This window comes from Paeniglutamicibacter terrestris, from assembly GCF_012271785.1.
GTDB classification, from domain to species: domain Bacteria; phylum Actinomycetota; class Actinomycetes; order Actinomycetales; family Micrococcaceae; genus Paeniglutamicibacter; species Paeniglutamicibacter terrestris.
In genome coordinates this window covers 1-57,671 of the sequence record NZ_JAAWVT010000005.1, presented here as the reverse complement: position 1 = coordinate 57,671, position 57,671 = coordinate 1, and the positions used below count along the sequence as shown (strand labels likewise).

The following is a 57,671-nucleotide window of genomic DNA, read 5'->3' as shown; positions in this document are numbered from 1 at the left end:
TCTTCTCCGTGATCGCGGCGGCCCAGGCATCCGGGTCCTCCGGGTTGATAAACGTGACGGTGACCCCGAAGTCGGCGAAGGTGTCGGTGAGTAGATCAACGGTGCCACCGTAAAGCTTATTAGAGGCCACCAGATGGCCCGGGCCCTGCAGCAACGCCAGCAGCGCGAGGGACACCGCCGATTGTCCGGTGGCCGTGGCGATGGCACCGATCCCACCCTCGAGGGCCGCCGCACGTTCCTCCAAGACGGCCACCGTGGGGTTACCGGTGCGGGAGTAGGTGAAGCCCGGCTGCCTGAGTGAGAAAAGCTGCGCGGCGGTGGCGTAGTCGGGGAATTGATAGGCGGCGGAGGAGTAGATGGGCACGGTCATGGGGCGGTGCGGGGCAGCGGGTGTGTAGCCTGCGTGAATTTCGGTGGTGGAGCTGTTCCATTGCCTGGAGGCCATGATCGTGCCTTTCGGGCCGAAGAGGTAAGTGAATGCGACGTGGGGTGATGCGGAGGGGGCGGCACTTGGGTGGCGCCCCCTCCGCGATGGTGGGCCTAAGGGTGGTGAGGCTAGACGCTCAGGCTCAGGGTGCTGCGTGCGGCAACCGTGGCCGCCACGAGGTTAGCCAGCGACTCGCGCGTCTCGAGGTAACCGCGGGTCTTGAGTCCGCAGTCCGGGTTGATCCAAAGCTGGCGGGCATCTAGGGAGCCCAGCGCAATGTTGATCAGTTCGGCAACCTCGGCCTCGGAAGGTACACGCGGGGCGTGGATGTCATAAACACCCGGACCGATGCCGCGGGAGAAGCCGAAGTTCGTCAAATCCTCGGTGACCTCCATCCGGGAACGTGCTGCCTCGATCGATGTCACATCGGCGTCCAGGGCGTCGATCGCGTTGATGATCTCCCCGAATTCGGAGTAGCACAGGTGGGTGTGGATTTGGGTGCTATCCACGGCTCCGGCGGTGGATAGCCGGAAGGAATCCACGCTCCAGCCCAGGTACTTTGTCTGATCCTTGCTCCGCAGCGGCAACAGTTCGCGCAATGCCGGCTCATCGACCTGAATGATGGAGATGCCGGCGGCCTCGAGATCGGCGATCTCATCACGCAGGGCCAAGGCCACCTGGTTGGCGGAGACCGAAAGCGGCTCGTCGTCGCGGATGAAGCTCCACGCCAAGATGGTGACCGGACCGGTGAGCATGCCCTTGAACGGCTTGTTGGTCAACGATGCCGCGTAGGAGATCCACGGGACGGTGAACGGGGCCGGACGGGAGACATCTCCCCAGAGGATCGAAGGACGTGTGGCCCGCGATCCGTAGGACTGCACCCAACCGTTGGAGGTTTCGGCGAAGCCGTCGAAGTTTTCCGCGAAGTACTGAACCATGTCATTACGCTCGGCCTCGCCGTGCACCAGCACATCCAGACCCAGTTCTTCCTGCAGGGCCACCACGCGGGCGATCTCCTCCTTCAAGAAGCCCTCGTAGGCGGCGTCGTTGATGGTGCCCGCGCGGTGCGCGGCACGGGCGGAGCGGACCTCTACGGTCTGTGGGAAGGAACCGATGGTGGTGGTGGGCAGCAGCGGCAAGTCCAGTGCCTGTTCCTGCGCCACCTTGCGGGTGGTGGCGTCCGAACGGGAGAAGTCGGCGGTAGTCAGGTTGGCCAGGCGGGTGCGGACAGCGGGCACGGTGGTTCCGGCGAACTCGGCGCGGTTCTTGATGGCCGCGTCGGCTTCGGCCAATTCCGTTGCCACTGCTTCTTGCCCGTCGTTCAGACCCTTGGCCAGCGTGATGACCTCGGAGACCTTCTGGTTGGCGAAGGCGAGCCATTCGGGGAGGTGTGCCGGCAGCTTGGTTTCCAGGGCGACATCGTGCGGGACGTGCTGCAACGAGGTGGCGGTACCCACGGCGAGCGTCCCGCCGGCCTGCTGGACCTCGGCGCGCAGCCCCTGCAGGGTCTGCAGTGAGGTGGTGAGGTTGTTGCGCCAGATGTTGCGTGAATCAACGATGCCCGCCACCAGCGTGGAGCCGGCCAGATCGCCCAGGAAGTTTGCGGTGGGCAATGCCCCACGGATGAGGTCGGCGTGCACCGCGTCAACACCGGCGCGGGCCAGCAGGCCCTGAGTTTCACCCGGGCGTTCGACGTTGCCCGCGGTGCCGTAGCCCAAGGTCACTAGCAGGGCCGGGCGCTTGGTGGCTGCGGCCAGCGTGGTGTAGACGGATTCGGCCAGCGCGCCGGGAACGGCTAGTGCGGCGCCGCGGTCGGTGACCAAGGCTGGCTCATCAAGCTGAACCCACGGGGCACCGGCAGCGGCCAGCGCCGCGAGAATCTCGACGTAGGCGTTCACCACTTCATCCAGGCGCACCAACGGATCGAAGTCGGCTGCTGCGCCGTCCTCGGCCTTGGCCAGCAGCAGGTAACTGATGGGTCCCACGAGCGTGGGTCGGATGGTGGTGCCGTTAGCCTGGTGGGCGGTGAAGGATTCCACCAACGCTGCGGCGTTGGCCTTGATCGGGGTGCTTTCACCGATCTCCGGCACGAGGTAGTGGTAGTTGGTATCGAACCACTTGGTCATTTCCAGCGGGGCACGGGATTCATCGCCGCGGGCAAGAACAAACGCGCCGGCGGTATTGATGGTGCCGTCGGTTGCGGCGAGATCCGCGAAGCGGGTCGGCACAGCGGAGAGCGCGATGGTCGCATCCAGTACCTGATCGTAGTAGGCGAAGTCTCCGGGCAGCGATGCGTCGGTGGCACCAAGTCCTAAGGTGGTGAGCTTCGCGAGGTTGTTTCTCTGCAGTTCGAGAGCTGCGGCGTGCAGCGTGGCTTCGTCGGTCTGCTTGGCCCAGTGCGCTTCGAGGGCCTTTTTCAGTTCGCGGTTAGGACCGATGCGTGGGTAGCCAAGGATGGATGCGGCGGGGAAGGTCTGCTTCGACATGGTATTTCTCCTGATGGTTGTGATGCTTAAAAGTTCGGTGGGTGGTGGAGCTGGTGGGGCGGTTCTTTAGGCCACGGCGCGGGTGGCCCACGTGCGGGTGACCTTGGCCCGGGTGCGTGGCAATTCCAGTTGTTCAACGACGTCGAGGGAGCCGCGATGATCATTGAAGGTGTAGAGGTGAACTCCTGGAGCGCCATCGTCGAAGGCGCGCCGAGCCAGGTTCACCGCTGCTGCCACGCCGATGCGATGGCGTTCGGCCTCCGAATCGGCGGTTTCCAGTGCGTGGGCCAGTTCCGGATCAGGGCACACCCCGGTCATGGAGGCCAAACGATTCAGCCGCTTTAGCGAGTTCAGCGGAATGACTCCGGGAATGATCGGGATGGTGACACCGGCACGTTGTGCCGATTCCACCAGGTTGGTGTATTCGATGGCTTGGAAATACACCTGAGTGATGGCGTAGTTGGCGCCGGATCGTTCCTTCGCCAGGAGCACCTCAATGTCGTGGTCAAAGGAGGGCGATTCCGGATGCCGAATCGGGTAAGCGGCCACGCCCACACCGAGTCTGCCGCCGGCCAGGGCCGCCGAATGTTCGGCCTCGACCTCACGGATCAGTTCGATGAGGTACCGGGCGAAGGGAAATTCTCCGCGCCATTCATCGGTCTTGGTGGGCAGGTCCCCGCGCAGGGCGAGCACTCCTCGCACCCCGAGGGAAATGAAGTGGCGCACCAGGTTCTGTAGAGACTCCCGACTCTCTCCCACACAGGTTAGGTGGGCCAGTGGACGCAACCGGGTGTCGCGGATCAGATGGTCAATCAGCTCCAGTGAGGCAGCGCGACGCGTCGGAGATCCGGAGTAGGTCACCGACACATAGTCTGGATCGGTGCTCTCCAGCGCGGCGATGGTACTGAACACACTTTCACTGGCATCACGACTAGCCGGTGGGTACAGCTCGTAAGACAGCGACGGTGGTGCGACGCTTGTTGCAATGCTCATGTGGGACTCCTCGTTGATTCGAGGGAGGCCTCAGCGGGGTCGACACAAAAGCCGCTGGGACCCACATTTGGGGTGCCCTGCGGCGATGGTGAGCGAACGCTGAAGCGGCTCCATCGCTTCTGGCCTTAGCACCCTCATTGATGGACATCCTCTTGAAGGAGGAATGCCATCACGTGATGGTTGCTGCGGCGTCAACGAGCCAGATCTCTCAGCCGCTCTTGATGGTTGATGTATCCATCTTGAAACACCATCAGCACGCTGTGCAAGGGGCGCTCGACGGTCCTCGTCACGAAGGGCAAAAACACTTCACATGAACGCGGGGCGTCATCTTCGGGCGGTGCTCGGGGACACATTGTTACAGCCCGGTCACTCGCTATTTCCTTTGTTCGGTAAGGATTTTGGGATTTTATGTGACGGTGGACAGATCACTGTGAAGCGTCCGTGACGTCTCACGGAACCATCGGCGGGAGGGTGGCCGAGAAACTCCAGGCAGGACAAAACCCCAAAAAACTGATGGTGTGCGGGAGCGATCAAACGGATTGACCGACGCTTCACTGTCGCTCCATTAACCAGGCGAAGCGTGATGCCATTGAGGCTTCGGGCAGGGGCGAGCTGCTCAGGCGGTGTGCTCCGCCAGTAACGTTCGCAGCCGATCGGCGGTCTGCGTACCTGCCACCGGCACGTACATCACCAGATGCAGTTCCGGTGCATCAGAGGGCACCAGCCGGTGCTGCTCAAAAACCAGCTCTCCGGCGAGCGGATGCAGGAACACCCGTTGCCGGGAGGCAAAGCGCTCCACGCCGCGGTCGGCCCAGAGTTTGGCAAACTGTTGACTGGATTCACCCAAGCGCCGCAGCAGCGTTGTATGGGCGGCGGAGCCGAGTCGGGCTCCAGCCTCGGCACGGAACTCCGCCACAAAGTGCCGCGAGGTCTCTTCCCAGTCCGGCAGCATCTTGCGCAGGTACGGGTCGGTAAAAATCAGCCAGAGCAGGTTCCGGTCCCCCGGATCCACCGCCGAGATGCGGTTGTACAGGCCGGTGTAGGCACGATTCCACCCGGCGATACCCCAGTCTGGGGCGACGGCAAACGCCGGGAAATCAAAGGCATTAAGCAGCCGCTGCAGGTGCTCCGGAGCCTGCTCAATCGAGCTGACCTCGGTGACGGGGCTGGGCGTATATCCGCCCATGGCCAGTAGGTACGACGCTTCGGCAGAGGTCAGGGTGAGCACGCGGGCGATGGATTCGAGCACCTGGCGGGAGGCGTTAATGTCTCGCCCTTGTTCAAGCCAGGTGTACCAGGTGACACTGACCGCGGCGAAGGCGGCAATTTCCTCCCGGCGCAGACCCAAGGTGCGGTTGCGCCCGATCGGCGGAAGCCCGAGTTCCGCGCGGACGAGGTGACTGCGTCGATCTCGCAGGAACTGTCCCAGCTCCTGCCGGCGTTCGGTGCTCATGAGTCTAAATCTATCACTGCCACTACTAGTATTACGAGCGACTTCCGCCTTGGGACCGGTACTGGATAACATGTTCTATGCCTCCATTTCGTTCACGCACAGTCACCCACGGCCGCAACATGGTCGGCGCCCGCGCCCTGCTCCGAGCAGCCGGCGTTAAAGGCTCCGACTTCGGCAAACCGATCATTGCCGTAGCCAACAGCTTCACCGAATTCGTTCCCGGCCACACCCACCTCCAGCCCGTAGGGCGCATCGTCTCCGAGGCGATCATCGAGGCAGGCGGCATCCCGCGCGAATTCAACACCATCGCCGTGGATGACGGCATCGCCATGGGACACGGTGGAATGCTGTACTCGCTGCCCTCGCGCGAACTGATTGCCGACTCGGTCGAGTACATGGTGAACGCGCACTGCGCCGACGCACTGATCTGCATCTCCAACTGCGACAAGATCACCCCCGGCATGATGATGGCGGCACTGCGCCTGAATATCCCGGTCGTTTTTGTTAGTGGCGGGCCGATGGAGGGTGGCTCCGCGGTCCTGATTGACGGCACCGTGCGCAAGGGCTTGAACCTGATCTCGGCCATCGCCGACGCCGTGGATGAATCCGTCTCCGACGCCGACCTCTTGACCCTCGAAGAGAACGCCTGCCCCACCTGCGGCTCATGCTCGGGGATGTTCACCGCCAACTCCATGAACTGCCTCACCGAGGCCCTGGGTCTGGCCCTGCCGGGTAACGGCACCACGCTGGCCACGCACACGGCCCGCCGCGCCCTGTATCAGGATGCCGGCAAGGCCATTGTCGAGATCACCAACGCGCACTACCTTGAGGACGACTACTCGGTCCTGCCGCGCTCGATCGCTTCACGTGCCGCGTTTGAGAACGCGATGACCATGGACATCGCGATGGGCGGATCCTCCAATACGATCCTGCACCTGCTCGCCGCTGCCCAGGAAGCCGAACTCGATTTCACCCTCGATGACATCGACGCCATTTCACGCCGCACCCCGTGCCTGTCCAAGGTCGCCCCCAATGGCGTCTATCTGGTCGAGGATGTCCACCGCGCCGGTGGCATCCCCGCCATCTTGGGCGAGCTGGACCGCGCCGGAATGCTGAACCATGATGTCCGCTCCGTGCACGGCCCCGATCTGCGCTCCTGGCTCGATGATTGGGACATTCGTGGTGGCAAGGCCACCGAGACGGCCATCGAACTGTTCCATGCAGCCCCGGGCTGCGTCCGCTCGGCCACCGCCTTCTCGCAATCCGAGCGCTGGGACACCCTGGACACCGACGCCGAAAACGGCTGTGTTCACTCCGTTGAGCACGCCCACAGCGTCGAGGGCGGGCTGGCCGTGCTGCGCGGCAACATCTCCGTTGACGGCTGCGTGGTGAAGACCGCTGGTGTGGATGAATCGATCTTCAAGTTCTCCGGTCCAGCCGTGGTCTTCGAATCCCAGGACGATGCCGTCACCGCCATCCTGAGCAAGACCGTGGTCGCCGGCGACGTCGTCGTGATCCGCTACGAGGGACCGCGCGGCGGGCCGGGCATGCAGGAAATGCTCTACCCCACCTCGTTCCTCAAGGGACTGGGTCTCGGCGCCAAGTGTGCACTGATCACCGACGGGCGCTTCTCCGGAGGTACCTCCGGACTGTCGATCGGCCACGTCTCACCCGAGGCCGCCGCCGGTGGCGCTATCGCGCTGGTTCAAAATGGTGACACGATTTCCATCGACATCCCGGCCCGCTCCATCACGCTGGAGGTCAGCGACGATGAGTTGGCTCGCCGCCGCGAATTGCTCGAATCGAGCATCGGCTACCGGCCCCGCGACCGCGAGCGCGTGGTTTCCCCGGCCCTGCGCGCCTATGCTGCCTTCGCTCAGTCGGCGGACAAGGGTGCCGTGCGGCACGTCCCGGAAATCTCGGTTCCACTGCCGGCGCGAGTCTAAGGACCACCGCGTTCGCGCGCTAATGTAGTTTCAACAGCGGGTGCCCATCCACAAGGATGGGCACCCGCTGTGTTTGCCCCTGACCGATCTATGGCGATGGATCGCCCGTGATTGTGTCGCGTCGCCCCGGGCAGAGCCATCAGGTGAATTAGGCTGGTGCGCACCATGGACTACAGGAACACGACCCACCAAAGCGGCGGCAGGGAACGGTCAATCGACGAGGACTCGCGGCCCGGAGAAGACGAATTCCGCGTCGACATCGAACGCATCCGTTTCTCCCCCTACTTCTCCCGGCTCTCGGCGGTGACCCAGGTGATCCCGCAGGCAGGTGCGGGCACCGTGGTGCACAACCGGCTCACTCACACGCTCAAGGTTTCCGCGGTGGCTCGCTCCATCGCCATCGGCTTGCGCACCGCCGATGAACCCACCCGCGCCTTGGTTGCCGAGCTCGGCGGTTGTGATCCGGTGGTGGTGCAGGCAGCGGCCGCCGCCCACGACCTGGGCCACCCGCCCTTCGGACATCTGGGCGAACAGGAACTTGACCGGGCGGCCCGCAACATCCTGGGGTTGCCCGACGGTTTTGAGGGGAACGCTCAGTCTTTCCGCATCCTCACGGCACTGGACAGCTGCGATGCGAGCCCACGCGGGCTGAACCTGACCCGCGCGGTGCGCGCGGCGGTGTTGAAGTATCCCTGGACCCGCAATGCTTGGCGCACGCTGGCGCCCCGACCACCGGAGCTGCTGCCGCGTGGCGTGGGCATTGGCGGTGGCAGTCCCGCCCTGAAGTTCTCGGCCTATGACATTGAGTCGGCGGAGATGGCCGATGTGCTCTCGGTGTTCCCGCAAATCGCCGAACACCAGCAGACCCTGGAATGCTCGGTCATGGACATCGCCGATGACATTGCCTATGCGGTGCATGACCTCGATGACTTCTATCGGGCCGGTGTGCTGCAGTACTCCCTCGTATCCACCGAGCTGCGCCGTTGGCTTGATGCCGCCTCCGAGCTGGCCGCATTGGACGCGCGCGACCTTGACCGACGTTTGCCCGGCCATGAGCTCGAGCGCGCCTGGCGCCGGGTTGCGGCCAAGGACCCGTGGATCTCCGATGCACAGGCTTTCCGTGCCTCGGTGCAGCGGGTGGACAATGATCTGGTGGAGGGGCTGTTGTCCCTGCCCTATGACGGCGGGCTGGATGCCGATCGCACCGTCACAGCCTTCACCCGGCGCTGGATCGACAGGCTGCAGGGCTCGATCGCCGTGGAGAAGAATCCACAAATCCGCAGCGGACATGTCCGGCTGGCCGACGAGGCCTGGCACGATGTGGTGGTGCTCAAATTTGTGCACGAACGCTTTGTCCTGGAACGCTCGGATTTGGCGCTGTACCAGCGCGGGCAAACTCGCATCATCAAGTCCTTGGCCGAGGGCTTGTCCGCCTGGCTGGATGATCCACAGGACTCCGCCCGCGCACCGCGCCGACTGCTGGACTCCGTCGAGGCGGCAACCGCCGAATATCAGCAGCTGTTCATTCAGTCCCCGAATTCCATTCCCAACGCGTCGGGAAGTGAGATCCGACGCCTGGGGAGATCCCGGGCGATCGTGGATTACATTGCCTCGTTTACCGACGCCCAAGCGGTGTCGGTGAATGCCCTGCTGACCGGCTCCTCCGAAAGTATTTGGGAGGTTGGACGCGGGCTCTGATCAACCGCAAACGGCACGGGCCGCCACCTTCCGAAAAGGAAAGTAGCGGCCCGTGCCGTTTGTGCGCGGAGCGCGTGAAACTACTTCTTGAGCAGTTCCAGCGCGGTGTTCAGCGTTGCACTTGGGCGCATGATTGCAGCAACCTTGGCCTCAACCGGGCGGTAGTAGCCACCCAGGTCAACCGGGGCACCCTGAACTGCTGCGAGTTCGGCCACGATGGCTTCCTCGTTGCTGCCCAGTGCTTCGGAAACGGCCTTGAAGGCCGTTGCCAGCTCGGCATCCTTGGTCTGCGCGGAGAGCTCTTCGGCCCAGTACTTGGCCAGGTAGAAGTGGCTGCCGCGGTTATCCAGCTCGCCAACCTTGCGCTTGGGCGACTTGTTTTCCAGCAGGAAGGTGCCGGTAGCCGCATCCAGGGTGTCGGCAAGGATCTGCGCACGCGGGTTGACCGAGGTGTTGGCCAGGTGCTCGAAGGAGACGGCCAGGGCCAGGAACTCGCCCAGGGAATCCCAGCGCAGGTGGTTTTCGTTCACCAGCTGCGCCACGTGCTTCGGAGCCGAACCACCGGCGCCGGTCTCGAACAGTCCGCCACCGGCGATCAGCGGCACGATGGAAAGCATCTTGGCGCTTGTACCCAATTCGAGGATCGGGAACAGGTCAGTGAGGTAGTCGCGCAGCACGTTGCCGGACACCGAGATGGTGTCCTCGCCGCGGCGAATGCGATCGATGGTGTACTGAGTTGCAGCAACCGGCGAGAGAATCTCGATGGTCAGTCCCTCGGTGTCATGCTCAGCCAGGTACTCGTTAACCTTGGAGATCAGCACGCGGTCGTGCGAGCGGGTCTCGTCAAGCCAGAATACGGCCGGGGTGGCCGAGGCACGGGCACGGTTGACGGCCAACTTAACCCAGTCGCGCACCGGCACGTCCTTGGTCTGGCAGGCACGCCAGATGTCACCGGCGAAGACCTGGTGCTCCAGAAGCACGCCGCCCGTGGCATCAAGGATCTGGACGTGGCCGGCGGCCTTGATCTCAAAGGTCTTGTCGTGAGATCCGTATTCCTCGGCAGCCTGAGCCATCAACCCGACGTTCGGGACGGTACCCATGGTGGTCGGGTCGTAGGCGCCATTGGCGCGGCAGTCATCGATGACCACCTGGTAGATGCCCGAGTACGAGGAATCCGGCAGCACGGCGAGGGTATCGCGCTCCGCACCTTCCTTGTCCCACATGTGGCCCGAAGAACGAATCATGGCCGGCATGGAGGCGTCAACGATGACGTCCGAGGGGACGTGCAGGTTGGTGATGCCCTTGTCGGAATCGACCATCGCGATGGCCGGACCCTCGGCAAAGCCCTTGGCGATCAGTGCTTCAACACCGGCGCGAACATCGTCGGCCAGCTCGTCGAGCCCACCAAGGATGGCGGCAAGGCCGTTGTTTGCGCTCAGGCCTGCGGCTTCAAGCTGCTCGCCGTAGGTCTCGAAGAGTTCGGAGAAGTAGGCCTTCACCACGTGGCCGAAGATGATCGGGTCAGAGACCTTCATCATCGTGGCCTTCAGGTGTGCGGAGAAGAGCACGTCTTCGGCCTTGGCGCGAGCGATGGCGTCCTTCAAGAAGGCGTCCAGTGATGCTGCGTGCATGACGGTGCCATCGATGATTTCGTCCTTCAGGACGGGAAGGGCCTTCTTCAGGACCTTAACTTCGCCGTCTTCGCCAACGAAGCGGATCGAGAGAGTCTGCGCTTCGGTGATAACTACTGACTTCTCGTTGGCGCGGAAGTCATCTTCGGCCATCGTGGCAACGTTAGTCTTGGACTCTGCAGTCCAGGCACCCATCGTGTGCGGGTTCTTACGGGCGTAGTTCTTCACGCTCAACGGGGCGCGGCGGTCCGAGTTGCCTTCGCGAAGAACCGGGTTCACTGCTGAGCCCTTGATCTTGTCATAACGCGCGCGGGCGTCGGTCTCTTCGTCGGAGGACGGGTTGTCCGGGTAATCCGGCAGGGCGTATCCGGCTGCCTGAAGTTCGGCAATCGCTGCCTTGAGCTGCGGGATGGATGCCGAGATGTTCGGCAGCTTGATGATGTTTGCGTCCGGGCTCTTGGCCAGTGCGCCGAGTTCTGCCAGGGCGTCGGGAATCTGCTGTTCCGCGGTGAGGTGGTCACCAAAGACGGAAATGATGCGGCCGGCCAACGAGATATCTCGCGTTTCGATCTCTACACCCGCGGTCGAGGCGTACGCTTCGACAATCGGCAGGAACGAGTGGGTTGCCAACATCGGAGCTTCGTCGGTGTGGGTATAAATAATCTTGGCCATAGGTGCGGCGTCTCCCTGAACGGTCTTCTCGGATATGTGTACTCCGACTTGATCTCAACAGCCCTAACTTACCCGATTTACTGCGCACACACACTTTTTGTGGCGAGAGACGCGTTCTCCCCCACACCTATTTCACCGCGAAAAGACGCGGCAATCAGCGCTATTGCAGCAGTGCGTCGTTAAGTTAACCCGTCATAACTGAACTCAGGGGCGCTGCTGCTCAGGCTCGAGGAAAGAGCATCCCCAACTCACTCACGGTTTCATCAAAGATGGCTACCGGATCGGCGTCGATGCCATCGATTTCCCGCTGGCCGAATGTTTGCCAGGCAACCCGCCAGGCGGCAGTAACTACCTCGGCAACTAGCAGCGCCCGAAGCTGGCCCAGCTGGCCACGTTGCGTCAGCGCCTCGCTGAGCGCCTTAACCAGGCTTCGCTCCTGATGCATAGCAATCCGCAGTATCTGCGGCTCCTTGACCATCAACCGCGAAATCCGGCGAAAATCGCTCTGTTCAACTTCGAGCGCAAAAAGTTCGCGGCACCGTGACAATAAGTCCTCCAGGATCCCCGATGCGCCGCTCGAGGTGCTTTTGTGATCCACCAGAGCTTCGATCAGGTTTTGCTGACCGGGCATCAGCACATGCTCCTTGGAAGCGTAGTAGCGAAAAACCGTGCGCTCAGAAATCCCCACACGGGCCGCAATGTCGCCGACCGTCGTGGCATCCAGGCCCCGCTCCTCCACGAGGTCCAGCATGGCCCCCTGAATCTCGCGCAGCATCTGGGCGCGGTGATCATCACGAATACCCAAGATTCATCTCATTCCCTGTAGCGGCCGCCTCGACAGCCACCGAGACCCTCCCACTATATTTCATGTCACACTCTGACAGGTTTAGCTTACAGAACCTGTCAGACCATGACATGATTTTGTCAGTTCAAAAACTTACAGAAGAGGTAGCCTCCGATGGCTCAGACCGCAGACGACACGATGTCGCCGCCCGAAACTCCTACCCGGCAGGCTCCGCCAACGTTGCCAACCAAGCAACTGACCGGAATCATTGGCGCGCTAGCACTCGCCGCGTTCATGATGATCCTCAACGAAACGGCACTCAGCGTTGCGCTGCCAGCGGTCATGGCGGACCTGTCCGTCTCCGCGGCCGCAGGACAGTGGCTGACCACCGGATTCTTGCTGACCATGTCCGTAGTCATCCCGACAACCGGCTACCTACTACAGCGCTTCAGCTCCCGCAGCCTCTTCATTTTCGCGCTGTCCAGCTTCATTGTCGGCACCGTGCTCGCCATTTTTGCACCGAGCTTCGCCGTGCTGCTGGTGGCCCGCATCATCCAGGCCATCGGTACCGCGATCGTGCTGCCGTTGCTGATGACCACCACGTTGTCCCTGGTTCCCATACATAAGCGCGGGGCCATTATGGGCTTAAACGCCATCGTCATCTCCGTGGGCCCGGCCATCGGTCCGACGGTTTCCGGTGCCATCGTGAACGCCTTCACCTGGCACTACATCTTCATCATGATGGCACCGTTGGCCGTGATCATTTTGGTACTGGGCCTCATCTTCATCAAGGTCCCGTCGCAGGCCCGCAAGATTCCGCTTGATGTTCTTTCGGTCGTGCTCTCCGCGCTGGCCTTCGGCCTGCTGGTCTACGGCATCTCCACCCTTGAACATCTTGGCGAGAACGTTGCCTTGACCGTCGGCTGCTTCGTTGTCGGCCTAACTGCCCTGGGCCTGTTCATCAAGCGCCAGGTCCGTTTGACCCGCGAAGGCAAAGAACTGCTGAACCTCACCCCGTTCATGTCCCGCACCTTCACCTTCTCGCTACTGATGATCATGATTGCCTTCGGCACCCTGCTGGGCACCATTGTGATGCTGCCGATCATCCTTGAATCAGGTTCGGGCTTCAGCACGCTGTCCATCGGCATGATGCTGCTGCCCGGCGGTCTGGCACAGGCCATCGTCTCCCCGATCTTCGGACGCATCTACGACCGCTTCGGTCCGCGTCCGGTGCTGATCCCCGGTGCTGCCATGTTGGCGGCGGGCCAGTGGATGTATGTCACGGTGGATTCGGACACCGCATTGTGGATGTTCATGCTTAACCACGTCGTCTTCTCCATCGGACTCGCCCTGCTGATGACCGGGCTGATGTCCTCGGCATTGTCCACCGTCGAGCCGCGGCTCTACGGCCATGGTTCTGCCATCTTCAACACCGGCCAGCAGCTCGGTGGCGCCATCGGCACCACCATCTTCGTGACGGTCATGTCCCTGTTGTCCACCGCGAAGCTTGAAGCGGGATCCGACCTGGCCCACGCCCTGTTCTCCGGCGCCCATGTCTCCTTCATCATCGGTGCCGTCTTGGCCACCATCGGTCTGGGTATTTCCTTCTTCGTCAAGGTACATAAGACGCACTAGCGAACACCTCAACAGCCGTTGACCATGGTGGCCCCGGGCGAAGAATTCGCCCGGGGCCACCATGGTCAACGAAAAACTGCCACCGCTTTCCCCTGTGCAGGGAAAAACGGCGGCAGCATGATCACTGGTGATCAGTGACGTTTTCTCTAGTGGAAGAAGTGGCGTGCACCGGTGAAGTACATGGTGATGCCGGCCGCGTTTGCTGCGGCAATGACCTCTTCATCGCGGACCGATCCGCCGGGCTGCACCACTGCACGCACACCGGCGTCCAAGAGGATCTGCAGACCGTCGGCAAACGGGAAGAAGGCATCCGATGCAGCCACCGCACCGCGGGCGCGTTCGGCAGAAACACCCTCGGCTCCGGAAGCGCCGCCGGCTGCATCTACCGTGGACTCCACGGTGACGCCCAGGGTGTTGGCGCGCTCTACGGCCAGCTTGCAGGAGTCAACGCGGTTGACCTGCCCCATGCCGATGCCCACTGCTGCACCGTTGTTGGCAAGCAGGATGGCATTAGACTTCGCGGCACGCACTGCGGTCCAAGCGAAGGCCAGGTCCGTAAGGGTGGCAGCGTCGGCTGCTTCGCCTGCTGCCAGGGTCCAGTTTGCCGAGTCGTCGCCATCGGCGTCGACCTTATCCGATACCTGGACGAGCACTCCGCCGGAAACCTGGCGAATTTCGCTCGGGTAGCGGCCGTAGCCCTCGGGCAGGGCCAGCAGACGGATGTTCTTCTTCTTGGAGAGGATTTCCACCGCTTCCGGCGCGAAGTCCGGCGCAATAACAACCTCGGTGAAGATGTCCTTGATGGTGTTGGCCATGCCGGCGGTCACGGTGCGGTTCGCGGCAATAACACCACCGAAGGCGGAGAGCGGGTCCGTTGCATGAGCCTTGGCGTGAGCGTCGGCGATCGGATCCGTTGCATCGGCCGAAGCCACTGCGACGCCACACGGGTTGGCGTGCTTAATCACTGCGACGGCCGGGGCCTCGAAGTCGAAGGCTGCGCGCAATGCCGCATCGGCGTCAACGTAGTTGTTGTAGCTCATGGCCTTGCCGTGGAGCTGGTCGGCCTGGGCGATGCCGGCCGGTGCTGCCTTGTCCACGTAGAGAGCTGCCTGCTGGTGCGGGTTTTCGCCGTAGCGCAAAACCTCTGAGCGTTCCAGGGCCAAACCCGAGTATGCGGGCCAGTCGATGACTCCGTCGCCGTCCTCGTCGAGGAACTGCGCTGCGGTCCACGAAGCGACAGCGGTGTCATAGGCTGCCGTGTGAGCGAAGGCCTTGGCGGCCAGACGCTGACGGGACTTCAGATCGAAGCCACCGACCGATGCTGCGGCGATGACCTCGGAGTAGTAGGCCGGGTCAACGACGATGGAGACGGCCGCGTGGTTCTTGGCTGCCGAACGCACCATGGCGGGTCCGCCGATGTCGATCTGCTCAACGACTGCGTCATTTTCCGCGCCGGAGCGAACGGTGTCGACGAACGGGTAAAGGTTCACCACGACGAGGTCGAAGGCCTCGATCTGCATGTCGTCGAGAGTTTTCATGTGTTCCGGCACGCGACGGTCGGCAAGGATTCCGCCGTGTACACGCGGGTGCAGGGTCTTGACTCGACCGTCAAGCATCTCCGGGGAGCCGGTAACTTCCTCAACCTCGGTGACAGGGATTCCGGCGGCGGCAATGCGCTTGGCCGTGGAACCGGTGGAGACCAGTGCGACTCCTGCGGCGTGCAGGCCTGTTGCCAGTTCCTCCAATCCGTTCTTGTCATAGACGGAAATCAGAGCCCGTCGAATCGGGACGCGATCAAGGACAATACGGCTCACAAGGGTCTCCCATGGTGCAGTTTGAGGGGGGTGCAGGTCCCATCTTAGCGCCCAGCCCCACGGCAGCCCGCTTGTGTGGCGGCGGGGTTACTTGACCATTTCGCCCTCGGGCGTGACCACGTACCAGATCCCTTGCACCGCTTGACCCAAGGTATCCCCGGGCTTTGTATCCTGCGAGAAGTAGTACAGCGGCATGCCGTTAAGCGTCAGTTGCTTCTGACCGTCGGGACTAGTGATGGTTCCCACTTCTCCGGTGACACCGTCCATCGTCGGCGTGGCATTGGCGGTGGTGGCGATGGGCCAAGCATTCAGGCATTCTCCGGTGCATGCGCTGGTTTTGGTGCCTTTGGCATCCTTGGTGAAGACGTACAGGCTGATGCCCTTTGCATCCACCACGATATTGCCCAGGCTTGTCTGGGCGGTCTTCAGATCCGTGCCGGCCATCGCCGTGTCCGAGGCGCTGGGTGCCGGTGCCTCGTATCCGCCGCCGGTGTCGGGCGACGTTGCGGCGGGGCTTTGTCCCGGGGTGGTGGTGTCGGCGCAGCCCGACAGCAGCAGCGCTGCGCCGAGGAAAAGTGCAGCGGCCGCGGTCTTGGTGTGGTTCTTCGGGTTCATGATGCAATTCCTAACACTTGGGGCGGGACGTGGGCCCCCGTTGCCTGGGGGCCAGGAGCTCCCCGGGGGCTGGTTTCAGGTACTCCCGAGGCATCTCTCACTGACTAAGACGCATCAAGGTGTGTTGGGGTTCACACCGTGGCCAACTTTTCTGCGCATACTTGGAACGTGGTTGAACCGATTGAAGTAACGATGCGTCTTAGTGGGGTGAACCCATGTTCCCGAAGAGACCCAATGGACCCCATGTGCCACTAGATGCGCAAGCGGTGTCGGACATCTACCGCGACCACGGAGAGGACCTCCGACGCTTTGTGCTGCGTGTAGCCTCCGACCGCGACGAGGCGGACGACGTGGTGCAGGAAACCGTGCTCAAGGTGTGGAAGGCCGCCCCGGAGTTGACCGGATCGCTGCGCAGCTACTTGTTTGCCACCGCGCGCAACGTGATCATCGACCGGCACCGCCGAGCCGCCGCACGGATTTCCGCTTCGGCGCTGGGCGACCAAGATCCCGAGGCTGCGGGCGCTCTTGCGGGCATGGAAGCGGTCCTGGACAGGATTCTCATGGAAGAGGCCTTAATGCGTTTGACCCTAGAACATCGGCAGGTGGTGATCCACATGCATTATCTAGGTTCCACGGTGGCCCAAACGGCCTCAAGCTTGGGGATCCCCCAGGGCACGGTGAAATCACGGGCGTACTACGCGCTGAGGGCCCTTCGCGGGATCTTGGCAGAAATGGGGGTGGAACAGTGAACGAGCACATGGACCTGGGTGCCTATGCGTTGGGCGGGCTTGACCCCGACGAGGCACGTGACTTCGAGGCGCACCTGGCCATCTGCCAGCAATGCCGCGAGGAGCTTGTCTCCTTTGCCCCGGTGACAACGCGGCTTGGCGCATTGGATACGCAGGCGGCCCAGGCGCTGTTGTTCGCTAAGCCCACCGTCACGGTTTCGGATCCCGGGGTCGAACTCCTGGACCGACTGCGGGCCAGGCGCCGAACCCGTCGCGCCCTGCTGGGTACCGCAGCGGTGGCGGCGGTCGCCGCATCCGTGGCCGGGGGCGTGTTCCTGGCGCCGGTGCTGCGTCCCGCGCCCGCACCCGATGCCAGCTACGAGGTGGTCTCGGCCGCCGGGCCGCGCGTGGATCTGGGATTGAATGCCAAGGCCTGGGGCACCGAGCTGCAATTCAGTGGCACCGAATTGCCCACCAGCGGGACGCTTTCGCTGTGGGTGGTCGATCGCTCCGGCCAGGTCGACAGGGCTGGCTCCTGGAGCGCCACGAAAACGGGCACGGCCCGTCTGAGCGGGGCCGTGCCCACGGAGCTGGGACGCATCTCGACAATCCAGCTGCGCGACCTGGATTCAAGGATCCTCGCCGAACTCAGCCTCCCGGAAGGTCCTGCGCAGCTGCCGGGCTAATGCGCGAGTTCCGGGAAGTGTTTCGCCAGCTGAGTGTCGGTAAGGCACCTTCGCAGCAAGGCATCGCCATGCTCCTCGTCGGAAAGGTAGACGACGATATCCGCGTTTCGCCCTTTGGCAAGGGCTGAGCGCAACGATTCGGTGATGCGGATGAGCATTTCGTAATACAGCTGGTTGGTCTTCTCCCAGCCATGATCTTTGGCCACACTGGTCAGCGCCTGATTCCAAAGAGACGTTGCTGACTCGTCAAAGAGCTCAATGGGACTCCACTGCCAGTCCGCTGGATTCCATTTGGAAGAGAAATAGCCCTGTTCCGCATCGGAAGTCAGGGCGTCAAATTCCTTCAGCACCTCGTCGATATCTTCATCGTCATCATCATCGATGGGAACGTCGTCTTCATCGTCGTCTTCATCACGAATCACATCGTTGTCGTGGAGATGCGTGTCCCGGTCGGACCCATTGTCATCACCGTCGGCACGTTCCTCGAAGCCTTCTTCGTCGTTCTCGTCGTCGAAGTCCTCTTCAACTATTTCCACGTCGTCGCCGCTGAGGGCACGTGTTAGTGCTTGTTCGGAGTTCAGGGCCAGAACCGGCAAATCGATATGATCGGTTTCGTCGGCACTCACCCCATCGAGGGCGATCGCGTAGAACACTTCGTCCGGGTGGTGGTTAATAATCTCTTCCGCCTGGCGAAGAGCCGACACCCGTATCGCCTCTTCGAGAGCGGTCCAATCTACTCCCATATTCAGAGCCTACCCCGGGATGCTCTGCACCGGAACAGCCTTTGCACACGGGTCTGAATCAAAATCTGAACCTCCAGAATTTGCCGTTTCACGACACAAGAAGCAAGAAAATGTCAAGGGATATTCTGTGCAATCCCTATTCAGCGCGTAGCGTTGATCCCGGTTGCAGAGGACCGGTTCCTCCCACGCCGCACGTACTGCCCAGCCTTCATAGCTCAACTCGTCCCGCGCCAAACCGCACCTGTCAAAAGGCCTCTCATGAACAACTACCTCAAGCTCCCCACTGGCGAGTCAATCGTCCAGAATCTCCCGTGGAAGTGGGGTGTCCAGGGGAAGATATTTGTCATTGGTGGACTGGGATTCATGTTTGATGCCTGGGATGTCACGCTCAATGGCGCGCTCATTCCTTTGGTCGCCGCGGAGTGGGGTCTGGACCGCACCACCGCGGCCCTCCTAGGCACGGGTAACCTGCTGGGTATGGCGCTTGGCGCGTTCCTCTGGGGAACCATTGCGGATAAAATCGGGCGCAAAAAGGCATTCACTTGGACGCTACTGATCTTTTCGATCTTCACCGTGGCGGGTGCCCTGGCTCCCAGCTTCGCTTGGTTCGTTGCCTTCCGCTTTATTGCCGGAGTGGGTCTGGGTGGCTGCATCCCGGTTGATTACGCTCTCGTGGGTGAGTTCACCCCAGCCAAACAACGGGGACGGGTGCTCACCGCAATGGATGGGTGGTGGCCAATTGGCGCTGCGCTCTCATTCTTCATTTCCGGCTGGGTTCAAGCAACCACGGGTAATTGGCGACTCATTCTTGCCGTCATGGTGCTTCCTGCCCTACTGGTGTTTTGGATCCGCAGAAGTGTTCCGGAGTCACCGCTCTATCTGGTCCGCGCCGGCCAACGTGACAAGGCGGCCAAGGTCATTGATGATTTGGTCACCCGAACAGGTGCCGAGGCCAAACCCTATACCCTGCCGGATCCGGCGTCGGCTCCTCGTCTCTCGGCCGGGTCTTGGCTCGATCAGCTGGTGAAAGTCTGGCGATTCAGCCCCAAGATCACATTGGTTTCTTGGTCATTGTTCTTGACCATCCTCTTGGTTTATTACCTGGCACTGACATGGATGCCTTCCATCCTGTCCGATGCTGGCATGGCGCAATCCACGGCCCTCTTCATGACTTCGGTGATGGCGCTAATGGGCTTGATCGGTGTCGCCATTGCGGCGCTGTTGGTCGAAAAGGTTGGCCGCAAATGGTTGCTGGGCGTCACTGGCCCTCTATCTGCCTTCATTTTGGTTCTGGTGGCAGTGACCATCAACGCCCCAACCATCGCACTGGTCTGGATGTTGGTCTTTGGCGTTGTCATTCAGGTTGCCATCCCGGTGCTGTATGCCTATATTTCAGAGCTTTACCCCACGGAATTGCGCAGTTCGGGCTTCGGCTGGGCTTCGTCATTCAGCAGATTGGGCGCAGGCTTTGGTCCTCTACTTTTTGCCGCGTTGTGGCCAGTCTTCGGCCTCGGTAATTTGTTCCTCGCTGCGGGAGCCCTCGTGGTCGCGGCGGTCATCCTGATGGCGTTCTTCGCTCCCGAGACCAAAGGCCGTGCACTGCAATAGGCCCGCCCAATGTCTTGGACCGCACCACTGCGCCCTCCGGTTCCCGCTGACGGGAGGCCGGAGGGCGCAGTTATGTGCGGTTGGCGCTGTCTAGGTGTTTTTTGCGGGCAAGGGGCTGAGATCGGAAATGAACTTCGTCCCCTCCACCGGGTCAAGGGCCAGAAAACGGATGTCAACAAGCCCGATGGCACCCATTGCCACCCGCAGTTTCTCCTGGAAGACCGGCTGGTGCGTTCCCACGCCACCGCCGATGATGACAGGTCCGTTGGTTTCCAGCAGGGCGGAGAGGTCTCCGAGCATCCGGCACACGTGCCTGACCGCCTCCCCGACGATCACCGCGCTGTCCGAGTCCCCGGCCAGCAGGGCCTCGAAGACCAGCGGGGACTGCTGGGCCCAGTAGCGGCGGTCGGTGTCGCCGTGGAACAGCGCGATCAGCTCATCCGGGGATTCCACGTTGTTGGCATCAAGCACTCGGCGGCCCAGCTCGCCGGGAACTTGTCCCCGGTTGAACTCGCGAAGCGTGTGGCGCACCGCTTCACGCCCCATCCAGTAGCCGCTGGCCTCGTCCCCCAGCAGGTACCCCCAGCCCCCGGCCCGACCCTCCTTGCCCTCGGCATTGACGCCCCAGGCAGCCGAACCGGTGCCCAGGATCACTGCCATGCCGGTGGAGGCATGGCCCGCAGCCAGGATCAGCCGGGTGTCGTGGACCACGAGGATCTCGGCGCCTGGGGCATGGCTCGCGATCAGGGACCGCAGGAACTCGGCGTCCGACTCGGTGTCGATGCCTCCGGCACCGGCCACGACCCGGTCGATATGGCCGGCCCCGAGCGCCGCGAATACCTCGGCGATATTGGCCTTGGCGGTCTCGACACTGACGTTCTGGACGTTGGCACTGCCGCTCTTGGCCTCGGCGAGCTTCGTTTCACCACTCCAGCGCATGGCGTGCGTCTTGGTGCCGCCAATGTCTAGGCCCACCAGGGCCAACGGGGTCTGCCCGGTGTTGCTCATGGATATTCCTTCTCGTGCCGGATGCTAGCGCATCGCCTTGGTGATGATCTCCGCCCATTTCCAGGGCTTAGTGGTGCCGCCCGGCTGGGAGGTGAAGTACTCCCACCCCATGACCCCGCCGAATTCCGGGTACTTGTTACTCAGCTCCTTGACGGTCTTGGCCAATGTATCCACCTCAACGTACCCCCTGCATAGGCTCGGGTCGGTGAGCGTTCCGGCAACAACCTTGTCCGCCGGGTAAACGCCGTAATCCATGATGGCGTCGTAGCCGGCGGTTGTTTCCAGGGTTCCCCAGCCGCAGTAGAACTGCGTGTTGAACCACTCGATGTCGGCGCCGCGTGCTGCGTACAGCTCATCGTAGTTGAACCCGGAGATGCTGGTCCCGCCCTTCAGTGCGGTGGCCACCGGGGCCAGAGTGATGATGAAGTCCTCGCCGAAGTCGGCCTTGAGCTGGTCGATCAGGTTGATGACCCCGGGCAGGGACATGTCTTCCTCAACGTCAAGGTCCAGTCCATCCAGCCCGTAGGTCTGCACCATCTCGCGCAGGTGCGGGTAGTAGGTGTCGAAGGTGTCCAGATCCAGGCGGTCGAAGGTCCCGCGGGCTGCACCTCCGAGCATGCCGATCACATCGACACCGGCATCCTGCATGGTTCCGAGCTCGTCCCACATCCGGTTGAACTTGGCATCCGCGGGAAGGTCGTCGTTCAGCCGGATCTCCCCGGGAGTCTCGTTGACGTGGATGGCCCCGACGATCAGGTCGGTCAATCCGGTCTGGCGCTGGACCATCGGCAGCGGAGAAACGTACGTTCCCTCGTGGTACTGGGTTTGGTAGTACAGGACCGTGCGGCGGGTATCGGTGCCGTCGGCCGGGGCTGGCTGTGCCGTGGCCGCAGTGGGGGCCTGGGCGGTTGGCCCGGCGTTGGCCGCCAGCGGAGCTGCCAGGGCGATGGTCCCGGCGAGCAGTGCTGTGGAGGCGATGGCGGAAAGGCTCCGGAGGTTTTGCTTGGACATGCGGGGTCTAACTCCTTTGGTTGGAAAACGGGACCGCCACTTCTTGTGGCGGTCCCAGCCTTGGAACGAAGAGTTGGGCGTGTCTAGCCCTTGACTCCGCCTTCCTCGACGCCCTTGAAGAAGTGGCGCTGCAGGACGGCAAAGACGATGGCGATCGGGATGAACGCGATCATGGCACCGGCGGCGATGAGCCGCTGATCGGTGGCGAAGGTTCCGGCGAGGTACTGCAGGCCGATGGTCAGGGTGAAGTTTTCCGGGGTGGTCAACACGATCAGCGGCCACAGGAAGTCGTCCCACGCGCCGATGAAGGAGAAGATCGCCACCACGGCGATGGTGCCGCGCACCGAGGGGACGCCGATGTGCCACAATCGCTGCCAGGCGTTGGCGCCGTCGATGACCCCTGCCTGGTCCAGTTCCTCGGGCATGACGCGGAAGGCGTTGTACATCAAGAGCACGTTCAACGGCGCGACCATGCCTGGCAGTGCAACGCCGAGCAGGGTGTCGGCTAGGCCGAGTTCGCTCACCAGCAGGAACTGGGAAACGATGGTTGCCTCGCCGGGCAGGATCAGCGAGGCAAGCAGCAGGCCCAACACGATCTTGGAGCCGCGGAACTTCAGGCGCGCAATGGCGTAGCCGGCCAGCGTGGCGAAGACGATGTTGCCGGTGACTCCCACCGCGGCGACGAACAGGGAGTTGCCGATGAAGGAGAAGATCGGCACGGCCATGAAAGCCCGGATGTAGTTATCGATCGTGGGGCTGGCGGGGAAGAACGAGGGAACATCGGTGTAGATGTCCTCGTCGGCGCCCTTGAGCGAGGTGGAGAACTCCCATAGGAACGGCCCGATGCAGATCAGCAGCACGACGATCAGCAGGACGTAGCGGATCCACTTCTCGGTCGGGGACATGGTCCCGATGCTGCTGAAGCCGCGCTTGGGCTTGCGCCCGGCTTTCTTTTTGGCCTCAGTCGCGGCGGCCTCGGGTGCCTTCCGGGTTTCTTCGAGGGTGCTGTTGGGGGTGCTCATGATTCGTTCACCTTCTTGTTGATTTTGCCCAGGATGAGCAGCGGCACCAGGGTCACGGCAAAGAGCAGGAGGCTCAACGCCGACGCGTACCCCAGGTCACCCGCGAAGCCGCGGGCGTACTGTTGGATCAGCATGACGATCGACATCGCTTCGCCGCCGGGTCCACCGGAGCCGCCGGTGAGGATGTAGAGCTCGGAGAAAACGCGCAGTGCCGAGACGCAGACCAGCACGGCGATCAGTGCCATGGTGTTGCGCACCCCCGGAACCGTGACCGACCAGAAGCGGCGGATCGGGCCGGCCCCGTCCATGGCGGCTGCCTCGTGCAGGTCCTTGCTGACGTTGGCCAGGGCAGCCAGGTAAATGATCATGTAGTAGCCAAGCCCCTTCCACACCGTCAGGCTGATGGCGCTGAAAATGACCAGCCAGCGGTCAGTCAGGAACGGGATGGGCTCGGTGATGAGGCCCAGGGCCTGGGCCATGTTGTTGACCAAGCCCTGCTCGTCAAGCAGCCAGGTCCAGATCAGTGCGACGACCACGGCCGAGGCGATCACCGGGGTGTAGAAGGCAGTGCGAAAGAAGGAAATGCCCTTCAACTTCTTTTCCAACAGCATCGCGATCAGCAGCGGCAGGATGGTCAGCAGGGGCAGGCAGATGAGCATGAAGACTAGGCTGTTGAGCAAAGCATTCATCAGCTGAGGGTCGCGGAACATGTACGAGAAGTTGCTGAGCCCAACGAATTCCACATCCCCGCCAAGCGGCTTGGCGTTGGTGAACGCCAGGATGATGGTGTTGATGGACGGCCAGAAACTGAATACTCCGAGCCATAGCAATGCGGGGGCGACGAACAGCCAGGGGCTGATCCAGCTTTTAGTCTTCATAGTGTGCAGACTTTCTTATAAGGCGCGTGCTAAGGACGGCGGGCCCGGGGTTTGGCCCCTCCACCGGAAAGCTGCGGCTACTTCTGGCGTTCGAGCATTTCGTTGAGGCGTTCGACTGCCTTGTCCAGTGCGTCTTGGCTGGAGATGTCGCCGCGGATGGCCAAGGCGATCTGCTGCCCGGCGTAATCGCTCATGGCGCTATTCACCTCGTACGGCTGCATGTTTTTTGCCGTCTCGAGTGCCTTGAAGGCAATGACCTTGGAATCACTGGAAGCTGTTCCGTCGCTCTTGGAGAAGAATGGGTCCTCGGCCGATTCGATGGTGGAGGGGAAGACATTGACCAGGTGGGCAAACGCGGCTTGGTTCTTGGCGTTGGTCATCCACTTCGCCAGTGCCACGGCCGTGGCCTGGTTCTTGGAATTCGCGGAGACCGACAGGCCCTGCGCATAGAGCGGGGAGATGTCCAAGGCGGGGCTAGCAACTACCGAGCCCTTGAGGCTGGGGTTGTCGCGCTCGAAGTCCGGGATGGAGGTGGCGCCGCCGGTGGTCCAGGCAACTTCGCCCTTGGTGAAGAGCAAGGAGTTGCCCAGGTAGTCGCTGGAGAGAACCGAGGAGGGCATCAGTCCCTTTTGGAAGGCCTGGGCGTACTGGTCGACCAACGCTGCGGCTTCCGGGGTGTTGAACTCGAACTTGGTTCCGTCTTCGCTGAGGATCGGTGCACCGGACAGGGCCAGGTCGCCGAGGCCCGGCTTACGGCTGAGCAGGTATTCCTTGGGGCAGGCTTCGTGCATGATCGCTGCCTGCTCGAAGAGCTCGGAGGTCGTGGCCGGAACCTTGGCCGGGTCCAGTCCACACTTCTCTAGCTTGTCGGTGTTCCAGTAGTTCACATCGGTATTCAGGTACCACGGGTAGGCGTAGGTGCCTTCTGAACCGCGGAACTGGTACGCCGCCAGGGAGCCGGGGATGTAGGTCTGCTCGAGGGTCGGGTCGACCGTGGAGACATCCAGCAGCATCTTCTGTCCGACCAGCGGCAAGGCGAAGTCCGGCGGAAGGTTCACCACGTCGGGCAAAGTACCCGATGCGGCCTGGGTGAGTACCTTGTCGGAGTAGCCGTCACCCGGCTGGTCAATGAGCTTGACTTTGGTTCCGGGGTATTCCTTCTCGAACGCAGCGACCGTCTCGTTGAGGAAGTCGGTGAACTTCGGCGTCAGCGACCAGGTCTGCAGGCTGACTTCGCCGGTGATTTCTCCGCCGCCGGTCTGCACCGGTGCGGTTTGTCCGCCGCCGGTGCATGCAGTCAGGGCCAGCAGTGCCGCGGATGCGGCCATGGCCAGCGATATGCGTCGTCGCATGAGGGATCTCCTATTTAAAAACGTCAGGCGACCGGCGATTGGCCAAGGGCACCTATGAACACCTACGGGTGGAAAACTTCGTGATAAATCGTTATAGCTCTTGAGTAAAGTTTCCACACCGCACTGTGGCTGTCAAGGCTTAATCCACGGACAATTCTATGGTTGGATAAGCAAAGTAGCTAAAAAACCACTAAAACTGGTCTCCACCGCTACAAATCGGTGAAAATGATTTTCGAAGGACGCGACTTACATGCCTAGACAGCGCACCACCATCAGCGATATCGCCCGCGCGGCCGGCGTTTCGAGTGGGGCCGTGTCATTTGCCCTGAACGGGCGACCCGGCGTCAGCGAGGAAACACGTGCCCGGATCTTGCGCATTGCCGACGAGATGCAGTGGCGACCCAACAATGCGGCGCGAGCCCTTCGTGATGCCCGCAGCGACGTCGTGGGGTTCGTCATCGCCCGCCCCGCCCGCACCCTAGGCGTGGAACCGTTCTTTGCGCAACTGATCTCCGGGGTCCAAGCCGGCCTCTCGCGCTCGGAGATTGCCCTGCACATGCTGATCGTCGAAGACACCGAGGCGGAAATCCGCACCTACAAACACTGGTGGAACGAACACCGCGTCGACGGCTGGATCCTCATCGACCTGCACGAGAACGACCCGCGGATTCCCGTGTTGGAGGCCCAGCAGATGCCCGCAATCCTCATTGGCGGGCCCACTGAACACAGCAACATCCCTGCCGTGTGGACCGATGACCGCGAGGCCATGATGACCATCATGTCCTATCTGGCCACCCTGGGACACCGCAGGATCGCCCACGTTGCCGGCATCCCGGGATTCGTGCACACCCAGCGCCGCATGGCGGCAGTGCAGGACGCAATCGAGGAATTCGGCCTCGAATCCGCGGTTTCCTACACCACCGACTTCAGCGATTCACAGGGCGCCTCGATCACCCGGCGGATCCTGTCGCAGCGCAAGGACCGGCCCACGGCCATCGTCTACGACAGCGACGTCATGGCCGTCGCGGGTTCCGGGGTGACGCGGGAAATGGGAGTATCTGTACCCGATGACATCTCCATCGTCGCCTTCGACGACTCGGCGCTCACCAGCCTGGTCTACCCGGGAATCACGTCACTGACCCGCGACACCTTCGCGCTGGGCGAGCAAGTGGTCGGTGCGTTGCTGGAGATCATTTCGGGCAAGGACGTGGCGCTGGACATTGCCGCGGCAGCCCCAACCTTGACGGTTCGCGGCAGCACAGCAGGGCCCCACAGGCACGACACCTAGGCCATCTTTACAGAATCCGGATTGCCCGTGTACGGTTCTTACTAAATCGTATTAGTTTCGGGCGAGTCCGGACCATGCCCGGCGACGTGCCGGCACTGCCGCTCCGCCATGAAACCCTCGATGACTCCACCTGACCGTGCTTCACTCAGAACAGGGCACCCATTGAGCAACAGGATTCTCCAGGACTTTTCTGCCGACACCACGCCCGTGCAGCGCGGCGGGGCCCCGCTGCGCTTCGGCGTGAACTACACCCCCACCCGCGGCTGGTTCCACCACTGGCTCGACTTCGACATCGACCAGGTCTCCCGAGACCTGGACAGCATCGCTGAACTCGGAGCCGACCACATCCGGGCTTTCGCCCTCTGGCCGGTATTCCAGCCCAACCGCAGCCTCATCCGCCCGCAGGCCCTGGCCGACCTGGCCGCCGTCGTGGACGCCGCGGCCGAACGCGGCCTGGATGTCAGTGTCGACGGACTGCAGGGTCACCTGTCCTCCTTCGACTACGTTCCTGCGTGGGCCCAAACCTGGCACCAGCAGAACCTGTTCACCTCGGAGCTGGTGATCGAGGGGCAGTCGGCCTACCTCGAGGCCATCGCCTCCACCCTGGCCGGGCGCCCCAACTTCCTGGGCATGAGCATCGGCAACGAATTTAGCCAGTTCGCCTCCCCGCTGCACCCCAACCGCAGCGAACTCACCGTTGCCCAGGCCGACACCTGGATCAGCACCATGCTTGCGGCCTGCGCGGCGGGTGCCCCGGGCCTAGAACACCACCACTCCGAGTACGACATGTGCTGGTTCGGCGGCGAGCACAGCTTCACCCCGGCCCTGGCCGCGCGCCGCGGACACTCCACCACCATCCACTCCTGGATCTTCAACGGCACCTCCAAGCTTTACGGGGGCATGAGCGAGCAATCCCTGCGCCTGGCCGAATACCTCATCGAACTGGGCCGCGGCTGGTCCACCGACCCGAACCGACCCATCTGGTTGCAGGAAATCGGCGCGCCAGCACCACATGTCTCGGCCGAGGACGCCCCGGCATTCCTCGAAGGATCGCTGAAGTACGCGCTGGACACCGAAAACCTCTGGGGCGTCACATGGTGGTCCTCCCACGACGTGGATACCGCGCTGGCGGATTTCCCGTCCCTGGAATACTCGCTGGGACTGATCGGCAACGACCGCACCATCAAGCCGCAGGGACACGCCTTTGCCAAGGTGGCCGCCGAGGTGCGGACCGCACCGGCCCCGGCTCGGCGCAGCACCGCCCTGGTGCTAGAAGTTGGGGACGAGACCCTTGCCCCGGGAAGGGCCACCTGCGAGCCCGGCGGGGCTTTCTTCGAGGCCTGGATGTCCCTTGCCATGGATGGGGCACGACCGTCGGTTATCCTTGCATCACAAGCAGGCGATGCCTCTTTCCTCGCCGCCCGCGGCATCACCACGGTGCTGACTACCAGGGAGGTCTCGGCCGGCAGCGCCATCTGACCTGCGGCCCTTGGTGCCGTGCACTCCCCCAGCCTTCATTTTTGGAACAGATCTATCCCCACCGGGCCTTGGGTCCGGCGAAAGGCATTCATGCATGACGACATTCCCTTGACCCTCGGACGCGTCAAGCGGGTCCTCGAAGAACGCATCCGCCCAGCCATCCACCCCGTATCTCTCCCGCTGGACATCCAGTGGCACGAACTCCCTGGCGAGCCGATCGCCCCGGCCGAGGCCATGGGCCTTGAATACACCGATTATTCGGTCGGAACCATCTGGGGCGCAGCCTGGGGCACCACGTGGTTCCGCCTGCGCGGCACGGTCCCGGCCGAATGGTCCGGCAAGCGTATCGAGGTCCTCGTGGACCTGGGTTTCGACAAGAACATGCCAGGCTTCCAATGTGAGGGCTTGGTCTACCGCGCCGACGGCATCACCGTGAAGTCGATCAACCCGCGCAACCAGTGGATCCCGGGCGTGGACGTTGCCGAGGGCGGGGAGGAAATCGACTACTTCATCGAGGCAGCCGCGAACCCGGTACTGCTGGACTACCACCCGTTCCTGCCCACCACCGAGGGAGACATCCAGACCTCCTCCTCGCGCAAGCTCTACACCACCCGCCGCATGGACCTAGCGATCTTCGAGCCCGAGGTCCACGAACTCTCGCTGGACCTCGAGGTGCTGCTGGAACTGCAGGCCGAGCTGCCCGAGGGCCCGCGCCGCATGCGCATCCTGCAGGCCATGGACAACTCCCTTGACGTGCTGGATCTGCAGCGCATCACCGAGACCGCACCGGCGGCCCGCGCCGAATTGGTCGAGGTGCTTTCCAAGCGCGCCGACGAGTCCGCGCACCGCATCTCCGCCGTGGGCCACGCCCACATCGACTCCGCCTGGCTCTGGCCGGTGCGCGAAACCATCCGTAAGGTCTCGCGCACCTCTTCCTCCATGGTCGAGCTGCTCGGCGTTGACGAGGACTTCCTCTACGGCATGTCAAGCGCCCAGCAGTACGCATGGATGAAGGACAACCGCCCCGAGGTCTATGCCCGCGTCAAGGAGGCAGTTGCCGCAGGGCGCTTCTTGCCGCTGGGCGGCATGTGGGTCGAATCCGACACCGTCATGCCCTCGGGCGAATCACTGGTCCGCCAGTTCTACTACGGCCAGAAGTTCTTCCGCGAGGAATTCGGCGTCACCTGCGCCGGGGTCTGGCTGCCCGATTCCTTCGGCTACTCCCCCGCGCTGCCGCAGCTGATGAGCCGTGCCGGCTTCGAGTGGTTCTTCACGCAGAAGATTTCCTGGAACCAGCAGAACAAGTTCCCGCACCACACCTTCAACTGGGAGGGCATCGACGGCTCACGCGTCTTCAGCCACTTCCCGTCGATGGACACCTATAACTCGCAGCTCTCCGGCGAAGAGGTGGCCCGCGCCTCGCGCCAGTTCCGCGAGTCCCGCCACGCCACCGGCTCCATTGCACCGGTGGGCTGGGGCGACGGTGGCGGCGGCACCACCCGTGAGATGACCGGCAAGGCGCGCCGCTTGGCCGACCTCGAAGGCAGCGCCACCGTGAAGTGGGAACACCCCGACGAGTTCTTCAAGCGCGCCAAGACCGAGCTGCCCACCCCACCGGTCTGGGTTGGCGAGCTCTATCTGGAGCTGCACCGCGCCACGCTGACTTCCCAGCACCAGACCAAGCAGGGCAACCGCCGCACCGAGCATCTGCTAGTGGAAGCCGAACTCTGGGCCGCCACCGCTGCGGTGTACGCCGGCTTCGAGTACCCGCACAACGAGATCGACGAGCTGTGGCAGCAGGTGCTGCTGCACCAGTTCCACGACATTCTGCCGGGTACCTCTATCGCTTGGGTACACCGCGAGGTAGTGGTCCAATACGCACGGGTCACCGCCGCGGCCGAGGCCATCATCGCCAGCGCCCAGGCACTGCTGGTTGGCCAGGGAGACACCCCGATCCAGCTGAACGCGGCACCGTTCACCCGTGCGGGCCTGCGCACCGGTTCAGCGGCCGCCGTGGCCGAGCTGGCCCCGGCCACCGACAAGGTCACCGCCACCGAGTCGGCGGACGGCATCGTGCTGAGCAACGAGCTGGTTACCATCACCATCTCAGCCGAAGGCCTGATCACCTCCGCACTGGACCATTCCACCAGGCGCGAGAGCATTGCCGCGGGCACCGAGGCCAACCTGTTGCAGCTGCACCAGGACTTCCCGAACATGTGGGACGCCTGGGACGTGGACAAGTACTACCGCAACCAGGTCACCGACCTGCGCGAACTGGACTCGCTCACGCTGTCCACCGATGCCGATGGCACCGCCCGCGTTCTCATCGAGCGCAGCTTCTCCGCCTCCACCGTGCGCCAGGAACTGACCCTCGCCCCGAGCTCCAAGGTGTTGCAGATTGAGCAGGTCACCGACTGGCACGAGACCGAGAAGTTCCTGAAGGTCGCGTTCCCGCTGGATATCCGTGCCGAGCACGCGATCGCCGAGACCCAGTTCGGTTACCACAAGCGCGTCACCCACGTGAACACCAGCTGGGAGGCCGCGAAGTTCGAGACCTCGATGCACCGCTTCGTGCTGGCCGAGGAGCCCGGCTTCGGGGCAGCGCTGATCAACGACTCCATCTACGGTTTCGATGTCACCCGCGATTCCACCAAGGCCGGGGTGATGACCAATATGCGCCTCTCGCTGCTGCGCGCCCCGCGCTTCCCGGATCCGGAAACCGACCAGGGCATCCAGAGCCACCGCTACGGCCTGGTCATCGGCGCGGACATCGCCGCGGCCACCGAGGCCGGTGCGTTGCTAAACAGCGACGCACGTACCATCAACGGCGCCAACGGGTTTGACCCGCTGGTCACCGTCGAGGGCGAGGGCATCGTGCTCTCCAACGTCAAGTTGGCCGGGGACAAGAGCGGCGACCTGGTCGTGCGCGTCTATGAGTCCCTGGGCCGCCGCGCGGCGGGCACCGTGAAGGTGCACCGTCCGGTGGCAGGCGCCTCGGCGATCTCCCTGCTGGAAGATCCCCTTGAGGGTGAAGACGGCGTTGCCGAGCTCGCCGACGGCGCGGTGAGCCTTGCGTTGACCGCCTTTGAGGTGCGCACCCTGCGCTTCAAGCTCAAGGGCTAGTCACCAAAAATAGCCAGGGGCGCCTTGTCTTGCGGACCAAGAGGTCTGCAAGACAAGGTGCCCTTTTCTTTAGGTGCGTTCGGGCAAGTTTTGCCGTGCGAGGGTAGGGCTATGCGCTTCAACCAGCAGTCCACCGATGGATGGTAGATCTAGCCGACCCCGACACCGTGCCCAGCTGGCTCGATGAGAGTCCCAATCGACAGGTTCAGGCTGTCGTAACAGTCAGGCTCTGCTGTCACCCCCTTGGAGCGGACTCGATGGCGGTGCGTATGACGTTGCCTCGATGTCCGGTCTTCGCCAATGCCTGAAATGTCAGGGGCCGCTGCTCGGCGGCTACACTTCGGATGATGAGGGACGTGGAGAAGAATTGATCGAGAGTAGACCCACGATCTCACCACTGGATTCGCAACTGAGCGCATCACACGACACGTTTCTGGCCGAGCGTTCCCTCGCGCTGGGGCGCGAAGCACTGGGCATTGAACTGCTACCCGAGCGTGGAGTACCTTCAACGACGGGTGCCCGGAGCACGCACGGTCGAGGGCGAGGCACGGGAGCTGTTAAGGATCATCCGCCGCATGACCCCGTCCCAACCCGACGCGGGCATCAACCTCATGCTCACTTCCCCGCCATACATGACCGCGGAGCATCACGAGGCCGACCCACTCACTTGATCCGCGATTGCACCCGCGTGTTCGAGCAGCACCTCAGCTCTGTGGGAGTCATCGGGATCGTGTGGGTTCAATACCCCCACGATTTGGTGTCCGACGTGTTGCTCGTGTTTCAGCGGCCTTCTGTTGCGCGGCCCGTGTAGTCGAGACCGATGTTCCCCTATTCCGGGCCAGAGCGACGGCCGGCCATGATCAAGGTGCGCTCCGGAGGCGGTGGTTAGGTGTCCGTAGCGAAGACCTCCAGCTGCCGCAGGGTCATCGCGTCGCGTGCCGTGAAGCGCAAACCGGTCACCTGACCGAATGACTGACCAAGATCCGCTGCAAGGCGGAACACACGGGTCTGACCTGCCCAGTTGAATTCCTCGGTGGTGCGCCGCTCGGTGGCCAGGGGCTTCCCGTCGACACCGAACAGGTCGATGCGCCAGCCGAGGCTGCCCGGGACCGCTGCGGTGAGCGTGTATAAATCCACGGCGGCGCCGGCAACGAAATCGATCTGAACGCTGTCCCCAGCCCCCAGCACCACGGGTGTTGCCCCGGTGTCGTCAATCAGGGTGCCGGCTCCGGGCACCCCGGACACAGCGCGCGCACCGGCCGTGGCATCGAGCAACAGCGAGCTGAACCCGTGCAGGGCGGAGGCCGAGGCCGGCCGTGTTTCCGCCGCCCAGCCCGAGGGCTCCGCGCAAAGCGTGAACTCCAGGTGCGCGCCGGAAGCCAGCAGGGAGTGCGGGACCGAGATCTCGTTCCATTCCTGGCCGTTGATGCGCATTGATTCGATGTAGCTGCCGTGCGCCTGGGGATTGGTGACCTCGATGGTGATCGCTTCTCCCCCGGTGGGGCGCAGCACCGCACGCTCAATTGACGGAGGGATCAACACGTAGCTGCCGGAGGCCGGCGCCAGCGGGTAGAGACCGAGGGTGGCGAAGATGTACCAGCCGCTCATTTCCCCGTTATCCTCATCGCCCGGGGAGCCCTGGCCGATGTCCGAGCCCACGAAGAGCCGGGAAATAGCCTCGCGCACGATCCGGTGCGCGTCGTCGTGCCTGCCGGCAAACATGTACATGAACGGGATGTGGTGGGCGGGCTGGTTGGACAGACCCAGCATCCCCATGCGCACATCGCGGGCCTCGGTCATCTCGTGGATGGCGAACCCGTAGGACCCTGACTTGGACTCATCCCCGGTCTCGGGGGTGTCGAAGAAGGTATCCAGCGCCTGGCCCAGGCCCGCTTCGCCGCCGTGGAGCTCGGCCAACCCCGCACCGTCGTGCGGGACCGTGAAGGCGGTGCCCCAGGCATTGGTCTCGGTGTAGTCGTGTCCCCATTCCGCAGGGTCGAATCCGGCTTCCACGCGCCAGGCCCCGCCGGGGTTCCTGCCGATGAAGAAGCCGCGCTCGGTGTCGAACACTTCCCGGTAGCTCAGGGAGCGGCGGGCGAAGTACTCGTGTTCGGCCCCGTAGCGGGCGGCGGCCGCCGAGCCCGCGGATGCCTTGGCGGCCAGCAGTGCGGCCATCTGGGCCAGCGCCCAGTCGTTGATGGCGTTGTCCAGCGTCCAGGACATGCCCTCGCCGGTGGCGGTGTCGATGTAGCCGCGGAAAATGCCGGGGTGAATTCCCTTGCGCCCGACCTTCTGGTTCGCGGCCGGCACCGTCGCGTTCTTCACCGCCGAGGCGTAGGCCTCTTCCAGTTTCAGTCCTGGCACGTTCTTGACCAGCAGGTCGGCGAAGACGGTGTCGCTGGTGGTGCCGGTCATGCAGTCCTCGGCGCTCGGGGCGCTCCAGCGCGGGGTCCAGCCGCCGTCGTGGAAGTGCTGGACGAAGCCCTGGGCCAGTTCGCCGGCCTCGGCCGGGGTGAGCAGACCCAGCAGCGGCCAGGCCGTGCGGTAGGTATCCCAGAAGCCGTTGGTGGTCGAGAGCTCCCCGTCCATGATCTCGGCCCCCGGTTCCTCCCGGACCGGTTCGGTGAGCACTTCCCCATAGGGCGAGCGGTAGCGTTTGGTGCCATCGCTTCCGGGTTCCCCTGCCCGGTTCGGGTACAGGAATAGCCGGTACAGGCCCGAGTACAGGCTAGTCAGCTGGTCGGCGCTGGCTCCTGCAACCTCGAGGGTGGAAAGCTTGCTCTCCCACTGCGCGCGGCAGGATTCCAGCATGGTCTCAAAGCCGCCGGCGGCCGTGAGGTTGGCCGCGGCCTGGGCATAGTCGACGGTCGAGATGCCCAGCAACACATCCACGCGGCCCTGCGCATCCGGGGTTGCCCCCACGTAGCCGCGCAGCCGACCCTCGACCAGCCGCAGATGGTTCCCGGCGGCTCGGGGAATGCGCACATGCAGGTAGTGCGGGGGCGTGTTTTCGCGGTCATCCAGGTGCGCCTCGAGGACCAGGTCTTCGCCATCGGCACGCGTGCGCATTTCGGTGACCGTGCCGTGGTGGTCGACGATGATGGAGGCGGTGTCACCGGGGAAGGTGAAGCGCATGCCCAGTGCGAAGGCGCCGGCGGTCAGCTCGGCGCTGAGACCGCCCTCGAGGTCGACTCCGTAGCGGTGCGGGCCGGGTCGCTCCGCGCCGTGGGTGAATCCCAGGGCGCGGGCCTCGCGGGAGACTTCGGGGACAGCCCGGGGGCTAGGCATGATCTGAAAGACGCCGCGGTCCCCCATCCACGGGCTCGGGATGTGGGAGGTCGCGAAGGCCTGGATGGTCGGCTTGTTGTCGGTTGCCCGGTTGTCGGCATGGTAGGAATAGGGCCAGTTGCCGCGAGCGGCGTTGGTCATCGGCAGACCGAAGACTCCGCCATGCGGAACGGCGACCAGCGGGGCGTTGTTGCCCCGGGAGAAGCGGTCCGAGGACTGGGTCCCGCGCGTGGTCACCACGGCGTCCAGCGCGGTGGCCGGCGCCGGGGCGGCCTCGTGGATGTCGATGTCGTCGAAGAAGACGCGGATGTCGGTGCGCTCGGATCCCTTGATGACCGCCAGGACCCGGGCCACCTGCTTGCCGATCACCGCGTCCAGCCCCACCGCGCGGCGGTTCCACTGGTCGACCCACATGGCCTTGGCCGCTGCCTGGGCATCGGGGCCGAGCCCGGCACCGTACTGGTCTGTCGCCTCCAGCTCGCTGAGGCGGGTTCCGTCGGTGAACTCGATGTCGATGGCGGCCGCCGTGGCGTCCCAGAGCTGGGGCACGGGTCCCGCACCTTCGGGGAAGAGAACCCACTGGATTTCTTCCCCGGCCCGGATCACCCGGTTCTCCAGGGCGCCGGGTACCACCAGCACACAGGTCCCTGCCCCTTGTTCCACGTCCGCTCTGAAGGCCTCGAGCGAGGTGAAGCCGACCCCGTTCCTCGCTGCGACGGCAGTGCCGGGCCCCCCGAGGCGCTGAAGTTCGGTTAATACTCTCATCTGGGGTCCGTTCCCTTGTTTCCACCGCGAAGGCGACCAGCTGCGGCGCCTGTTGCGCGGACATTTACTTGTCCCGACACGGCTTCACACGAAACTGATAAATCGATTTATCTACCCCATCGTTCCGTACTCGCCGGGTCGGCGCAACCCCTTGCGGCCAGGCTCATTCCTATGAAGACGCTGTCCGGATCCGCGCCAAAGGAACCGAAGGGCCAGCACGGCCTGAAGCCGTGGCGCCGATACAACCTGCGCGCGAAGGCAAAGAAGTCGTCGCTTCCCGTTTCCAGATACAGCCACCCGTCGAAGCGGACGCGCGTCTCGTCCATGATTCGTCCCAGCAAGCGGGCGGCGATGCCTCGAGTTGATCTTCCCGGGCAAGGGGTCCAGCTCTTTCAGGGCGCCGCAGGCGAGCAGGGTCCGCGCCGTCCCACGCGGTCAAGAACGTGATCTCTGGCGCGCAGAGGCGCGGTGGTCAAGGGCGTGGACGCTGTTCCTCGGGGAGGCGGCGAACATGTCCGTCGGGTGTTCGTCCAGCAGCCGCCGGGCATTCGGGGTCATGCCAACTCTTCCCCGGGAACGCGACCGGCGGCTGGTCACCTTCCGCCGCGGGGGCACGCGGAGCGATGAACACCGCCGGCTGTTTGCCGGCTGGGCCTTGGAGTGCGCCGAGCCCGTGTTGCCGCTCTTCGTGGACCGTCATCGAGGTCGGCCGGGGCTGGATCCGCGGCGAGGTGCCGGTGCGCGAGGCACACCGGGAGGCCTTTACGGCCGATGCCGCGGCACGCGGGATGCCAGATCCGGTGAAGTTCGCGGCGCTTGCGTCAGGCTAGGCCGTTATCGTGGCCCACGTGGCAGCCCACGACGTGGGCGCCACAGCATGTGCTGGAACGCCTTGATCGACTAACCTGACCCGTAGACATCACTGTCGATGCCGGGCGGGCCTCCTGTTTTCGAAAAAGCGGGTGTTACTTCGCGGCCAGATCTGCCAAGGTGGCGATGAGCAGGCGGCGCTCAACGAGCTTGATGCGCTCATGCAGCGAATCTTCGGTGTCATCGGGGCTGATGACCACCGCTTCCTGGCGCAGGATCGGACCGGTGTCCACGCCGGCATCGGCGATGTGCACGGTGCAACCGGTGACCTTGACACCGTAGGCCAGCGCGTCGCGGACCCCGTGGGCGCCCGGGAATGAAGGCAGCAGGGCGGGGTGCGTGTTGATGTAGGTGCCATCAAAGGCGTTGATGAATTCCTCACCGACGATGCGCATGAAGCCCGAAGACACCACATAATCCGGCGCGTAGGAGAGGCACTTTTGGGTCAGTGCGTGGTTCCAGTCGGCACGCTCGGCGAAGTCCTTGAAATTCACCACAAAGGTTTCGATCCCGGCCGCGGCGGAGCGTTGCACCCCAAAGGTCCCCGCCTTATCCGCACCGACAGCGGCGATCTCAACATTTTGTAGCGAGCCGTCGGCGACGGCGTCGATAACTGACTGGAGGTTGGACCCGGTGCCGGAGACAAGAACTACGATGCGCATGGCTTCAAGTTTAGTGGGCGCGGGCCAGTTCCTCGGACAGGTCAAGGGAGCTGGCGATCAATCGCGCGGTATAGGGGTGCGCCGGGTTGATGTAGATCTGTTCGGTGTCCCCGGCTTCCACAATGCGACCATCCTTCATGACGATGACTCGCTGGCACAGATGGCGGATGACCGAAAGATCGTGGGAGACCAAAAGTAGCGTCAACGCGTATTCGTCCACCAGATCAGCGATCAAGTTCAACACCTGGGCTCGCACCGAAACATCCAACGCGGAGACCGGCTCATCTGCCACCAGGATCCGCGGGCGATTTACCAGGGCACGGGCGATGGAGATGCGTTGGCGCTGCCCGCCGGAGAACTGATGCGGATAGCGGTTCGCTGAATCTGGCTCAAGTCCCACCGAGTTCAACATCTTGAGCACCGTGGCACGCCGAGCGGCCGCGTCCAGACTCTGACCCGGTACCAGCAACGGCTCGGCGACAATATCTGCCACTCTCATCCGCGGGTCAAGAGAACCCAACGGGTCCTGGAAGATGATCTGCAGCTCGCTACGCAGCGCGCTCAGATCCGCTTCGCGCGCACCTGCTATGGAGGTGCCGGCCACGACGGCGTCGCCGCCGGTGGGGGTATCGAGCCCGGCCAAAATGCGTAGCAACGTGGATTTGCCCGAGCCAGATTCCCCCACGATACCCACGCGTTCCCCCGGCACCACGGTGAAATCGATATTGGCCAGCGCGTGAACCACCGGACGCGGGCCCAAGAGTGAAGTGCGCGCGCGGTGGTAGCTGCGACTCAGGTTGCTGGCGGTGATCAATGGTGCGATCGCGCGGTGAGTTGGCGTGGGGGAAGACTCGGTGGAAAAAGACGCAGCGAAGGGTCGGGGATTCGGGATCGCGACTACTGGTTCCGGCGCGGCCGCACGGAGCGCCGGCGGTTGGTAGTTCCCCGCCGTCGCCACGGTAAACAGACGCCCACGCTCATCGGTGGCCGACATGTCACTGGCCGCCAGCAGCGCCCGAGTGTAGGGGTGATTCGGGGCGGAAAAGACGGTATCGATCTCTCCCTGTTCAACGATCCGCCCCTGGTTCAGCACCAAGACCCGAGTGCACATCCGCGCGACCACCGCCAGATCGTGAGTGATAAAGAGCAGGCCGGTGCCGCGCGCAGTGACCTGCTCCGAAATCAGCTCCAGCACCTGGGACTGCACCGTGACATCTAGTGCGGTGGTCGGCTCATCACACAGGAGCAATTGCGGATCGTTCGCTAGGGCCATGGCGATCATGACCCGTTGCCGCTGCCCGCCGGAGAGCTGGTGCGGGTAGGCGTTGGCGGCCTGAGCGGGATCGGGGATCTGCACCGATGCCAACAACTCGATGGCCCGGGCACGCGCTGCGGCACGGGTACCCAGGGTGCGATGGATGAGCAGCACCTCGGCCACCTGCGCACCGATTTTCATCAAGGGGTTCAGCGCGCTGAGTGGCTCCTGGAACACCATCGAAATTTCATCGCCGCGCAGCGGGGCCATGGCCCGTTCCGGGGCGGTGAGCAGATTGTGCTCAAAGCCGTGCAGTCTTCCGGTCCCGGACACGCTCAGTTCTTCGGGCAACAAGCCCAGCAGAGCCGTGGCGGTGAGTGATTTGCCGGACCCAGATTCCCCGATCAGCCCGATGCGTTCCCCGGTGGCCATCGAGAAGGAAAGATCTGACACCAGCGTTCGTTCACCGGCGGAAATGGACAGGCCCGAGACCTCCAAGAGTTGGCGCTCACTCATGCCTTACCCCGTCCCAACTTCGGATCAAATTTATCGCGCAAGCCATCGCCCAGCAGGTTAAACCCCAGCACCGCCACGGCAATGCTCACCCCGGGCACGATGGTCAGCAGCGGGAAGGTGCCCCAGTATTGCTGGGATTCCTGCAACATCCGGCCCCACGAGGGAACCGGCGGCGGTGTGCCCAGCCCCAGGAAGGACAGCGCAGCCTCCGCCAAGACGGCCAGGGCGAAGGTCACCGAGCATTGCACCAGCAGCATCCCGGTGATGTTGGGCAGCACGTGGCGCAGCGCTATACGCACCGGCGGTTGGGCAGCGGCGCGAGCGGCAAGCACAAATTCGGCATTCATCACCTGGAGCGTGCCGGCCCGCGCCACCCGGGCAAAGCCCGGCACCGAGGCCAGCCCGATGGCGACCATCGCGCTGACGGTTGATGCACCGTAAATTGCCGCGAACATGATCGCCAGCAGCAGGGCCGGGAAGGCCAACAGGATATCGGAGGCGCGCATCGTCACTTCCTCCACCGCGCCACGTTTCATCCCCGCCCAAATGCCCAGCGGCGTGCCAATCAGCGCGGCGATGGACACCGAGAGCACCCCGACCAGCAGAGTGATTCGCGCGCCCACCAGGATCCGCGAGAGTAGATCACGGCCCAGCTGATCGGTGCCCAACCAGTGCGTGGCGCTCGGGGTACTCAAGCGCACCGAGGGGTTGGCCTGCACCGGATCATAGGGGGTGAAGACCAAGGACAGCAGCGCGCTCAGCAGCACCACCGCGACCAGTATCGATCCCATGAGCAAGGTGGAGTTAACCCCGGAGGCCGGCGATCCGGCAGAATTTTTAGCGCGGGACAAGAACATCTTTTTCATTCTTTAGGCCGCCCGAATGCGCGGGTCGAGGATGGTATAGAGCATGTCCACCAGCAGGTTAACGATCAGCGTGATGGCCACCAGCACCATCACCACCGATTGGACGGTGAGCAGGTCGCGGTTGCCCACCGCGGCCAGCAGCATTGAGCCCAGCCCCGGAATAACAAAAACGCGCTCGATGACCACCGCGCCAATGATCAGCGCGGAGAATTGCACGGAGGTGACCGTCAGCACCGGAATCGCCGCGTTACGCAATCCATGTTTGGCCAGCGCACGCAGCGGGGAGAGACCCTTGGCGCGGGCGGTACGCAGATAGTCCTCGTGCATGATGCCCAGCACCGCCGATCGTACGTAGCGCACTAAGATGGCCGACTGCACACCGGCCAGCGCCATCACCGGCAGCACCAGCCTCGAGAGGAAGGAGGAAAAACCTTCCACCGGGGCCACCCAACCGTTGGCCGGCAGCCAGCCCAGCCGCAGCGCAAAAAATGAAACCAAGACGATGCCCAGCAGGAACCCGGGGATGGCGATGCCCAGCTGGCTCAGGGCCGAGATCAGCGTGCCGCTGGGTTTGTTGTGGCGTACCGCGGCAATGGTGCCGGCCGGGATGGCGATGGCCAGGGCCAGCGCCATGGCCAGGGTGACAAGAATCAGCGAGACCTGCACTTTGTCTGCCACCAGCGGTGAGATATCCGTGCGGGTCACATACGAGATGCCGAAGTCCCCGCGCCAGAGCCCGGAGAACCAATCCCAGTACTGCACCACCAGCGGGCGATCCGTTCCAAATTGGTGCGCGAGGGAGGCAACGATCTGCGGTGAGGCATTTTCTCCGGCGGCAATCACCGCGGGATCCCCGGGCAGCACCCGCATCATCGCGAACACAGCGATGGTGGCTACACACAAGGAGAGCACAAATCGGGCCAGGTTCGAGCCCAGTCGCAGCAACATCTTTTGTCCCCACCTACCCCTAGGACCAAGCGATGGTGGAGAGGTTCAGCGCCTCGGTGACCGAGTTGGCTCCCAGACCGGTGATCCCCGCCTTGGCTACCGAGATGTTCGGGAAGATGAACAGCGTATCCACCGGCGCATCATCGGCAATGGTGCGCACCACGTTTTTCATGCCGGCGATGTAGCTGGTGGTATCCCCGGCATCGGCCGCTGCCGCCTCCGCGGAGATCTTCGAGTTGTCGTAGCCGATGTAGTAGTCGGGGTTGTTAAACATGGTGAGCACGTCGCGGGCCTCCACGGCGAGCACCACCGACATCTGATAGTTGTGCTTATTAAAGACCGTGTCCAGCCAGACGGCGGGGAATTCGGCGGAGGTGATCTTCGCGTCGATCCCCACATCACGCAATTGCGACTGCACGATCTCCGCCACCGCACTGGCGTAGGGGCGGGTGGGTACGGTGAAGGTGATCTTCACATTTTCCGCGTCGGCGTCCTTCAACAGGGCCTTGGCCTTGGCCGGGTTAAAGGGGTAGAGCGAGTTCAGGTCCTCGTAGTACGGGTCGGTCGGCGGCACCGGAGCGCCCACCAGGGTACCAAGTCCGTTCCACGCGGTATCGCGCACCGCCTGCCGGTCGATGGCATAGAGCACCGCTTGGCGCACCCGCTTGTCATCAAAGGGCGCCACCTTATTGTTCATCGACAAGATGATCTCACCGTTGGAGGTGCCCTCGAGGACCTGGTAATCGGGGTTGGTACTGAAGGTGGAAAGCAGTTCCGGAGCCTGCATGTTGTAGATGACATCAACGTCCCCGGTGCTCAGGGCGTTGGTGGTAGCGATGGCGTCGGCGAAGTAGCGCAGCTTCACGTTTTTGATGCTCGGGGCGGTGCCCCAATAGTCCGGGCGTGCGGTCAGGCTGATCGAATCCCCGCGAGCCCACGAGCTGAGCGTGTAGGGTCCGGTGCCCACCGGCGTATTGGCCAGATCAGCAACACCCGATGCATCAAACATGGCACCGACCAGCGTGGTCATCGAGTACAGCCAAGCCTGTGAGGGGCGCGAGAGGTTAACCGTGACGGAGGTCGGGGAATTGACCACCACGTTCTTCACCACGTCCATCTTGGACTTGAGCCCGTTAAGCCACGCATCGGATTTAACCCGTTCGATGGAGAACTTCACGTCCTGCGCGTCGAATGCCGCACCGTTGGAGAAGGTGGCGCCCGCCACCAGCGTGAAGGTATAGGAGGTGTTGGCTTGATTGGTTTCCCAGCTGGTGGCCAACAGCGGTTTGATGGCCCCGGTCTGGTCCACTGCCACCAGACCCTGGTAGACGTTGGACATCAGCGCCTGCGGGATCGCTGCCCCGGCCGTGGTGGTGAAGTCGAGGTTTACCGGTTCCCCGGTTAACGCCACGGTGAGCGAGTCGGGATCGGTGCTCTGCGGGCCGGCACCGGCGCTACAGGAGGAAAGCAGCAGGGCTGCGGTGAGTGCCGCGCCGAGCAGTGCGCCGCGGATACCGCGTCGGGCCTTGGTTCTTGCCTGCATCAGCCGTTGTTCCTTCACATCGTCAATCGGGGCGCGGGGGGACCGCGAGTGTCAAAAAGTACCTGTGACAAACCATTATCGTACGCAGCGGCACCGAAGTGTGACCGCCGGGGCCATAAACGTTGCACCATTGAGGTCTAGGGTGGTTCATATGCCTTCACACCCTTCCCCCGATGCCCGCGCCGCAATGACTCGGCTCCTGCCCTGGGCTCGCGCCACGATCATGACAATGGCTGGCACATTAATCTGCTGGTACCTGCCCCTACCTTTTAACCTCATCGGCCTGCTCTTCGCCGCCGCGGGTCTAGTGTGTGGCATCGTGACCTGCGTTATCGCCCTACGGACTCCAGCCTCCGGGATGTTGCGTATTGCCGCGCCCATCGCGACGCTGGGCTGCGTCCTGGTGGCCCTGCCATTGGTGGTGCAGCTGGTGTTTTACGGACCCACCGTGGCCTTCAAGGATTGCACCACCGATGCCCTGACGCTGCGTAGCCAGGCGCTCTGCACGCAGCACTATCAGGAGCAGCTCATGCCCGCGGGTATGAGCACCGGTGAGATCAAGCCATGAGGCCATAACCGCCTGATGACTCCAAGGATTCGATCATCGTCCTAACCCAGATGTGCGGGCAATGCGGGAGCGATCTCGGGTCTTGACCCCGCCGGCGACCTGAGCACGGGTATGGGAATCGCTGAGTCCCGAGCAGTACTCGCGGCGCGGTTACAGGTCCAACGGCTCGGTATTCACCGTTTGAGCGCTGGCGCAATTTACCTGGCACGCCGCCGCACACCACCTGCACGACGATCTGGGAGTGAAGCTGCGCTCCTAGCGGTCAAGCACCGGATCGTGCTCAAGTAACGGGGACACGAGGTAACCGATGGCCGTGCCCAACGCGACCTGAGCGGCCAGGAGAACGGCGGTGAGTAGCACGTCGGGCCCCACCTCGGTGAAGCGCCCGATGCCCAGCGATCCGCCGGCCAGCCAGGATCCCACCACCGAGAGCAGCCCGGAGATGATGCCTACAAACAGGCCAAGGGCCACCGTGGACAGTCCCAGGGACAGCCATCTGGAGCCGACCCGTGTGGAGACCCAGTCATCAAAGTGGTTCTCCCCCACCCGCAGGAAGTACCAGCCGGCCATGAACCCGGCAAACACCGGCAGCAGCATAAAGGCCCACGCGTAGCTCAAATCCCCGGCGGGCAGCGCCGCGAGCACCGGAACCGCTGGCAGCGGGCCCACGGTGGTTTGCAGGGTGGAGAGCGTACTGCCTACTCCCAGGGTGAAGCCACCGCCGGTGATCCAGGCCAGGGTCCACAGCGCCAGGTTCGGCATCACGCCGAGCTGGCCCAGGGTCAGTACCGCCGAACCGATCGGACCGGGGCGCAGCTGCTGGTAAACGTTGGAGACATCCACCCAATGCACGGCCAGGTTGATCGCCAGCAATCCGGAGGCGAGGGCAAAGGTCAGCAGGTAGGCCAGGGCGCCCCCGCACAATGCGGCCCAGACATAGGACCCCGCCCAGCGCGAGTGCTGTGAGGTCTTGGCGATCCAGGCTGCCGCATCAAAGCCGATGAGCCGTACCCAGGACCCGGCCTCGCGGCGGGCCCCGGTGATGACTCCGGCACCGGCGGGGAGCAGAGGAATCAGTGTCGCGGCCAGCAGTGAGACGCTGGCTTCCTCGTTGTTCACCAGGAAACCGGTGAATAGCCCACAGAGCAGGTAGACGCCCAGGGCGCCGATGATGCCTTGCCACAATTGGTCGGTGTAGGAGGCTCGGGCGATGCGTCGTCCGGCACGCCAGCAGAGGAAAAACGGGATCAGGGTCAGTCCCAGCGGAATGAAGTTCAGCACCGCCGATCCGTGTGATGGGTCAATGCCGTCCCCCACCTGCAGCAAGTTGAGGGGCACCCCGTGGATCAGCAGCCAAATCTGGCCGCCCATTTTTAGTACCGATTCGATGCCCCGGTCGGCAAAGCCGCCGCTGAACCAGACGGCGAACCACGGAATGACCACGAGGAACGCGGAGAATAGGGCCGCCTGCATGAACTCGAAGGCTCCCTGCAGGAATAGTGGCATGGGCCATCCGGTACTCAACCGTTGGCGGGCCGCATTTAGTGCAGCTGCGGCGGGCGGCTGCTTTTTCTTCTCACTCATCGTGTCCCATCGTGCCATCGAAGTGCCTTTGATCCCCTGATTGACGCGGTTTAGAGCCCCGAGGCCTTAGAGCGCGCGCAGTCCACTGATGAGCGCGGTAATCGCTCCAAGGAAGGCAATACACAGGACAAAGAATCGGGCGTGCTTGTCACTAACCACGCGCTGAACGCGCTCACCGATGAACACCCCGACCCAGATGAAGACAGCAACTCCGATCCAGGCCCAGGGCGGCATCGCGGGCAGCGCGGCGGGGGTGGTGATGAATTTCATCCCGATGGAGATCAAACCCGTCACCACAAAAAACGGCTGCAGGGTTGCGGCGAAGGGCCGTTGCGGCCAGCGGGCCAATACGGCGTAGGCGCTCACCGCAGGTCCACCCACACCCGCCATCGCGTTGGTTAGCCCGGAGAGGAAACCTGCGCTGGATTTGGGGAGCTGACCACGCACCGTGACATTGGCGCGGGACAGGATCAGCGAGAGCAGTAGTGCCGCCAGGACCACCGCCCCCACCACGATCGACAGGGGTGCCGAAGGCAGCGCCCCTGCCAATAGGGCCCCGATGATAGAGCCAATGACGGAAAAGGAGCATAGCCAGCGGAACATCGACCAGTCGATATCGCGATAGACCCGGGGCATGATGATCGCCGAGGAGACCACTCCGCAGATGTTCACCAAAAAGACGCCCTCGTGGGCGCCGAGCATGATCACGAGGAAGGGGGAAACGAGCATGGCGAACCCGAGGCCCGCAACTCGCTGAGCGATGGCACCGATGACGACCATGCCGAGCACGACGAAGATGAGGGAGAGTTCCATTAGCCCGAGTTTATCGGCTGTTCACCGTGACGGGTGACCCGCGGTGAACAGCCGATCGGCCACATCGTGATAACTTCCTTCATCCTCCGCTTAGTAGCTGGCGGGAGTTCCGTCCGCGCTTTGGCTTCCGGCACCGAACTTGGCGGCCAAGGCTTCGGAGCCACGGGCCAACATCGCGACGTCTGCACCGACCCCGACGTAGTGGGCGCCCGAGGCGATGTAGCGCTTGGCCGAGGCCTCGGTGAAGGCGTTTACCCCCACGTACTTCCCGGCCTTGAGCCCCGCCGCGATGGCGGTTTCCACCGCGTTGATGACCTCGGGGTGTTCCTGTTGACCGATCACACCCATCGAGGCGGCGAGGTCGGAGGGGCCAATGAAGATGCCGTCAACGCCCTCGGTGGCCACGATCTCATCAACATTGCTCACCGCCTGAGCGGATTCGATCTGCACCATCAACGTCACGGTTTCACTCGCGCGTGTGAGGTAATCCGGAATCCGGTTCCACCGTGCCGAGCGTGCCAGGGCCGAACCCACACCACGGACCCCCATGGGCGGGTAGTGGCAGGCCGCGACGGCCGCGCGAGCGTCGTCGGCGTTGTTAACCATCGGCACAATCAGTGACTGCACCCCCAGATCCAGGTACTGCTTAATCACCACGGTGTCATTAACCGGGGGGCGAACCACCGGGATGACGGGGTAACCGCGGACGGCCTGAAGCTGGGCCAGGATGGATTCGAGTCCGTTGGGCGAATGTTCGGCATCGATGAAAATCCAGTCGAATCCGGCTCCCGCGCAGATCTCGGCGATGAGCGGGGATCCGGAGCAGACCCAAATTCCCGCGAGCGAATGATCCGCGTCCCGCAGTGCGTCCTTCAGGGACGGATCGGCGTCTAGGCGAAATGACATGTCACTGTCCCCATGCGTCCGTAGTCGGCAAAGACCGTGTCTCCCTTGTCCACCCACATGGGGCGGGTGAAGGAGCCGGCAAGGATGATTTCCCCGGCGTTGAGCTTATCTCCGTGGGCGGCGATCTTATTGGCCAGCCAGTAGACTCCGGCGGCCGGGTGGTTCAGCACTCCGGCGGCGACGCCGGTCTCCTCCACCACTTGGTTTTTGAACAGGATGCCCGAGACCCAGCGCAGGTCCAGATCGGAGGGCTTCATCGGGTTGCCTCCGATGACCATGGCTCCCATGGCGGCGTTGTCGCTAATGGTGTCCACGATGGTGCGGCCCTCCATCTCGATGCGCGAGTCAAGGATTTCCAGTGCCGGGATGACGTATTCGGTGGCATTCAAAACATCGAAGATGTTGGCGTTGGGGCCCTCGATGTCCTTGTTGAGCTTGAAGGCCAGCTCCATTTCAACGCGCGGGTGGGTGTATTTCTCCCATTCGATGCTGGCGCCGGAGTCGAGCACCATGTCATCAAAGATGATGCCGTAGTCCGGTTCGGTGATTCCCGTGGCCATCTGCATGGCACGGGAGGTCAGTCCGATTTTGCGCCCGGTGAGGATGCGGCCGTTGGCCTCCGAACGCTGGCGCCAGAGATTCTGGACCCGGTAGGAATCTTCGATGGTCATCTCGGGGAAGCGGGCGGTGAGGCGCTTGACCGGCACCCGGTCTTGGCCCGCTTGCACGAGTTCATCGGCGATCTGGGTGATGGTCTCATCATTGAGCATGCTGGCCGCGGCCCTTCTAAAGTTCTGGATGCGTGGTGTGTGGAATCCGGCGCCCCGTCATATGAGGACGCAGGTCACACTCTGAACATCGTATCCAATGGGTAGCGAACCTCACATTTGCGGGTCAATTGTTTCCCCCGCGCCAGCTACCTGCTCCGGCTCGGCGGGGATCGAGGACCGCGGTTTGATGATTCGGGGTAAGACAAAAAGGAGGAAAATGGCCGCCAGCATGGTCAGTCCGCCGATGATGGCACCAATCGCCCAGCCATAGAGGACCTGGATAACAAACCAGACGCACCCTGCCACCAGCATCCCCACGCCCATGATCACGATCTTGGAGATAACGTGTCCCATGTGAACGGTGGTGACCTTCACCCGATGTCCGAAGAGGTGGCGGTGCACGGCGACAGGGGTGACCAGCAGGATGATCAGCAGCGCCGAGAAGACCAAAAGCACCAGGTAGAAGATCCGTTCGGCATGCTCAAGATTCACGAATCCGGCCTGAAAGGGCAAGACCACTAGGAAAGCTGCCAGAATCTGCGCACCCGTCTGCATGACTCGAAGCTCCTGCATGAGCTCGTTCCAGTTCCGGTCCAGTCGTTCCTCAACGCTCTCGCGGCGTCCGCTCATCGTTCTCCCCCCCCATACCTTAGTTGGTGTTCGGGGCCGGATCTCTCTGCGGAAAATGATCCCTCGAAGGTGGCATCGGTGGCCCGCGTCCCGACCTCCTCCCAACCTATACAACTTGGCCGCTCATGGGCCGAAGAAAACCAAAATTCTCTGGGTCTTTACCCATCGATCGCGTCTAAGCTGGCTAAATGAGTGTCCACCCCTATGATCAGCTCACCGTTGAGCAATTGCGCCACGCTGGATCTCGGAAGTGGTCCGAGTACCCCCACGCGCTCGGTGCGGGACTGGCCGAAATGGATTTCGGAACTGCTCCTGGCGTGGTCGAGGCCGCCCAACAGACCCTGACCCATGGGCTGACCGGTTATGCACCAACGTGGTTGGTCCACGATATGCAATTGGCCACCGCGTCCTGGTTGGACAACAGATTTTCTTGGTCGATTGACCCTCAGCAGGTGAGGCCACTGAACTCCATCGAGGCAGCGCTCGAAGCGGCGATCATGCATTTTTCACCGCGTCACCGTCGCAATGCCCCGCTGGTTTTGCTCACCCCTGCCTACATGCCCTACATCGCTGCGGCATCACGCTTTGGCCGAGAATCCATAGAAGTGACGATGCTCCGGACCGATTCCGGGTGGGAGATCAATTGGACGGCGTTAGAGCAAGCACTTTCCGGAGGGGCACTGCTGATTCTGGTCAATCCGCACAATCCGATCGGCAAGGTCTATTCGCGTGCGGAGCTGCTCAGAATCTGTGACCTCGTTGAGGCCACGGGTTCGCGAGTTTTCGTCGATGAGGTCCATTCGCCGCTGGTTTTCGACGGTGCTTCGCACCTTCCCTATGCCACAGTATTGCCGGCCGCGGCAGCGCATAGTGTCACGGCTGTTGGCGCTACCAAGGCGTTTAATCTCTCGGGCCTCAAGTGCGCGCAACTCATTTTGAGCAACTCTGCGGATCTCGACTTGTGGGCGAGGGTGGGACAGATTCCGGAGAGTTGCGTAGCCAATGTTGGGCTCGCTGCCACCACTGCCGCTTACAGTACCGGCACTGGGTGGCTTGACGGGGTGGTCGACTATCTTGATCACTCACGGATGTTGCTCGGCGAGCTCATCAATCGACATCTTCCCCACGTCGGATACCAACCCCCGCAAGGGACTTATCTCGGCTGGCTCGATGTTTCACAACTAAACCTCGATCCCGATGCCGCAAGGTTCTTCCTGGCCGAGGCCCAGGTCGCACTGATTAACGGCAGTGATTGCGGTAGCGGCGGCCAGGGCTTTGTGCGGCTGAACTTTGCCACCCCACATCCAGTGCTAGGTGGCATGATCCACCGCATGGGAGCGGCAGTGGATGGCTGCGACAACAAGGACATCACCGACCCGGAGTTCGCGCAGTAACTCGGACCCATAGAGTTTGCGGCAGAATGGACCCTCAATATCCAGCGTGCGGATCGTATCGATTAATCAGTTCTTCGCCGTCGAGAAAACGTCGAATGTTTTTGATGAACAACTCCACGAGCCGGGTGTTCTCCGCATCAACGTTTGCTGCGCAATGTGGTGAGAGAACAAGGTTCGGAGCCTTCCACAGCGGGTCACCTTGCGGCAGCGGCTCGGGACTCGCAACATCAAGCACCGCTCCCCCAAGATGCCCGCTCACCAGCGCCGCTAGGAGCGCATCTTGATCCAGTACCGGACCCCGGGCCAGATTCACCAGGATGCTCCCCTTCTTCATGGCGGAAATTTGTTGCTCGCCGAAAAGGCCCCTGGTTTCCTGGGTTAAGGGACAGGATAGGACCACGACGTCATAGCTTTCCAGCTGGCAATCGTTGAGATTCACCGAGTTTTCAAATGGTTGCCCGAGCTCTCGCCCGCTCCGGGTGGTCCCGTCGCAGCTCACGCCCATGAAGCTCAACGTTCTGGCCACCTCGCGCCCAATGCTTCCCGCTCCCACCATCAAGGCTCTGCGGCCATACAAGGTGCTCGAATGCCCGCCTGACCAGACCTCCGTCTGTCGTCGGGCTTCCAACGCTGGTAGGTCTCTGACGAAGTAGAGCAGTCCCGCCAACGCAAATTCGGCCAAGGGCTTGGCATGAACTCCCGCTGCGGTGGTAATCAGCATCGTATTGTCGTGATGTCCCAGGGCTTCGGCCCGTGCCCCCACGCCTGCTTGGGTTGCTTGTATCCAACGCAACTTGGGACTTTTTTCACGCCAGTCTTGGGGTTCCCACCAGTCGAAATCGAACATGATCGTAGCGTTGGCAAGATGCTCCCGCCATTGTTCCAACTGGCTTGAGGTTAGCTCTCGAACATTGCCCCAGTGATCAGCGGAAAATTGTGGAATGGGCAACAGTTCGGGGCAATAAATGACGTCAAACTGAGGCACTTCGTCGGTGATCCGTTTGATGAGTTCCGCATCAAGAAATGAGCAGATGAGTACCTGTGGACGCATGGATATCCGTCGTACCTTTCGGTCAGAAGCATTCGGGCGGCGGCAGTTCATGGAGGTATTTTGCCTTTCGTCATACCAACGACACGACGAAGGGCAGAACCACTCTTCCGACAGGCTACCGTCACCGGTTGGTTAGGTGCGTCTGTGACTTCCCACGCAGCTGAACCCACGATTCTTCCTGGGGTCAAAGTTCCAGAGCATCATCGATTATTCGTCTCGCTGTTTGGTATTTACGGTCATCGATTTTGCGTTTGAAAAAGCGTGGCATCGTCGATAGTCGGCAGATCAATGGTCGAGACAGGTACACGCTCGCCCCATGCCATCGAAGCGTAAGACCCGCCACGGGATTCGTTTCTCGCAGATTCGCATGTGGTTTGGATTAGGCACCGCTGGGCCAGAACATGGAGACGGGGCGGTATCCGGTTCAACCGGATACCGCCCCTACGCCATCACTAGAAGACGCGCAACATTCACCGCCGTGAGCGGGAAGCGGACCTCGCTACTTCGACTGGATATTTGCCAGTAATTGTTCGAACGGCAACGAGCTCATCGTGTCGCGTGGATTGGCGTTTTCGCTCACGCGCGGAGCGATGGAGCGGGTGTCCCCCAAGTCCTGTGTCAGGACAGTCGCTCCATTGGTTCCCGCGATGGAAAGTGCCATTTCTGCGCCCGCGCGCAGTTCCCGTTCTGCCAGAGCGCCCTGCCCCTGGTCAGCGCCCCAGTCTTCGGGGGAAGCGAAGACGGACGTGGGCATGATGCGCGCTCGCAGGTAAGCGAAGATCGGACGCATGGCATAGTCAACCACGAGGTTGTGTCGAGCACTTCCCGCGGTTGCAGCAAGAATCACGGGCTTGTCCTCAAGTGCTTTTGGATCCAGAACATCGATGAACGACTTGAACAGCCCCGACACCGAAGCGGTGAAGACCGGCGATACGGCAATCAAGCCGCTGGCCTGCGAAACGGCTTCGATGGCCTCGGCCAGACGCGGTGGGGCGTAACCGGTGAGAAGGTTGTTACTGATATCGACGGCATAGTCGCGCAATTCCAAAACCGTCAGATCTGCTTGGATACCGTTGGCGGCCAGTTCCCTCACTGTTGCCTCCCCGAGCTGGCGACCCAGCAGGCCCGAGGTTGATGGAGTGCCAAGGCCTCCGGAAATGACTACAATGTTCTGGCTCATGGTGCGTGCTTCCCTCTCAAGAAATACATGTGTTTGCATGTAAAACCACGAAGGATGAAAATTCATTCCCGACGGGGTACTTTTTTATTAACGGGTGCCGGCCTTCGCAGGACCGAGCATGTTCCGCACGGGAACTACGCTGAGGCTCGTCGTAGTTGATTGGTCCTCACGCGAATTTATGTGACCCGAGAGATCTTGGCTGCCAAGAACCACCGACGATAGAACTAGGCAGTCCGTCGACGAAGGCGGCTGACCCACAGAACTCCGGCGCCCACGACACCGATAACCGCGGCAATCAGCGCAATGTAAAAGGCGACGGAGAAGTAGCCATTGGGGCTGATATTCGGATCAAGGAACGGATACGGGTACCACGCCACGTTGGTGCGCGGATCCAGAACCAACACACCTCGGGCCAAGGTATAGCCGGCCCAGAGTATGGGGAAGGCGATGATCCCCCACAGTGCCGTTGATTTTAGCGGCCGGCGACCAGGCGCAATCAGCCAATCTAGGACAATGATGGCCGGGGCAATGACATGCAGAACCTCATTGGACCACGGAACCGTGGCTCCTTGCGGCAGTTCAATGCCACGCAGCAACAAGTTATAGACCACACCCGTGGTCGCCATGTAGGTGGTCACTGCCGCCCTGATCATGCTCCAGCCACGAGACTCACCACGCTTCGACAGCGTGAAAATTCCGACGAACAGCACGACAGCCGCCAACACGTTGGATTCGATCGTAAAGAACGAGAAGAAGTTTTGGACAACAAACTCGACTTCTCCCGTGCCGGCTTCCTCATTCGTGATGCTTCGTTGCACTTGAACGACGACTGCGGCAACGATGGCCGCAGTTCCCCCGATGCGCAAAAGGTATGCCAAGACGCGTCTCATATTAGGTGCAGGTCCCTTTCGTGGTCCGTCTCCACAGCCTAATCGGATTCGGCCCCACACCCGCGACAAAACACCTAGCCCACAACAGCTATTTGGATTGTCCCTTTAATTCGACGTAGGTCATCGACCGGTCGAGGAACCGACCGGTCGATGACCTACGAATCATTGATGCCCGGTGCCAGTTATGCTGCCGGGTGCTTATGCTCGGTGTCTCCAAAACCGAAGGCCGTGGGTCCCCGGAGAATGCGGAATACACCTAGAAGGGCGACCAAAACGCCAATAATAAATCCGATCCATAGCGGGCTCAGCGTGCCTCCGACGGCGACGGCACCGGTGATGATGAACAGTAGGAACAACAATGCTGTCAGTCCACCGCCGATCAACAAACCATTGGCATGGTGTTGCCGAGGTACTTTCGGATTGGCCACCGGCTCCTCACGTGGTGCTGGAATGTGTGCGTCCTGAGTCATGGGATTTCACCTCCCCTCAATGTCCAAAGTGCTTGCCTTCCGCGGCGTTCGCAGTCACGGAAATGAACCGCGACCATGATCCGCGGTGTATTACCCCGCGTCGAAGCGCCCCTCGTCATCGGCATCCGGATGCTTGGGGCCGTCATTACCGGAACCATCGGGTAGCTGATCGGTAGCGATCTTCCGTCGTTTGCCCATATCAGGGGACAGAGCGGCTTCTACTTCTTCTTCGTGGCGTGAGTTGATGTTGGATTGAATGTTCATCGCTATCCTCGATTTGAACGAGTGCCAAGTGGTCCCCAAGTGGGTGCGCTGTCAGGTGGCGAGACGATGCCAGGTCACTCGGGCCGGTTCACCGCGGCCATTCTTCGCCGAACGTGGATATCCAGAGGAAACTCCGCTAACTAGAGCGCACTTCTATGGGGTATCAGTTCCATGGCTCTTTCCATGCAGTCACCAGGCTCCCACTAGCGGTCGGATCCCGACATTCAGCCGTCCGAACTATCTCCGAGACTACGCCTGGCGTCATGGACTTTCTAGGTTTTTCCGGCACGTACGTGGGACCAGACGATGTCGCCCCAAGCTGCCGGTCCACGGTTCACCATGGTTCAGGGGCGCACTCCCAGCGTCAGAATTCTTCCTAGAGACAATCTTGAGGTTTACCCCAACCGCCCAACAAAAGAGGCATAGCCTGATGCCATGGAAAAGATCTATGAGTTCTACATTCAAACAACCCCGGAAAAATTGTGGGAGGCGCTCACCGACCCAGCTCAGACGCCGAAATACTACTTCGGCAACACCTTCGTCACCGATTGGATGGTTGGTTCCGAATACACGACGGTAAATCCTCATGCTCACGGTCCGCTGGGACGAGGCACCATATTGGAGGCCGACGCACCTCGCCGCCTGTCCCTGACGATGACCGCGCTCTGGGACGAAGCGGTCACCGCCGAGGGTGCTTCCCGGGTCACTTATGAAATCAGCCAGGTCGAGGATTCTTGCCTGCTAACGATCACCCACGATCAGCTCAGGGTCGACGCTAACGAACAGCTGTTCGGCGGCTGGCCAATGATCCTATCCGGCTTGAAAACATGGTTGGAAACTGGGCGCACCCTGACCACTCCCGGATCGCTCATGTACACCTAGCTGGCTAACCGGGGTGAACTACTCGACCGAGAACTGGACACGCTGCCAGCCACTGGCCCCGTTTGGTACTGGATCAGCCTTGTCGCTGGTTTGCATCTCGCCCTGAGCATCGAAGGCCCGGACGCTGACGGTGTGGTTTCCCGAGGTACCGCCGTCCCACTCATAGCGCCACTGCCGCCAGGTGTCCACAGAGGCCTCGGCGCCCAGCTCAGTGTCCTTCCAATCGCCGTCATCGATTTGTACCTGAACCTTGGAGATGCCTCGGGTCTGCGCCCAGGCAGTTCCGCCCATAACTACTTTCCCGGCCGGAACACTGGCGAACGAACGCGGCACATCCACCCTCGAAGACAGCTTAATGGGTCCTCGATCCGACCAGCCGCGCGTGGTCCAGTAAGCGGCCTTGTCTTCGAATCGAGTGACTTCTAGGTCAACGACCCACTTAGTAGCGGACACATAGCCATAGAGTCCGGGAACCACCATACGGACAGGGAATCCGTGCTCTAGCGGCAACGGCTCTCCGTTCATGCCGATCGCCAGCAATGCCATGCGGTCATCTGTGAGGATCTCAAGCGGCGTCGAGGCGCTGAAACCGTCGATCGAGGTCGAAAGGACCATGTCGGCACCTTCCTTAGGCACCGCGCGCTCCAGTAGCTGGCGCAGCGGATAACCCAACCACTTTGCGTTTCCCACCAGCTGCCCACCGACGGGGTTTGAAACACAGGTCAGAGTCAGATAGGTTTCCACGAGGTCCTCGGCCAACAGCTCGTCGAAGCTCAGGGTGAATTCCTTTTCGACCATGCCGTGGACGCGAAGCGACCATTCGGAAGGGTTGATCCGCGGTACCGAAAGTGCCGTATCAATCCGGTAAAAATCCTTGTTCGGGGTGATGAATTTCGGCATACCCGACAGCTCGATCTGTGCATCGGCCGGTGGAGCCTGAGCCAAGACCTTCGCCGGTGGCAGTCCGAGAGCCGCACGGGCTGAATCGGCAACGTTCCTTGCGGTGGCCAGCGACTTACCCACGCCCGTAGCTACTGCGGCACCTACCAGGGAGAGGACGGAACCCAACAGAAAGTTCCTCCGTGAAGAGCCTGAGGCTGGAACCGCATCCGAGCCAGTGGACCTGCTCTTAGCTGCAAGCTTGGTGAGCCAGCGCAGCGTGGCCAGACCGGCCACCGCGCCGAGGATGATGGGTGTCAGGTCAACAAGTCCGGTTGCGGGCCGGGACAGCACAGCCCCACCGATCACCGCTGCAAGGACCACAATGGAGCCAGCAGCCAAGGCAAAACTACGCCTTGCCAAGATCCCCAGCAGTACCGCGGCGATGGCCACGACCACGCCAATGGAGATGAATAGTGCCAGTTTATCGTTGGTCCCGAAGGTGGCAATGGCGAAGTCTTTAAGCCACGGTGGGGTCAGATCGATGAAGACCGATCCCATAGCCACCAGTGGCGCCGAAGAGGTCGCGAAGAACGCCGACATCAATTGAGCTACGGAAAAAAGCACCGCGGCCGATGCGAAACCTGCAAGCCCGAAGGCTCCCAGGTCTCGCAGCTTCTTTGCTGGCAACTTGTTCATGAATCCACCCACCCGTACGTTGTGATGCTTTTGCCCCCTGCTCTTGCGGGGAACATCTAGTCACTACGTATTCGGAACGCTACCATTGGCGGATTGGAAGTCCGAGGCCTTTTCCCGAGGGGCCTTAAAGCTCCTGGACCAGAATGGGATCGGTGGTTGGCGCCGGCGACCCCGTGGCAGGTTCCACGGTGATTCCGAAGTGGGTCACGCCCTCCATGGCCCCAGAAACCATCACCATTCCATCGGCATTGGCACCATTAACAAGCCCCGCAGATACCGCCCCCGTGCCGGAGATCAGCCAGAGTTCATATGCCTTGTCGCCGGGCAAAGCAGGCAATCCCGCGGTGGTCACCGCCATCTTGCCTTCGGTGGCCGAGTAGGCCAGAGTGACTCGGGCTCCGTCGTCCATTTTCTGGGTCTTTGACCTGACATCGGATGCCGTCAGGATGCGGGTCAGCTCTGATTGTTGGGTGCTCAAGGCAGCCAACTGTTCCTCAAGCTTTTGTTGCTGCGCGTTTTGGTTGACCACCACTCCGCCCAGCACTCCACCTGCCACCAGCAGCACTCCGGCAGCCAGGGCAAACATCCGCTGGTTCGATTTGGCCGGGGCGGATGGGGCCGGTTGGACGGCAGGTTCGGTTGACTGCTGAGCGATACGATCATCTACCGGGACGGAACCCGAGGGTTCCTGGGCATCGTGGGCAGGAACGTCCCGCTGAACGTCGAGGGGCGGTAGCTGTGGGGTAGTACGAATGGAGGCCATAATGTTGGCCTTGAGGCTAGCCGGAGGGGTTACCGGCTCGGCGGAAAGGCCAAGAAGGGCAGCGGTTTCCTGCAATGCGTCAAGTTCACTTTGGACCTCGTCCGAGGCTTCGGCATGTCGTAGCAGTTCGTCGCGTTCCTCCTCCCCCAGTGCGTTCAGGGCGAAGCTGGCGGTCAGCTCGTTCTTGTGCTTTTCCATTACGCCACTCCCATCAGGTCTCTAAGTTTGTTCATTCCATCGCGTATTCGTGTTTTTGCGGTTCCCACCGGGATCTTGAGTAACTCAGCCACCTCAAGGTGGGTGAATCCGCCAAAGTAGGCCAACCGGATGGCGTCGCGCTGTGTCTCGCTAAGCCGTTCCAGGGCTTGGTTCACCCGGAGACTTTCATCGTGCAGGATGGCCGTTTCCTCAACGTCATCGTAGCTAGCCTGAAAGTCCTTGATCCCTTCGCGCAGATCGCGGTCTTTACTAGCTTGACTGGCCCGAACTCGGTCCACAGCTCGGCGGTGTGCCAAGGTCAGTAGCCAGGTGATGGCCTTACCTCGGGACTCGTCGTAGCGTGCGGCCTGTTGCCAAGCTTCGACGAATACCTCTTGCGCTACTTCTTCGCTTTGCGCCTGATCTTTCAGGATGCGTCGGACCAGACCAAAGACCTGGGGGGAGACACGGTCGTAGAGTTCCTCAAAGGCGTTCTCGTTGCCTGTCGCGATCCGGAGCATCAGTTCTTCTGTAGTGGGCGCGGAGGTTTGGTCCGTTCCACCGGATAGATGTGAGCTCATGCGATAAAGCGTCTCATGCATTCCAAACCCCGTCCGTCATCTTTTCTGGTGCGTCGGGAAGGAAAACAAGTTTTCCGCCCGTCCGCGCCAACCAGTCGATGTCCATCGACCACAGGGGGCCGGTGTTTGATGGAGGGGACCATCAGACACCAACCCCCTGTTGGGTTGCCTTACCGTTGCGTCAGTCGCAGCAGTTACTACTTGGCCGGCGGCATCAGCACGGTGTCAACCAGGTACACCGTGGCGTTGGCGGTCTGGACGCCACCGCAAATGACCGAGGCGCCGTTGACCATGAGCTTGTCGCCGCTACCGGTGACCTTCAGGTCCTGGCCTTCTACGGTCTTGTGGGATCCGGCGATATCACTCGGGGCGATCTGGCCGGGGACCACGTGGTAGGTCAGAATCTTGCTGAGCGTGTCTGCATCAGCAACGACTGCCTTGAGATCCTTTTCAGGAATGGCTGCGAAAGCCTCGTCAACCGGTGCGAAGACCGTGAACTCGTCGCCATTGAGAGTATCAACCAGGTCGACCTTCGGGTTGAGCTTGCCGGACACCGCGGCGGTGAGGGTCTTCAGCAGGGGGTTATTGGAGGCTGCAACAGCAACCGGATCCTTGGCCATTCCAGCTACCGAACCCTCGCCGCTGGGTACTGCCTTAGCGTAGGCGGCGCAGCCCGAACCAACGAGATTGGCTGCCGGGTCCATGGCCGATTCGCTGGCCATGGCCGAGCTGCTCGGGGCTGCCGAGGCGCTGGACGAAGGAGCCGATGAGCTCGGTGCCATCGATTCTGCGGTTTGGGATCCCGACGAGCAGGCCGTCAGACCTACGGTTGCAACTGCGATAACTCCGAGTGCTGCAGCAAACTTGCGGTTCATGCGCTTCATGACATTCTCCTTGTCTGGCGTCGACCGTGGTCTCCGCACCTTCCCAATCCCCTTGGTTGGGGCGGGCTGTCATGAAGCATTCGGTGCCGGTGGGGAAACGGATTGGAAACTTCTCAAAAAAGTTTTCGCGCCGTGAATATCTTGTGAATCCGCTGTTTTCTTCCGCGTTGGACATGGAAGAAGCGGAGAAGATGAATGTTCTTCTCCGCTTCTTGTAAACGTTCTCCAATCATCAAGTTGCTCAGTGTTTCTTGATGTGGGCTACCTGTTCCGATTCAGTCATCGGCGCGTTCTTCGAGCGCTTCTCCGCGCGTCGAGCCTTAATGGACTTACCGGCAGGCTTCTTGTGTTCATGTTTGTGTGGGGATTTGTCTGGCATCAATTACCTCTCACCCTCGGGCTGGGATCTCTTACGACCCTGGTTGGTCTCCCGAAACCGAGAATACTCCTGAGAGTCCTCAGATACCAGCAT

Annotated in this window: 46 protein-coding genes, 1 pseudogene and 1 riboswitch (1 of these 48 running past the window's edge); of the genes and pseudogenes, 13 read left to right on the top strand and 34 right to left on the bottom strand. The window is 62.3% G+C overall.

The genetic code is table 11. The annotated features are described in order from the left end of the window. From HED64_RS11650 to HED64_RS11635, 4 genes are all read right to left on the bottom strand, one after another. Window positions 1–445, bottom strand: the 5' end (the start) of a protein-coding gene (locus HED64_RS11650) for an O-acetylhomoserine aminocarboxypropyltransferase/cysteine synthase family protein (protein ID WP_168152177.1). The gene continues 887 nt to the left of window position 1, outside the view; only the first 445 of its 1,332 coding nucleotides appear in the window; its start codon is at window positions 443–445; the stop codon falls past the left edge of the window. Between the two features lie 110 nt (window positions 446–555). Continuing rightward, window positions 556–2,913 (bottom strand): 5-methyltetrahydropteroyltriglutamate--homocysteine S-methyltransferase, encoded by a 2,358-nt coding sequence (gene metE / locus HED64_RS11645; RefSeq protein WP_168152176.1) that lies wholly within the window; start codon window positions 2,911–2,913, stop codon window positions 556–558. 66 nt (window positions 2,914–2,979) lie between these two features. Beyond that, the gene (locus HED64_RS11640) at window positions 2,980–3,906 is read right to left on the bottom strand and encodes a methylenetetrahydrofolate reductase (protein ID WP_168152175.1); all 927 of its coding nucleotides are present in this window, start codon (window positions 3,904–3,906) and stop codon (window positions 2,980–2,982) included. Between the two features lie 107 nt (window positions 3,907–4,013). Continuing rightward, a riboswitch (SAM riboswitch) is annotated at window positions 4,014–4,134 on the bottom strand. Window positions 4,135–4,522: 388 nt separating this feature from the next. Next, window positions 4,523–5,359, bottom strand: coding sequence for a helix-turn-helix transcriptional regulator (locus HED64_RS11635; protein ID WP_168152174.1), 837 nt, complete (start codon window positions 5,357–5,359; stop codon window positions 4,523–4,525). Window positions 5,360–5,436: 77 nt separating this feature from the next. On the opposite strand from HED64_RS11635, the gene ilvD reads away from it, so the two are divergent. Both ilvD and HED64_RS11625 read left to right on the top strand, forming a co-directional pair. Beyond that, on the top strand, window positions 5,437–7,305 hold the full coding sequence (gene ilvD / locus HED64_RS11630; protein WP_168152173.1) for a dihydroxy-acid dehydratase: 1,869 nt from the start codon (window positions 5,437–5,439) through the stop codon (window positions 7,303–7,305). A gap of 165 nt (window positions 7,306–7,470) precedes the next feature. Further along, window positions 7,471–9,003: a deoxyguanosinetriphosphate triphosphohydrolase family protein gene (locus tag HED64_RS11625; RefSeq protein ID WP_168152172.1), complete on the top strand. Its 1,533-nt coding sequence runs from the start codon at window positions 7,471–7,473 to the stop codon at window positions 9,001–9,003. 80 nt (window positions 9,004–9,083) lie between these two features. Here the strand turns inward: HED64_RS11625 and HED64_RS11620 are convergent, their stop codons facing one another. Further along, entirely contained in the window at window positions 9,084–11,306 is a 2,223-nt protein-coding gene (locus HED64_RS11620; protein ID WP_168152171.1) for an NADP-dependent isocitrate dehydrogenase, read from the bottom strand. 220 nt (window positions 11,307–11,526) lie between these two features. After that, window positions 11,527–12,081: a TetR/AcrR family transcriptional regulator gene (locus HED64_RS11615; protein ID WP_168152170.1), complete on the bottom strand. Its 555-nt coding sequence runs from the start codon at window positions 12,079–12,081 to the stop codon at window positions 11,527–11,529. Window positions 12,082–12,264: 183 nt separating this feature from the next. Between HED64_RS11615 and HED64_RS11610 the strand changes: the two genes are divergently transcribed. Then, window positions 12,265–13,725: an MDR family MFS transporter gene (locus tag HED64_RS11610; RefSeq protein WP_168152169.1), complete on the top strand. Its 1,461-nt coding sequence runs from the start codon at window positions 12,265–12,267 to the stop codon at window positions 13,723–13,725. Between the two features lie 146 nt (window positions 13,726–13,871). Here the strand turns inward: HED64_RS11610 and purH are convergent, their stop codons facing one another. Together purH and HED64_RS11600 are read right to left on the bottom strand one after the other, a co-directional pair. Beyond that, window positions 13,872–15,539 (bottom strand): bifunctional phosphoribosylaminoimidazolecarboxamide formyltransferase/IMP cyclohydrolase, encoded by a 1,668-nt coding sequence (gene purH / locus HED64_RS11605; protein ID WP_168152168.1) that lies wholly within the window; start codon window positions 15,537–15,539, stop codon window positions 13,872–13,874. Between the two features lie 87 nt (window positions 15,540–15,626). Continuing rightward, entirely contained in the window at window positions 15,627–16,154 is a 528-nt protein-coding gene (locus HED64_RS11600) for a COG4315 family predicted lipoprotein (protein WP_168152167.1), read from the bottom strand. A gap of 245 nt (window positions 16,155–16,399) precedes the next feature. Here HED64_RS11600 and HED64_RS11595 point away from each other — a divergent pair, with 245 nt between their 5' ends. Together HED64_RS11595 and HED64_RS11590 are read left to right on the top strand one after the other, a co-directional pair. Further along, a complete protein-coding gene (locus HED64_RS11595) occupies window positions 16,400–16,903 on the top strand; it encodes a sigma-70 family RNA polymerase sigma factor (protein ID WP_168152334.1) in 504 nt (167 codons plus the stop codon). Next, complete coding sequence (locus HED64_RS11590; protein WP_168152166.1) at window positions 16,900–17,568, top strand: zf-HC2 domain-containing protein; 669 nt, start codon at window positions 16,900–16,902, stop codon at window positions 17,566–17,568. Before HED64_RS11595 ends, HED64_RS11590 begins: the two co-directional genes overlap by 4 nt. On the opposite strand, the gene HED64_RS11585 is transcribed toward HED64_RS11590, so the two are convergent. Further along, complete coding sequence (locus tag HED64_RS11585) at window positions 17,565–18,311, bottom strand: hypothetical protein (RefSeq protein ID WP_168152165.1); 747 nt, start codon at window positions 18,309–18,311, stop codon at window positions 17,565–17,567. The genes HED64_RS11590 and HED64_RS11585 overlap by 4 nt on opposite strands. 258 nt (window positions 18,312–18,569) lie before the next feature. Here HED64_RS11585 and HED64_RS11580 point away from each other — a divergent pair, with 258 nt between their 5' ends. Then, window positions 18,570–19,919: an MFS transporter gene (locus HED64_RS11580; RefSeq protein ID WP_168152164.1), complete on the top strand. Its 1,350-nt coding sequence runs from the start codon at window positions 18,570–18,572 to the stop codon at window positions 19,917–19,919. Between the two features lie 90 nt (window positions 19,920–20,009). Here the strand turns inward: HED64_RS11580 and HED64_RS11575 are convergent, their stop codons facing one another. The 5 genes from HED64_RS11575 to HED64_RS11555 form a co-directional block, all read right to left on the bottom strand. After that, entirely contained in the window at window positions 20,010–20,927 is a 918-nt protein-coding gene (locus HED64_RS11575) for an N-acetylglucosamine kinase (protein ID WP_168152163.1), read from the bottom strand. 24 nt (window positions 20,928–20,951) lie between these two features. Next, window positions 20,952–21,938 carry a glycosyl hydrolase family 18 protein gene (locus tag HED64_RS11570; protein WP_168152162.1) on the bottom strand — a complete coding sequence of 329 codons (987 nt, stop codon included), beginning with the start codon at window positions 21,936–21,938 and terminating at the stop codon, window positions 20,952–20,954. A gap of 83 nt (window positions 21,939–22,021) precedes the next feature. Beyond that, window positions 22,022–22,960: a carbohydrate ABC transporter permease gene (locus tag HED64_RS11565; RefSeq protein WP_168152161.1), complete on the bottom strand. Its 939-nt coding sequence runs from the start codon at window positions 22,958–22,960 to the stop codon at window positions 22,022–22,024. Beyond that, complete coding sequence (locus HED64_RS11560; protein ID WP_168152160.1) at window positions 22,957–23,838, bottom strand: carbohydrate ABC transporter permease; 882 nt, start codon at window positions 23,836–23,838, stop codon at window positions 22,957–22,959. The genes HED64_RS11565 and HED64_RS11560 overlap by 4 nt, the downstream gene beginning before the upstream one ends. 77 nt (window positions 23,839–23,915) lie before the next feature. Next, window positions 23,916–25,190 (bottom strand): ABC transporter substrate-binding protein, encoded by a 1,275-nt coding sequence (locus HED64_RS11555; RefSeq protein ID WP_168152159.1) that lies wholly within the window; start codon window positions 25,188–25,190, stop codon window positions 23,916–23,918. 250 nt (window positions 25,191–25,440) lie between these two features. On the opposite strand from HED64_RS11555, the gene HED64_RS11550 reads away from it, so the two are divergent. The 3 genes from HED64_RS11550 to HED64_RS19680 all read left to right on the top strand — a co-directional run bounded on the left by HED64_RS11550 (window position 25,441) and on the right by HED64_RS19680 (window position 31,080). Continuing rightward, a complete protein-coding gene (locus tag HED64_RS11550; protein ID WP_168152158.1) occupies window positions 25,441–26,478 on the top strand; it encodes a LacI family DNA-binding transcriptional regulator in 1,038 nt (345 codons plus the stop codon). Window positions 26,479–26,640: 162 nt separating this feature from the next. Continuing rightward, the gene (locus HED64_RS11545) at window positions 26,641–27,957 is read left to right on the top strand and encodes a glycoside hydrolase 5 family protein (RefSeq protein ID WP_245325945.1); all 1,317 of its coding nucleotides are present in this window, start codon (window positions 26,641–26,643) and stop codon (window positions 27,955–27,957) included. 90 nt (window positions 27,958–28,047) lie between these two features. Beyond that, window positions 28,048–31,080, top strand: coding sequence for an alpha-mannosidase (locus HED64_RS19680; protein ID WP_210149608.1), 3,033 nt, complete (start codon window positions 28,048–28,050; stop codon window positions 31,078–31,080). An 885-nt stretch (window positions 31,081–31,965) separates the two neighbouring features. Here HED64_RS19680 and HED64_RS11515 read toward each other — a convergent pair. Further along, window positions 31,966–35,133: a GH92 family glycosyl hydrolase gene (locus tag HED64_RS11515; protein WP_168152153.1), complete on the bottom strand. Its 3,168-nt coding sequence runs from the start codon at window positions 35,131–35,133 to the stop codon at window positions 31,966–31,968. 623 nt (window positions 35,134–35,756) lie between these two features. On the opposite strand from HED64_RS11515, the gene HED64_RS20315 reads away from it, so the two are divergent. Then, window positions 35,757–35,963, top strand: a complete 207-nt coding sequence (locus HED64_RS20315; RefSeq protein ID WP_483428611.1) for a putative immunity protein — start codon at window positions 35,757–35,759, stop codon at window positions 35,961–35,963. A gap of 135 nt (window positions 35,964–36,098) precedes the next feature. On the opposite strand, the gene purN is transcribed toward HED64_RS20315, so the two are convergent. The 5 genes from purN to HED64_RS11490 are packed head-to-tail and all read right to left on the bottom strand — an operon-like array spanning window position 36,099 to window position 41,793. Next, a complete protein-coding gene (gene purN, locus HED64_RS11510; RefSeq protein WP_168152152.1) occupies window positions 36,099–36,665 on the bottom strand; it encodes a phosphoribosylglycinamide formyltransferase in 567 nt (188 codons plus the stop codon). Window positions 36,666–36,675: 10 nt separating this feature from the next. Next, entirely contained in the window at window positions 36,676–38,436 is a 1,761-nt protein-coding gene (locus tag HED64_RS11505) for a dipeptide ABC transporter ATP-binding protein (protein ID WP_168152151.1), read from the bottom strand. After that, the gene (locus HED64_RS11500) at window positions 38,433–39,293 is read right to left on the bottom strand and encodes an ABC transporter permease (RefSeq protein ID WP_168152150.1); all 861 of its coding nucleotides are present in this window, start codon (window positions 39,291–39,293) and stop codon (window positions 38,433–38,435) included. Before HED64_RS11500 ends, HED64_RS11505 begins: the two co-directional genes overlap by 4 nt. A gap of 12 nt (window positions 39,294–39,305) precedes the next feature. Beyond that, window positions 39,306–40,250 (bottom strand): ABC transporter permease, encoded by a 945-nt coding sequence (locus tag HED64_RS11495; protein WP_168152149.1) that lies wholly within the window; start codon window positions 40,248–40,250, stop codon window positions 39,306–39,308. Between the two features lie 19 nt (window positions 40,251–40,269). After that, window positions 40,270–41,793 carry an ABC transporter substrate-binding protein gene (locus tag HED64_RS11490; RefSeq protein ID WP_168152148.1) on the bottom strand — a complete coding sequence of 508 codons (1,524 nt, stop codon included), beginning with the start codon at window positions 41,791–41,793 and terminating at the stop codon, window positions 40,270–40,272. Window positions 41,794–41,944: 151 nt separating this feature from the next. Between HED64_RS11490 and HED64_RS11485 the strand changes: the two genes are divergently transcribed. Further along, window positions 41,945–42,361 (top strand): hypothetical protein, encoded by a 417-nt coding sequence (locus HED64_RS11485; protein ID WP_168152147.1) that lies wholly within the window; start codon window positions 41,945–41,947, stop codon window positions 42,359–42,361. A gap of 255 nt (window positions 42,362–42,616) precedes the next feature. On the opposite strand, the gene HED64_RS11480 is transcribed toward HED64_RS11485, so the two are convergent. The 5 genes from HED64_RS11480 to HED64_RS11460 all read right to left on the bottom strand — a co-directional run bounded on the left by HED64_RS11480 (window position 42,617) and on the right by HED64_RS11460 (window position 47,064). Further along, window positions 42,617–43,945 carry a cell division protein PerM gene (locus HED64_RS11480; protein WP_168152146.1) on the bottom strand — a complete coding sequence of 443 codons (1,329 nt, stop codon included), beginning with the start codon at window positions 43,943–43,945 and terminating at the stop codon, window positions 42,617–42,619. Between the two features lie 66 nt (window positions 43,946–44,011). Further along, window positions 44,012–44,758 carry a sulfite exporter TauE/SafE family protein gene (locus HED64_RS11475; RefSeq protein ID WP_168152145.1) on the bottom strand — a complete coding sequence of 249 codons (747 nt, stop codon included), beginning with the start codon at window positions 44,756–44,758 and terminating at the stop codon, window positions 44,012–44,014. Between the two features lie 90 nt (window positions 44,759–44,848). Further along, on the bottom strand, window positions 44,849–45,664 hold the full coding sequence (locus HED64_RS11470) for an HpcH/HpaI aldolase family protein (protein ID WP_210149603.1): 816 nt from the start codon (window positions 45,662–45,664) through the stop codon (window positions 44,849–44,851). Continuing rightward, a complete protein-coding gene (gene hpaH, locus HED64_RS11465; protein WP_168152144.1) occupies window positions 45,649–46,434 on the bottom strand; it encodes a 2-oxo-hept-4-ene-1,7-dioate hydratase in 786 nt (261 codons plus the stop codon). Before hpaH ends, HED64_RS11470 begins: the two co-directional genes overlap by 16 nt. A gap of 111 nt (window positions 46,435–46,545) precedes the next feature. Continuing rightward, window positions 46,546–47,064 carry a DUF6328 family protein gene (locus HED64_RS11460; RefSeq protein WP_168152143.1) on the bottom strand — a complete coding sequence of 173 codons (519 nt, stop codon included), beginning with the start codon at window positions 47,062–47,064 and terminating at the stop codon, window positions 46,546–46,548. A gap of 188 nt (window positions 47,065–47,252) precedes the next feature. Here HED64_RS11460 and HED64_RS11455 point away from each other — a divergent pair, with 188 nt between their 5' ends. Next, window positions 47,253–48,458: a MalY/PatB family protein gene (locus HED64_RS11455; RefSeq protein WP_168152142.1), complete on the top strand. Its 1,206-nt coding sequence runs from the start codon at window positions 47,253–47,255 to the stop codon at window positions 48,456–48,458. A 34-nt stretch (window positions 48,459–48,492) separates the two neighbouring features. Here HED64_RS11455 and HED64_RS11450 read toward each other — a convergent pair whose 3' ends face one another. The 5 genes from HED64_RS11450 to HED64_RS11430 all read right to left on the bottom strand — a co-directional run bounded on the left by HED64_RS11450 (window position 48,493) and on the right by HED64_RS11430 (window position 52,313). Further along, window positions 48,493–49,509 carry a D-2-hydroxyacid dehydrogenase gene (locus tag HED64_RS11450; RefSeq protein WP_168152141.1) on the bottom strand — a complete coding sequence of 339 codons (1,017 nt, stop codon included), beginning with the start codon at window positions 49,507–49,509 and terminating at the stop codon, window positions 48,493–48,495. A 499-nt stretch (window positions 49,510–50,008) separates the two neighbouring features. Then, window positions 50,009–50,689, bottom strand: a complete 681-nt coding sequence (locus HED64_RS11445; protein ID WP_168152140.1) for a CE1759 family FMN reductase — start codon at window positions 50,687–50,689, stop codon at window positions 50,009–50,011. 224 nt (window positions 50,690–50,913) lie between these two features. Next, window positions 50,914–51,567 carry a Pr6Pr family membrane protein gene (locus HED64_RS11440; RefSeq protein WP_245325944.1) on the bottom strand — a complete coding sequence of 218 codons (654 nt, stop codon included), beginning with the start codon at window positions 51,565–51,567 and terminating at the stop codon, window positions 50,914–50,916. A gap of 194 nt (window positions 51,568–51,761) precedes the next feature. Next, window positions 51,762–52,049, bottom strand: coding sequence for a hypothetical protein (locus tag HED64_RS11435; RefSeq protein WP_168152138.1), 288 nt, complete (start codon window positions 52,047–52,049; stop codon window positions 51,762–51,764). 90 nt (window positions 52,050–52,139) lie between these two features. Beyond that, window positions 52,140–52,313 carry a hypothetical protein gene (locus HED64_RS11430; RefSeq protein ID WP_168152137.1) on the bottom strand — a complete coding sequence of 58 codons (174 nt, stop codon included), beginning with the start codon at window positions 52,311–52,313 and terminating at the stop codon, window positions 52,140–52,142. 435 nt (window positions 52,314–52,748) lie between these two features. On the opposite strand from HED64_RS11430, the pseudogene HED64_RS11425 reads away from it, so the two are divergent. Next, window positions 52,749–53,195, top strand: a pseudogene (locus HED64_RS11425) (SRPBCC family protein); the annotation flags it as partial. Window positions 53,196–53,213: 18 nt separating this feature from the next. Here HED64_RS11425 and HED64_RS11420 read toward each other — a convergent pair. The 4 genes from HED64_RS11420 to HED64_RS11405 form a co-directional block, all read right to left on the bottom strand. Beyond that, window positions 53,214–54,773, bottom strand: coding sequence for a molybdopterin-dependent oxidoreductase (locus HED64_RS11420; protein ID WP_168152135.1), 1,560 nt, complete (start codon window positions 54,771–54,773; stop codon window positions 53,214–53,216). Window positions 54,774–54,897: 124 nt separating this feature from the next. Continuing rightward, on the bottom strand, window positions 54,898–55,734 hold the full coding sequence (locus HED64_RS11415) for an anti-sigma factor (protein ID WP_168152134.1): 837 nt from the start codon (window positions 55,732–55,734) through the stop codon (window positions 54,898–54,900). Next, window positions 55,734–56,315, bottom strand: a complete 582-nt coding sequence (sigK, locus tag HED64_RS11410) for an ECF RNA polymerase sigma factor SigK (protein ID WP_168152133.1) — start codon at window positions 56,313–56,315, stop codon at window positions 55,734–55,736. Before sigK ends, HED64_RS11415 begins: the two co-directional genes overlap by 1 nt. A gap of 197 nt (window positions 56,316–56,512) precedes the next feature. Continuing rightward, the gene (locus HED64_RS11405; protein ID WP_168152132.1) at window positions 56,513–57,199 is read right to left on the bottom strand and encodes a fasciclin domain-containing protein; all 687 of its coding nucleotides are present in this window, start codon (window positions 57,197–57,199) and stop codon (window positions 56,513–56,515) included. Between the last annotated feature and the right edge of the window lie 472 nt (window positions 57,200–57,671).

What these genes read in the sequence shown, in the direction of transcription:
- metE (WP_168152176.1), bottom strand. Translation starts at nt 2,913, where the DNA reads ATGTCGAAGCAGACCTTCCCCGCCGCATCCATCCTTGGCTACCCACGC.
- HED64_RS11640 (WP_168152175.1), bottom strand. Translation starts at nt 3,906, where the DNA reads ATGAGCATTGCAACAAGCGTCGCACCACCGTCGCTGTCTTACGAGCTG.
- HED64_RS11635 (WP_168152174.1), bottom strand. Translation starts at nt 5,359, where the DNA reads ATGAGCACCGAACGCCGGCAGGAGCTGGGACAGTTCCTGCGAGATCGA.
- ilvD (WP_168152173.1), top strand. Translation starts at nt 5,437, where the DNA reads ATGCCTCCATTTCGTTCACGCACAGTCACCCACGGCCGCAACATGGTC.
- HED64_RS11625 (WP_168152172.1), top strand. Translation starts at nt 7,471, where the DNA reads ATGGACTACAGGAACACGACCCACCAAAGCGGCGGCAGGGAACGGTCA.
- HED64_RS11620 (WP_168152171.1), bottom strand. Translation starts at nt 11,306, where the DNA reads ATGGCCAAGATTATTTATACCCACACCGACGAAGCTCCGATGTTGGCA.
- HED64_RS11615 (WP_168152170.1), bottom strand. Translation starts at nt 12,081, where the DNA reads ATGCTGCGCGAGATTCAGGGGGCCATGCTGGACCTCGTGGAGGAGCGG.
- HED64_RS11610 (WP_168152169.1), top strand. Translation starts at nt 12,265, where the DNA reads ATGGCTCAGACCGCAGACGACACGATGTCGCCGCCCGAAACTCCTACC.
- HED64_RS11600 (WP_168152167.1), bottom strand. Translation starts at nt 16,154, where the DNA reads ATGAACCCGAAGAACCACACCAAGACCGCGGCCGCTGCACTTTTCCTC.
- HED64_RS11585 (WP_168152165.1), bottom strand. Translation starts at nt 18,311, where the DNA reads ATGGGAGTAGATTGGACCGCTCTCGAAGAGGCGATACGGGTGTCGGCT.
- HED64_RS11580 (WP_168152164.1), top strand. Translation starts at nt 18,570, where the DNA reads ATGAACAACTACCTCAAGCTCCCCACTGGCGAGTCAATCGTCCAGAAT.
- HED64_RS11575 (WP_168152163.1), bottom strand. Translation starts at nt 20,927, where the DNA reads ATGAGCAACACCGGGCAGACCCCGTTGGCCCTGGTGGGCCTAGACATT.
- HED64_RS11570 (WP_168152162.1), bottom strand. Translation starts at nt 21,938, where the DNA reads ATGTCCAAGCAAAACCTCCGGAGCCTTTCCGCCATCGCCTCCACAGCA.
- HED64_RS11565 (WP_168152161.1), bottom strand. Translation starts at nt 22,960, where the DNA reads ATGAGCACCCCCAACAGCACCCTCGAAGAAACCCGGAAGGCACCCGAG.
- HED64_RS11560 (WP_168152160.1), bottom strand. Translation starts at nt 23,838, where the DNA reads ATGAAGACTAAAAGCTGGATCAGCCCCTGGCTGTTCGTCGCCCCCGCA.
- HED64_RS11555 (WP_168152159.1), bottom strand. Translation starts at nt 25,190, where the DNA reads ATGCGACGACGCATATCGCTGGCCATGGCCGCATCCGCGGCACTGCTG.
- HED64_RS11550 (WP_168152158.1), top strand. Translation starts at nt 25,441, where the DNA reads ATGCCTAGACAGCGCACCACCATCAGCGATATCGCCCGCGCGGCCGGC.
- HED64_RS19680 (WP_210149608.1), top strand. Translation starts at nt 28,048, where the DNA reads ATGCATGACGACATTCCCTTGACCCTCGGACGCGTCAAGCGGGTCCTC.
- HED64_RS11515 (WP_168152153.1), bottom strand. Translation starts at nt 35,133, where the DNA reads ATGAGAGTATTAACCGAACTTCAGCGCCTCGGGGGGCCCGGCACTGCC.
- HED64_RS20315 (WP_483428611.1), top strand. Translation starts at nt 35,757, where the DNA reads ATGAACACCGCCGGCTGTTTGCCGGCTGGGCCTTGGAGTGCGCCGAGC.
- purN (WP_168152152.1), bottom strand. Translation starts at nt 36,665, where the DNA reads ATGCGCATCGTAGTTCTTGTCTCCGGCACCGGGTCCAACCTCCAGTCA.
- HED64_RS11505 (WP_168152151.1), bottom strand. Translation starts at nt 38,436, where the DNA reads ATGAGTGAGCGCCAACTCTTGGAGGTCTCGGGCCTGTCCATTTCCGCC.
- HED64_RS11500 (WP_168152150.1), bottom strand. Translation starts at nt 39,293, where the DNA reads ATGTTCTTGTCCCGCGCTAAAAATTCTGCCGGATCGCCGGCCTCCGGG.
- HED64_RS11495 (WP_168152149.1), bottom strand. Translation starts at nt 40,250, where the DNA reads ATGTTGCTGCGACTGGGCTCGAACCTGGCCCGATTTGTGCTCTCCTTG.
- HED64_RS11490 (WP_168152148.1), bottom strand. Translation starts at nt 41,793, where the DNA reads ATGCAGGCAAGAACCAAGGCCCGACGCGGTATCCGCGGCGCACTGCTC.
- HED64_RS11485 (WP_168152147.1), top strand. Translation starts at nt 41,945, where the DNA reads ATGCCTTCACACCCTTCCCCCGATGCCCGCGCCGCAATGACTCGGCTC.
- HED64_RS11480 (WP_168152146.1), bottom strand. Translation starts at nt 43,945, where the DNA reads ATGAGTGAGAAGAAAAAGCAGCCGCCCGCCGCAGCTGCACTAAATGCG.
- HED64_RS11475 (WP_168152145.1), bottom strand. Translation starts at nt 44,758, where the DNA reads ATGGAACTCTCCCTCATCTTCGTCGTGCTCGGCATGGTCGTCATCGGT.
- HED64_RS11470 (WP_210149603.1), bottom strand. Translation starts at nt 45,664, where the DNA reads ATGTCATTTCGCCTAGACGCCGATCCGTCCCTGAAGGACGCACTGCGG.
- hpaH (WP_168152144.1), bottom strand. Translation starts at nt 46,434, where the DNA reads ATGCTCAATGATGAGACCATCACCCAGATCGCCGATGAACTCGTGCAA.
- HED64_RS11460 (WP_168152143.1), bottom strand. Translation starts at nt 47,064, where the DNA reads ATGAGCGGACGCCGCGAGAGCGTTGAGGAACGACTGGACCGGAACTGG.
- HED64_RS11455 (WP_168152142.1), top strand. Translation starts at nt 47,253, where the DNA reads ATGAGTGTCCACCCCTATGATCAGCTCACCGTTGAGCAATTGCGCCAC.
- HED64_RS11450 (WP_168152141.1), bottom strand. Translation starts at nt 49,509, where the DNA reads ATGCGTCCACAGGTACTCATCTGCTCATTTCTTGATGCGGAACTCATC.
- HED64_RS11445 (WP_168152140.1), bottom strand. Translation starts at nt 50,689, where the DNA reads ATGAGCCAGAACATTGTAGTCATTTCCGGAGGCCTTGGCACTCCATCA.
- HED64_RS11435 (WP_168152138.1), bottom strand. Translation starts at nt 52,049, where the DNA reads ATGACTCAGGACGCACACATTCCAGCACCACGTGAGGAGCCGGTGGCC.
- HED64_RS11430 (WP_168152137.1), bottom strand. Translation starts at nt 52,313, where the DNA reads ATGAACATTCAATCCAACATCAACTCACGCCACGAAGAAGAAGTAGAA.
- HED64_RS11420 (WP_168152135.1), bottom strand. Translation starts at nt 54,773, where the DNA reads ATGAACAAGTTGCCAGCAAAGAAGCTGCGAGACCTGGGAGCCTTCGGG.
- HED64_RS11415 (WP_168152134.1), bottom strand. Translation starts at nt 55,734, where the DNA reads ATGGAAAAGCACAAGAACGAGCTGACCGCCAGCTTCGCCCTGAACGCA.
- sigK (WP_168152133.1), bottom strand. Translation starts at nt 56,315, where the DNA reads ATGAGCTCACATCTATCCGGTGGAACGGACCAAACCTCCGCGCCCACT.
- HED64_RS11405 (WP_168152132.1), bottom strand. Translation starts at nt 57,199, where the DNA reads ATGAAGCGCATGAACCGCAAGTTTGCTGCAGCACTCGGAGTTATCGCA.